General features: G+C 62.7%; 50 protein-coding genes and 3 pseudogenes. 31 read left to right on the forward strand and 22 right to left on the reverse strand.

Annotation, left to right across the window (positions count from 1 at the left end):
- Window positions 1-365: Tim44/TimA family putative adaptor protein (locus NKJ06_RS13330; RefSeq protein ID WP_352809968.1), on the reverse strand; the 365-nt coding region annotated here is incomplete at its 3' end.
- 216 nt (window positions 366-581) lie between these two features.
- Here NKJ06_RS13330 and NKJ06_RS13335 point away from each other — a divergent pair.
- Together NKJ06_RS13335 and secB are read left to right on the forward strand one after the other, a co-directional pair.
- On the forward strand, window positions 582-1,082 hold the full coding sequence (locus NKJ06_RS13335; protein WP_352634701.1) for an FxsA family protein: 501 nt from the start codon (window positions 582-584) through the stop codon (window positions 1,080-1,082).
- Between the two features lie 129 nt (window positions 1,083-1,211).
- On the forward strand, window positions 1,212-1,712 hold the full coding sequence (gene secB, locus NKJ06_RS13340; RefSeq protein WP_023763101.1) for a protein-export chaperone SecB: 501 nt from the start codon (window positions 1,212-1,214) through the stop codon (window positions 1,710-1,712).
- Between the two features lie 254 nt (window positions 1,713-1,966).
- Here the strand turns inward: secB and dnaQ are convergent, their stop codons facing one another.
- From dnaQ to NKJ06_RS13365, 5 genes are all read right to left on the reverse strand, one after another.
- Window positions 1,967-2,671 (reverse strand): DNA polymerase III subunit epsilon, encoded by a 705-nt coding sequence (gene dnaQ / locus NKJ06_RS13345; RefSeq protein ID WP_352634699.1) that lies wholly within the window; start codon window positions 2,669-2,671, stop codon window positions 1,967-1,969.
- 75 nt (window positions 2,672-2,746) lie between these two features.
- Complete coding sequence (gene coaE, locus NKJ06_RS13350) at window positions 2,747-3,343, reverse strand: dephospho-CoA kinase (protein WP_352634696.1); 597 nt, start codon at window positions 3,341-3,343, stop codon at window positions 2,747-2,749.
- Entirely contained in the window at window positions 3,340-4,182 is an 843-nt protein-coding gene (locus NKJ06_RS13355; RefSeq protein WP_352634694.1) for a shikimate dehydrogenase, read from the reverse strand. Before NKJ06_RS13355 ends, coaE begins: the two co-directional genes overlap by 4 nt.
- Complete coding sequence (locus NKJ06_RS13360) at window positions 4,175-4,774, reverse strand: Maf-like protein (RefSeq protein ID WP_352634692.1); 600 nt, start codon at window positions 4,772-4,774, stop codon at window positions 4,175-4,177. Before NKJ06_RS13360 ends, NKJ06_RS13355 begins: the two co-directional genes overlap by 8 nt.
- A 283-nt stretch (window positions 4,775-5,057) precedes the next feature.
- A complete protein-coding gene (locus NKJ06_RS13365; RefSeq protein WP_352634690.1) occupies window positions 5,058-5,879 on the reverse strand; it encodes a pyruvate, water dikinase regulatory protein in 822 nt (273 codons plus the stop codon).
- 405 nt (window positions 5,880-6,284) lie between these two features.
- On the opposite strand from NKJ06_RS13365, the gene hemE reads away from it, so the two are divergent.
- From hemE to rho, 3 genes are all read left to right on the forward strand, one after another.
- Window positions 6,285-7,316 (forward strand): uroporphyrinogen decarboxylase, encoded by a 1,032-nt coding sequence (hemE, locus tag NKJ06_RS13370; protein ID WP_352634688.1) that lies wholly within the window; start codon window positions 6,285-6,287, stop codon window positions 7,314-7,316.
- The gene (hemJ, locus tag NKJ06_RS13375; RefSeq protein ID WP_352634685.1) at window positions 7,316-7,852 is read left to right on the forward strand and encodes a protoporphyrinogen oxidase HemJ; all 537 of its coding nucleotides are present in this window, start codon (window positions 7,316-7,318) and stop codon (window positions 7,850-7,852) included. Before hemE ends, hemJ begins: the two co-directional genes overlap by 1 nt.
- A gap of 174 nt (window positions 7,853-8,026) precedes the next feature.
- Window positions 8,027-9,292: a transcription termination factor Rho gene (gene rho, locus NKJ06_RS13380; protein WP_352634684.1), complete on the forward strand. Its 1,266-nt coding sequence runs from the start codon at window positions 8,027-8,029 to the stop codon at window positions 9,290-9,292.
- A 147-nt stretch (window positions 9,293-9,439) separates the two neighbouring features.
- Here the strand turns inward: rho and NKJ06_RS13385 are convergent, their stop codons facing one another.
- A complete protein-coding gene (locus NKJ06_RS13385) occupies window positions 9,440-11,452 on the reverse strand; it encodes a thioredoxin domain-containing protein (RefSeq protein ID WP_352634682.1) in 2,013 nt (670 codons plus the stop codon).
- A 67-nt stretch (window positions 11,453-11,519) separates the two neighbouring features.
- Between NKJ06_RS13385 and mnmE the strand changes: the two genes are divergently transcribed.
- From mnmE to NKJ06_RS13410, 5 genes are all read left to right on the forward strand, one after another.
- Entirely contained in the window at window positions 11,520-12,851 is a 1,332-nt protein-coding gene (gene mnmE, locus NKJ06_RS13390; protein WP_352809969.1) for a tRNA uridine-5-carboxymethylaminomethyl(34) synthesis GTPase MnmE, read from the forward strand.
- Between the two features lie 566 nt (window positions 12,852-13,417).
- A complete protein-coding gene (gene mnmG, locus NKJ06_RS13395) occupies window positions 13,418-15,298 on the forward strand; it encodes a tRNA uridine-5-carboxymethylaminomethyl(34) synthesis enzyme MnmG (protein ID WP_352634679.1) in 1,881 nt (626 codons plus the stop codon).
- Window positions 15,295-15,927 (forward strand): 16S rRNA (guanine(527)-N(7))-methyltransferase RsmG, encoded by a 633-nt coding sequence (gene rsmG, locus NKJ06_RS13400; RefSeq protein ID WP_352634677.1) that lies wholly within the window; start codon window positions 15,295-15,297, stop codon window positions 15,925-15,927. Before mnmG ends, rsmG begins: the two co-directional genes overlap by 4 nt.
- A gap of 51 nt (window positions 15,928-15,978) precedes the next feature.
- Complete coding sequence (locus NKJ06_RS13405) at window positions 15,979-16,779, forward strand: ParA family protein (protein ID WP_352634675.1); 801 nt, start codon at window positions 15,979-15,981, stop codon at window positions 16,777-16,779.
- Window positions 16,780-16,848: 69 nt separating this feature from the next.
- Window positions 16,849-17,736 carry a ParB/RepB/Spo0J family partition protein gene (locus NKJ06_RS13410; RefSeq protein WP_352634673.1) on the forward strand — a complete coding sequence of 296 codons (888 nt, stop codon included), beginning with the start codon at window positions 16,849-16,851 and terminating at the stop codon, window positions 17,734-17,736.
- Between the two features lie 263 nt (window positions 17,737-17,999).
- Here the strand turns inward: NKJ06_RS13410 and NKJ06_RS13415 are convergent, their stop codons facing one another.
- The 3 genes from NKJ06_RS13415 to NKJ06_RS13425 form a co-directional block, all read right to left on the reverse strand.
- Window positions 18,000-18,650 (reverse strand): dihydrofolate reductase family protein, encoded by a 651-nt coding sequence (locus NKJ06_RS13415; RefSeq protein ID WP_352632412.1) that lies wholly within the window; start codon window positions 18,648-18,650, stop codon window positions 18,000-18,002.
- A gap of 108 nt (window positions 18,651-18,758) precedes the next feature.
- On the reverse strand, window positions 18,759-19,613 hold the full coding sequence (locus NKJ06_RS13420) for a protein-L-isoaspartate O-methyltransferase family protein (RefSeq protein WP_352809970.1): 855 nt from the start codon (window positions 19,611-19,613) through the stop codon (window positions 18,759-18,761).
- Between the two features lie 85 nt (window positions 19,614-19,698).
- The gene (locus tag NKJ06_RS13425; protein ID WP_352632407.1) at window positions 19,699-21,063 is read right to left on the reverse strand and encodes an Nramp family divalent metal transporter; all 1,365 of its coding nucleotides are present in this window, start codon (window positions 21,061-21,063) and stop codon (window positions 19,699-19,701) included.
- A gap of 223 nt (window positions 21,064-21,286) precedes the next feature.
- Here NKJ06_RS13425 and mntR point away from each other — a divergent pair, with 223 nt between their 5' ends.
- Entirely contained in the window at window positions 21,287-21,739 is a 453-nt protein-coding gene (mntR, locus tag NKJ06_RS13430; RefSeq protein ID WP_352632405.1) for a manganese-binding transcriptional regulator MntR, read from the forward strand.
- A gap of 99 nt (window positions 21,740-21,838) precedes the next feature.
- Window positions 21,839-22,027, forward strand: a complete 189-nt coding sequence (locus NKJ06_RS13435) for a hypothetical protein (RefSeq protein ID WP_352632403.1) — start codon at window positions 21,839-21,841, stop codon at window positions 22,025-22,027.
- A 105-nt stretch (window positions 22,028-22,132) separates the two neighbouring features.
- Here the strand turns inward: NKJ06_RS13435 and NKJ06_RS13440 are convergent, their stop codons facing one another.
- Entirely contained in the window at window positions 22,133-24,232 is a 2,100-nt protein-coding gene (locus tag NKJ06_RS13440; protein ID WP_352632401.1) for a hypothetical protein, read from the reverse strand.
- 188 nt (window positions 24,233-24,420) lie between these two features.
- Here NKJ06_RS13440 and ypfJ point away from each other — a divergent pair, with 188 nt between their 5' ends.
- The 5 genes and pseudogenes from ypfJ to NKJ06_RS13465 all read left to right on the forward strand — a co-directional run bounded on the left by ypfJ (window position 24,421) and on the right by NKJ06_RS13465 (window position 29,671).
- Window positions 24,421-25,353: a KPN_02809 family neutral zinc metallopeptidase gene (ypfJ, locus tag NKJ06_RS13445; protein WP_352632399.1), complete on the forward strand. Its 933-nt coding sequence runs from the start codon at window positions 24,421-24,423 to the stop codon at window positions 25,351-25,353.
- A 238-nt stretch (window positions 25,354-25,591) separates the two neighbouring features.
- A pseudogene (locus tag NKJ06_RS13450) lies at window positions 25,592-26,856 on the forward strand (TCR/Tet family MFS transporter).
- Window positions 26,853-27,762: pseudogene (locus tag NKJ06_RS13455) on the forward strand (aldo/keto reductase). Before NKJ06_RS13450 ends, NKJ06_RS13455 begins: the two co-directional pseudogenes overlap by 4 nt.
- A 193-nt stretch (window positions 27,763-27,955) precedes the next feature.
- Window positions 27,956-28,897: an alpha/beta fold hydrolase gene (locus tag NKJ06_RS13460; protein WP_352632397.1), complete on the forward strand. Its 942-nt coding sequence runs from the start codon at window positions 27,956-27,958 to the stop codon at window positions 28,895-28,897.
- A 33-nt stretch (window positions 28,898-28,930) separates the two neighbouring features.
- The gene (locus tag NKJ06_RS13465) at window positions 28,931-29,671 is read left to right on the forward strand and encodes a DUF899 family protein (protein ID WP_352632395.1); all 741 of its coding nucleotides are present in this window, start codon (window positions 28,931-28,933) and stop codon (window positions 29,669-29,671) included.
- Window positions 29,672-29,690: 19 nt separating this feature from the next.
- Here NKJ06_RS13465 and carA read toward each other — a convergent pair whose 3' ends face one another.
- Window positions 29,691-30,896: a glutamine-hydrolyzing carbamoyl-phosphate synthase small subunit gene (gene carA / locus NKJ06_RS13470; protein ID WP_352632393.1), complete on the reverse strand. Its 1,206-nt coding sequence runs from the start codon at window positions 30,894-30,896 to the stop codon at window positions 29,691-29,693.
- A 277-nt stretch (window positions 30,897-31,173) separates the two neighbouring features.
- On the opposite strand from carA, the gene NKJ06_RS13475 reads away from it, so the two are divergent.
- From NKJ06_RS13475 to NKJ06_RS13490, 4 genes are all read left to right on the forward strand, one after another.
- A complete protein-coding gene (locus NKJ06_RS13475) occupies window positions 31,174-31,623 on the forward strand; it encodes a GatB/YqeY domain-containing protein (RefSeq protein WP_352632391.1) in 450 nt (149 codons plus the stop codon).
- A gap of 172 nt (window positions 31,624-31,795) precedes the next feature.
- On the forward strand, window positions 31,796-32,095 hold the full coding sequence (locus tag NKJ06_RS13480; RefSeq protein ID WP_352632389.1) for a hypothetical protein: 300 nt from the start codon (window positions 31,796-31,798) through the stop codon (window positions 32,093-32,095).
- 163 nt (window positions 32,096-32,258) lie between these two features.
- Window positions 32,259-32,504: a hypothetical protein gene (locus NKJ06_RS13485; RefSeq protein ID WP_352632387.1), complete on the forward strand. Its 246-nt coding sequence runs from the start codon at window positions 32,259-32,261 to the stop codon at window positions 32,502-32,504.
- Between the two features lie 42 nt (window positions 32,505-32,546).
- On the forward strand, window positions 32,547-32,762 hold the full coding sequence (locus NKJ06_RS13490; RefSeq protein WP_352632386.1) for a hypothetical protein: 216 nt from the start codon (window positions 32,547-32,549) through the stop codon (window positions 32,760-32,762).
- 31 nt (window positions 32,763-32,793) lie between these two features.
- Here the strand turns inward: NKJ06_RS13490 and NKJ06_RS13495 are convergent, their stop codons facing one another.
- From NKJ06_RS13495 to NKJ06_RS13515, 5 genes are all read right to left on the reverse strand, one after another.
- Window positions 32,794-33,234 (reverse strand): DUF2267 domain-containing protein, encoded by a 441-nt coding sequence (locus NKJ06_RS13495; RefSeq protein WP_352632424.1) that lies wholly within the window; start codon window positions 33,232-33,234, stop codon window positions 32,794-32,796.
- Window positions 33,235-33,524: 290 nt separating this feature from the next.
- On the reverse strand, window positions 33,525-34,442 hold the full coding sequence (locus tag NKJ06_RS13500) for an NADP-dependent oxidoreductase (RefSeq protein WP_352632384.1): 918 nt from the start codon (window positions 34,440-34,442) through the stop codon (window positions 33,525-33,527).
- A gap of 154 nt (window positions 34,443-34,596) precedes the next feature.
- Window positions 34,597-34,953, reverse strand: a complete 357-nt coding sequence (locus NKJ06_RS13505) for an SPW repeat protein (RefSeq protein WP_352632382.1) — start codon at window positions 34,951-34,953, stop codon at window positions 34,597-34,599.
- A 202-nt stretch (window positions 34,954-35,155) separates the two neighbouring features.
- Entirely contained in the window at window positions 35,156-36,115 is a 960-nt protein-coding gene (locus tag NKJ06_RS13510; protein ID WP_352632381.1) for a hypothetical protein, read from the reverse strand.
- A 65-nt stretch (window positions 36,116-36,180) separates the two neighbouring features.
- On the reverse strand, window positions 36,181-36,615 hold the full coding sequence (locus tag NKJ06_RS13515) for a CBS domain-containing protein (protein ID WP_352632379.1): 435 nt from the start codon (window positions 36,613-36,615) through the stop codon (window positions 36,181-36,183).
- A gap of 226 nt (window positions 36,616-36,841) precedes the next feature.
- Between NKJ06_RS13515 and NKJ06_RS13520 the strand changes: the two are divergent.
- A pseudogene (locus NKJ06_RS13520) lies at window positions 36,842-36,958 on the forward strand (alpha/beta fold hydrolase); the annotation flags it as partial.
- Between the two features lie 57 nt (window positions 36,959-37,015).
- On the opposite strand, the gene NKJ06_RS13525 reads toward NKJ06_RS13520, so the two are convergent.
- Window positions 37,016-37,993, reverse strand: a complete 978-nt coding sequence (locus tag NKJ06_RS13525) for a hypothetical protein (protein WP_352632377.1) — start codon at window positions 37,991-37,993, stop codon at window positions 37,016-37,018.
- A 636-nt stretch (window positions 37,994-38,629) separates the two neighbouring features.
- Between NKJ06_RS13525 and NKJ06_RS13530 the strand changes: the two genes are divergently transcribed.
- On the forward strand, window positions 38,630-39,361 hold the full coding sequence (locus tag NKJ06_RS13530; RefSeq protein ID WP_352632375.1) for a DNA helicase: 732 nt from the start codon (window positions 38,630-38,632) through the stop codon (window positions 39,359-39,361).
- A gap of 22 nt (window positions 39,362-39,383) precedes the next feature.
- Here the strand turns inward: NKJ06_RS13530 and NKJ06_RS13535 are convergent, their stop codons facing one another.
- Window positions 39,384-40,331, reverse strand: a complete 948-nt coding sequence (locus tag NKJ06_RS13535) for a hydrogen peroxide-inducible genes activator (protein ID WP_352632373.1) — start codon at window positions 40,329-40,331, stop codon at window positions 39,384-39,386.
- A 260-nt stretch (window positions 40,332-40,591) separates the two neighbouring features.
- On the opposite strand from NKJ06_RS13535, the gene katG reads away from it, so the two are divergent.
- A complete protein-coding gene (gene katG / locus NKJ06_RS13540; protein WP_352632372.1) occupies window positions 40,592-42,799 on the forward strand; it encodes a catalase/peroxidase HPI in 2,208 nt (735 codons plus the stop codon).
- 283 nt (window positions 42,800-43,082) lie between these two features.
- Window positions 43,083-43,640 (forward strand): GNAT family N-acetyltransferase, encoded by a 558-nt coding sequence (locus NKJ06_RS13545; RefSeq protein WP_352632370.1) that lies wholly within the window; start codon window positions 43,083-43,085, stop codon window positions 43,638-43,640.
- A 190-nt stretch (window positions 43,641-43,830) separates the two neighbouring features.
- On the opposite strand, the gene NKJ06_RS13550 is transcribed toward NKJ06_RS13545, so the two are convergent.
- Window positions 43,831-44,247, reverse strand: a complete 417-nt coding sequence (locus NKJ06_RS13550) for a MerR family transcriptional regulator (RefSeq protein WP_352632368.1) — start codon at window positions 44,245-44,247, stop codon at window positions 43,831-43,833.
- Between the two features lie 107 nt (window positions 44,248-44,354).
- On the opposite strand from NKJ06_RS13550, the gene NKJ06_RS13555 reads away from it, so the two are divergent.
- Window positions 44,355-46,574 carry a heavy metal translocating P-type ATPase gene (locus tag NKJ06_RS13555; RefSeq protein WP_352809980.1) on the forward strand — a complete coding sequence of 740 codons (2,220 nt, stop codon included), beginning with the start codon at window positions 44,355-44,357 and terminating at the stop codon, window positions 46,572-46,574.
- A gap of 16 nt (window positions 46,575-46,590) precedes the next feature.
- Here NKJ06_RS13555 and NKJ06_RS13560 read toward each other — a convergent pair whose 3' ends face one another.
- Together NKJ06_RS13560 and NKJ06_RS13565 are read right to left on the reverse strand one after the other, a co-directional pair.
- Window positions 46,591-47,775 (reverse strand): MFS transporter, encoded by a 1,185-nt coding sequence (locus NKJ06_RS13560; protein ID WP_352632366.1) that lies wholly within the window; start codon window positions 47,773-47,775, stop codon window positions 46,591-46,593.
- A 305-nt stretch (window positions 47,776-48,080) separates the two neighbouring features.
- On the reverse strand, window positions 48,081-49,745 hold the full coding sequence (locus NKJ06_RS13565) for a Na/Pi cotransporter family protein (RefSeq protein ID WP_352632364.1): 1,665 nt from the start codon (window positions 49,743-49,745) through the stop codon (window positions 48,081-48,083).
- A 390-nt stretch (window positions 49,746-50,135) separates the two neighbouring features.
- Between NKJ06_RS13565 and NKJ06_RS13570 the strand changes: the two genes are divergently transcribed.
- The 5 genes from NKJ06_RS13570 to NKJ06_RS13590 all read left to right on the forward strand — a co-directional run bounded on the left by NKJ06_RS13570 (window position 50,136) and on the right by NKJ06_RS13590 (window position 56,252).
- Window positions 50,136-50,504, forward strand: a complete 369-nt coding sequence (locus tag NKJ06_RS13570) for an RcnB family protein (protein WP_352632360.1) — start codon at window positions 50,136-50,138, stop codon at window positions 50,502-50,504.
- Between the two features lie 86 nt (window positions 50,505-50,590).
- Window positions 50,591-51,259, forward strand: a complete 669-nt coding sequence (locus tag NKJ06_RS13575; RefSeq protein ID WP_352632359.1) for a helix-turn-helix domain-containing protein — start codon at window positions 50,591-50,593, stop codon at window positions 51,257-51,259.
- Window positions 51,260-51,370: 111 nt separating this feature from the next.
- Complete coding sequence (gene dnaG / locus NKJ06_RS13580; RefSeq protein ID WP_352809971.1) at window positions 51,371-53,332, forward strand: DNA primase; 1,962 nt, start codon at window positions 51,371-51,373, stop codon at window positions 53,330-53,332.
- A 418-nt stretch (window positions 53,333-53,750) separates the two neighbouring features.
- On the forward strand, window positions 53,751-55,772 hold the full coding sequence (rpoD, locus tag NKJ06_RS13585; RefSeq protein ID WP_352632355.1) for an RNA polymerase sigma factor RpoD: 2,022 nt from the start codon (window positions 53,751-53,753) through the stop codon (window positions 55,770-55,772).
- Window positions 55,773-55,958: 186 nt separating this feature from the next.
- The gene (locus NKJ06_RS13590; RefSeq protein ID WP_352657192.1) at window positions 55,959-56,252 is read left to right on the forward strand and encodes a GYD domain-containing protein; all 294 of its coding nucleotides are present in this window, start codon (window positions 55,959-55,961) and stop codon (window positions 56,250-56,252) included.
- The last annotated feature ends 106 nt before the right edge of the window (window positions 56,253-56,358 follow it).

Here is a 56,358-nt window from a genome sequence, read left to right on the forward strand (position 1 = left end):
GCATAGGCCATGTCGATCAGCTCGTAGGCCATCTTGGCGCCGTCGACGAAAGTCTTCGGCTCGAAGGACGGGTCGTTGTCCTTGATCGTGCGCAGGCCCTTGTTGAGGTCGGTGTCGGGCTTGGCGAAGGCATCGATCGCGGCATAGGTGTCGGCCGCCGGCTCGCCCGGCAGGCGCTTGCGCGGCAGCGACACGACATTCTCGGATTTCTGGGCGGCATCCTTGTCGCCGCTGCGGGCCGCTGTATAGGGATCGAAGGGCGGCCGTTCGCTGCCGGTGCGACGGCCCAGCACATTGCGCAGCTGGAAAAAGATGACCACCGCCGCAATCAGGAAGAAAATCGTGCCGAAGTCGAAGAATCCCATATCTTCCGCCAATCAATCCCTGCCCTGTGGCCGGACCGTCAGGCCCAATGGCCGCGGTCGCATAGCGTTCAACATTCAAAGCATATAGAACGCAAGGCGCAATCATTCAAATCAAAGGCAGGCATACCTATCTAACAGCCTCAGTGCCAGCGGCGATTGCTCACTGGGCGCCGAAACAATCGAAACGGCCGAAACGATCCAAAAGGTTGCCAAGACTTGCGCATCTCGTTCCTTCCCCTTTTTGTCCTGGCACTTCCGCTGCTGGAAATCGCCGGCTTCGTGGTCGTCGGCCGCCAAGTCGGCGCGCTGGCGACAGTCGGCCTGGTGCTGGCATCGAGCATTGCCGGCGCGCTGCTGCTCCGGCATCAGGGTTTCGGCGTCATGACGCGGATCCGCGCTGAAATGGATGCCGGCCGCGATCCGAGCGGGCAGCTGGCGCATGGCGCGATGATCGTGCTGGCGGCGATCCTTTTGATCATCCCCGGCTTCATCACCGACATTATCGGCCTGCTGCTGTTCCTGCCGCCGGTCCGCGACCTCGCCTGGCGGACCTTGAAGGGCCGCGTCGTGCTGGCCACCAATTTCTCGACCGGCGGCTTCCGCGGCCGGCAACGCGACAAGACCATCGACCTCGACGATGGCGATTATTCACGCGAAGACGACTTCAAGCGCGGACCGGACCACAACTCGCCCTGGCGCCGCCTCAAGGACGATTGAGGCCGCTCCGTCCTCATCCCGGGATGGAGAAGCAAGGCGGCAAACCTTGTCTTGTCATCCCTGCCATGGTAGCGAACGCCCGATTTCAATTCGGTCAGCGACGCTGCCCAGGCAAGAGGACGAAGGCTTATGGCCAGCAAAGATGACGCGCCGGTCGGCGCAGCCAACGGAAACGGCAACGCGGCGCAGCCGTCGCTCAACGTCCTGGCGCAATATGTGAAGGACCTATCCTTCGAAAGCCCCGGCGCGCCGAATTCGCTGCGCGGCCGCGACAAGGCGCCGGGCATCGCCATCAACGTCAATGTCAACGCCAACCCGCTCTCCGACAAGCAGTTCGACGTTAATTTGACGCTGAACGCCAAGGCGTCCTTCGACCAGGAAGTGCTGTTCAATGTCGAGCTGGTCTATGGCGGCGTGTTCGCCATCGCAGGCTTCCCGCAGGAACACATGCTGCCGATCCTGTTCATCGAATGCCCGCGCCTGCTGTTCCCGTTCGCCCGGCAGATCATCGCCGAGGCAACCCGCAATGGCGGCTTCCCGCCGCTGATGCTCGACCCGATCGACTTCGCGCAGATGTTCCAGCAGAAGCTGGCCGAGGATCAGGCAGCGTCGAAGGTCAAGGTGAGCTGAGGCCTGGTGTCTCGGTAGCGTTTAAAAGCCCGGCCTCGCGCCGGGTTTTTTGTTGAAAGGCTGGCGGGACAGCGCCCCCCTCTGTCCTGCCGGACATCTCCCCCACAAGGAGGGAGATCGGCTGTCATCCCGGCTTTCGCCAATCTCCAACGTTGAAAAGGAAGGCGCGGCCCGCGAAGCTGCCAATCTCCCCACCCGTGGGGGAAATGTCCGGCAGGACAGAGGGGGGCGCCAAGGATCGCGACGGAACGACTTTAGTTCCCGACAACCTTCAGCCACAGCGCCTTCTCACCCAACGTCCCGACCATGCCGGCATGCGCGTCGCGTTCGGCTTCGGTGAGGCGGGGCCGCAGTGGCGAAGGCCGCTGGCTTACCACAATCTCGATCTGGCGGACGTTCTCGCCCCCTCGCGCCGGCGCGGTGGCGCTGTCGAGGATGAGGGCCGCCTGCTTGCCGCCGATCAGCTCGATATAGACCTCGGCCAGCAATTCGGAATCGAGCAAGGCGCCGTGCTTGGTGCGCCTGGTGTTGTCGATGCCGTAGCGCCGGCAGAGCGCGTCGAGCGAATTGGGGCCCATCGGATGCTTGCGGCGCGCCAGCGCCAGCGTGTCGACGACAAGACCATTGTCGATGACGGGGTGACCTAGCCGGCCGAATTCGACGTTGAGGAAGCCGACATCGAAAGTGGCATTGTGCGCGACCAGCTTGGCGCCGTCGGTGAAATCCAGCCACTCCTGCACAATCTCGGCAAAGGTCGGCTTGCCCGCGAGATCCGCGGCGCTGATGCCGTGCACGGCCTGCGCCTCGGCGTGGATCGCACGGCCTTGTGGGTTGATATAGTGGTGAAAAGTCTTTCCGGTCGGAAAGCGGTTGACCAGCTCGATGCCGCCGAGTTCGATCACGCGGTCGTCGCGCGAATCGAGGCCGGTGGTTTCCGTATCGAAGATGATCTCACGCATCGAATCAGTCGCTCCAAAGAAGCAGAATCGTGAGACCGGAACAAAATGGCAATGGGCAATGCTGACGCGGTGGTGTCAGGAGTGCAGCTTATCCCCGGAGAGTTCGGCAATGATGGCAGCCACGGCGGCGCGGGCGGAGTCCAATCCCTGGCCGGTATCGACGACGAAATCGGCCTGACGGCGCTTGTCCGCATCCGGCACCTGCCTAGCCAGGATCGACGCGAGTTTTTCTTCCGTCATATCAGGCCGCGCCAGAACGCGTTCTCGCTGGACGTCGGCTGGCGCGGTGACGACGACGACCTTGTCGACGCGGTCGCGGCCGCCGGTTTCGAACAGCAGGGGGATATCGAGGACGGCGATCGGCGCGCCGGCGCTACGATGACGCGTCAGGAAAGCATCGGCATCGGCGCGCACCAGGGGATGGATGATCGCCTCGAGCCGCTTCAGCGCGACGGCGTCGCCGAGCACACGCGCGCCAAGCTTTGCCCGATCGACCACGCCGGCGGATGTGGTGCCGGGAAAGGCCGCCTCGACCAGGGGCGCGGCCTTGCCGGCATAGAGGCGATGCACAGCCTCGTCGGAATCATGGACCGGCACGCCGGCCTCGGCGAACATCTTGGCCGTGGTCGACTTGCCCATGCCGATGGAGCCGGTGAGGCCGAGCACGATCATGGCTTCGGCACCAGATCAGCTTCGATGAGCGCGCGCAGTTCAGCCGTCACCTGCGGCCTGATGCCGAACCAGCGCTCGAAGCCGGGCACGGCCTGATGCAGCAGCATGCCGAGGCCGTCGACGGTTTTCAGGTTTCGCGCGCGCGCCGCGGCAAGCAGCGGCGTCTCCAGCGGCACATAGACGATATCGGTGACGATGGCGTGGTCCGGCAGCACAGCGGGATCGGCCGACAGGCCTTCATTGCCATGCATGCCGAGGGCCGTGGTGTTGACCAGCAGGCCGGCATCGGCAAGCAGTTCACCGGTCGCCGCCATGCCATGCGCCGAAACGCCGGCGCCGAAACGATCGCGCAATTCCATAGCCCGGGCCAGCGTGCGGTTGACGATGCGGATGTCGGCGACACCGCGCTCCTTCAAGGCATGGATGACGGCGCGCGACGCACCGCCGGCGCCGAGCACGACCGCCGGGCCATTGCTGGCCCAGCCCGGCGCATAATCGTCGAGGTTGGCGGCAAAGCCGTGCGCGTCGGTGTTGCCGCCCCACAAGGCGCCGTCCTCGAACCACAGCGTGTTGACGGCGCCGATCTCTTGCGCGGCCTGGTCACGGCGCTCGGCGAGCGCGAAAGCCGCCTCCTTGTGCGGGATGGTGACATTGCCGCCGCGGTAATTGTTCGCCTGCAGCGTCTTCACGAACCCGGCAAAGTTTTCCGGCGCGACATCGATCGCCTCATAGCTGCCGTCGATGCCATGCTTGGCCAGCCAATATCCGTGGATCTTCGGCGAGCGCGAATGCTTGATCGGGTGGCCGGTCACGAAGGCCTTTTTCGACGCCTCAGCCATCGATCGCTCCCAGCGTGCGAAGTTCGGCCAGCAGCGGCAACAGCGGCAGGCCGACAATGGTGAAATGATCGCCTTCGATCTTCTCGAACAATTGAATGCCTTCGCCTTCGATCTGGTAGGCGCCGACGCTTGCCAATGCCTTGGGGCCGACACGGGCGAGATGGCGGCCGATGAAGGCCGGGTCGAGCTTGCGCATGGTCATCGAGGCGATGCCGACGTGCCGCCACAGAACCGCGCCATCGCGGACCAGCACGGCGGCGCTGTTCAACTGATGGGTCTTGCCCGACAGCGCCAGGAGATGACGGCGCGCGCCTTCCCTATCGGCCGGCTTGTGGAACAACTCGTCGCCGAGCGACAGCGTCTGGTCGCAGCCAAGCACCAGGGCGCCCGGCCTGCGCTCGCTGACTTCGGTGGCCTTGGCTTCGGCCAGCACCAGGGCGACATCCTCGGGCGAGACATCGCTGTCCTGCAAGGGCGCCTCGAGCGCGCGCTCGTCGACATCGGCCGGAACCGCCTCGACGTCGACGCCGGCATTGACAAGCATCGCCTTGCGGAACGGACTGCCTGAAGCGAGGATGATTTTCTCGGTCATGATTTTTCGCCTGATTAATGGTCGTTGACCGCCGTAATGCAGAAGGTTGCCAAAGGTTGGCGGGACAGCGCCCCCCCTCTGTCCTGCCGGACATCTCCCCCTCAAGGGGGAGATTGGGTGTGACTTCGGCTTTCGGCAATTTTTAACGTCGAACAGAAGGTGCCGCCCGCGAAGCTGCCAATCTCCCCCCTTGAGGGGGAGATGCCCAGCAGGGCAGAGGGGGGCGCGAAGGATCGCGACGTTTCGGACACTATCTCAAGCCTTGGTTACGGAAGGGCTCCAACTATCTATTCTTCCCTCTCAGGGCAACGATCGCAGCCGCCGTTTCCTCGATCGAGCGGCGGCTGACGTCGATCATCGGCCAGCCATGGCGCGTGCAGATCTGGCGGGCGTAGGCGAGTTCTTCGCTGATGGCGGCGCGGTCGACATAGTCCGATGCCTCGTAGGAACTGCTGTTGCCGAGGAGGCGATTTTGCCGAACATGCGAGATGCGCTCGGCGGTGGCGATCAGCCCGACGATCAGCGGTGTCCTGGCGTTGACCAGACTTTCCGGCACCGGCACGCCGAGCACGATCGGGATGTTGGCGGTCTTGATGCCGCGATTGGCGAGATAGATGCTGGTCGGCGTCTTCGAGGTGCGCGAGATGCCGATCAGCACGACATCGGCATCGTCCATGTTGAGCGGCAGCTGGCCGTCATCATGGTCCATGGTGAAATTGAGCGCGTCGATGCGGCGAAAATATTCGGCATCGAGAACATGCTGGGCGCCGACGCGACGGCCGGCCGGTGTGCCGAGATAGGACTGGAACACGGTCAGCACCGGCTCCAGCACCGACACACAGGGCAGGCCCATCGTCGCGCAGCGTTCGTCGATGCCGCGCGCCAGCTTCTGGTCGACGACCGTATAAAGGATGATGCCGGGCTCTTCCTCGATGTCCTCGAACACTTTCGCTACCTGCTTTTCGGTGCGGATGAGCGGATAGATATGCTCGATGGCGCGCGCATCCTTGTATTGCGCCGAAGCCGCCCGGCCGGCGGCGAGCAGCGTTTCGCCGGTCGCGTCGGAAATCAGGTGCAGATGGAAGAAGCTTTGGGGTTTGTTCACAGGGGGTCACCTGGGGCTGTGGGCGGCTGTGGATAGAGCGGGATGAAAAGACGGGCCGATCGGAGGCGACTGTATCAGAAGGCTAGATGTCCACAATTCGTTGCGCTGTCAGCTTCATCGGGCGGGTGGGGACAAGTTTGGGGACGGCTTCTTTTGTCTCTCGCCCGTCCACAGGGCCGGCTTTTCCCGGCATCTCGTAACGCTTTGACTCCAGTGATGGATTCGCGACTGTCCCCAGAACCCTACATCCAGGCAAAAGAAGCACGCGACAATATGTTGGCTGGTTTTTTCCGGGGCAAAGCGGGACAGGTGACAACCACCAGAACCAACAGACTCTTAGAATCAGAAGAATCTTAGATATAAGAATCTTTGATTATAGAAGAGGCTTGGAGAAGCGAGCGCTCGATGCCCCAGAACCGGATCACGCTGGACGTCCTGAAGGGCAAGGCTCATTTTCCGCCTCCGCTCTGGATGATGCGTCAGGCCGGGCGCTATCTGCCGGAGTATCGGGAGACACGCAGACGGGCTGGGTCGTTCCTGGATCTCTGCTATGATCCCGACCTTGCCGTCGAAGTGACCTTGCAGCCGATCGAGCGTTTTGGTTTCGATGCGTCGATCCTGTTCTCGGACATTCTCGTCGTTCCGCATGCACTTGGCCGTGACGTTCGCTTCGAAGAGGGGCGAGGCCCGCTGCTGACGCCGATCACAGCACCGGAGATTTTGGCTCTGGAAAGCAAGGTGTTTCACGTGAATCTCGAGCCGGTCTACGAGACGGTTCGCCGACTGCGGGCGAAACTCCCCGATGAGACGACCCTGATCGGCTTCTGCGGCGCGCCATGGACGGTGGCGACCTATATGATTGCGGGCCATGGCACGCCCGACCAGGCGCCGGCGCGGTTGTTCGCCTATCGCGAGCCGGCGGCATTCCAGCACCTGCTCAAAGTGCTTGCCGATCATTCGGCTGCCTATCTCATCCGCCAGATCGACGCGGGTGCCGATGTCGTGCAGATTTTCGATTCCTGGTCCGGCGTGCTCGACGATGCGTCCTTCGACTTGTTCTGCGTCCAGCCAGTGGCGGAGATCGTCAGGCAGGTGCGAGCCGTTCATCCCGATGTGCCGATCGTCGGCTTTCCCAAGGGCGCCGGCGCCCGTTACCAGACCTATCGCCAGAAGACCGGCGTAACGGGTCTGGGGATCGACTGGACGGTGCCCCTGGAGGCGGCGAAGGATTTGCAGCGCTTGGGCGCGGTCCAGGGCAATCTCGATCCCTTGCGGCTCGTGGCTGGCGGCAAGGCACTGTCCGACGGCGTCGAGGCGATCCTGAAAGCGCTGGGAGAGGGGCCGCTGATCTTCAATCTCGGCCACGGCATCACGCCGGAGACACCGATCGCCCATGTCGAGGCGATGGTTAGACAAGTGCGGAGCGCGACACGCTGATGGCCGAAATGAAAAACGCGAACAGCACCGGTCAGGCGATGATGCGCATGATATCAGGCATAGGTGTCTTGGTTGTTTTCACCGCGCTTTTGTATTTCGCCGCACCCGACAGCTTCTACCCGTGGGCCAAGGCCATCCATATCCTTGCCGTCATTTCGTGGATGGCGGGCATGCTCTATCTGCCGCGGCTACTGGTCTACCATGCCGATGCCGAGAAGGGCTCGGTGCAGTCGGAGACCTTCAAGGTGATGGAGCGGCGCCTGCTGCGTGGCATCATCAATCCGGCGATGATCGCCACCTGGGTGTTGGGCCTGTGGCTCGCCTGGAAAGGCTTCGGCTTCCAGGGCGGCTGGCTGCATGCCAAGATCGGTGCGGTGCTTTTGTTGTCCGCCATGCATGGCTATCTGGCCGGTGCGGTGCGCAAATTCGCCGAGGACCGCAATGAAAAGCCTGCGAGGCACTGGCGAATCGTCAACGAGATCCCCACATTGCTGATGGTCGCAATCGTGATCCTGGTTGTCGTCAAGCCGTTCTAGGCTCGATTGGGCCGCAAAACGCAGCTTGCTCTTTCACCCAACCGACGATAAAAGACGGGTCTTCCTTCCCGTCATGCGCCGCCCTTCATTGCTCTCGGCCGCGCCCGGCATTTGTCGCATCCCGCCGATATTTTCCCAAAGCTTACCCAGACTCCATCTATTCAAGGTCCGTCTATGCAAGAAATGAAACTCACCGAGTTCAAGAACAAGAAACCGCCAGAGCTGATCGCTTATGCCGAATCGCTCGAGGTGGAGAACGCCAGCGTCATGCGCAAGCAGGAGCTGATGTTTGCTATCCTGAAGAAACTGGCCGCCCAGGAGATCGAGATCATCGGCGACGGTGTGGTCGAAGTGCTGCAGGACGGTTTTGGATTCCTGCGCTCCGCCAACGCCAACTATCTGCCAGGTCCCGACGACATCTACATTTCGCCGTCGCAGATCCGGCGCTTTTCGCTGAAGACCGGCGATACGGTCGAAGGGCCGATCCGCAGCCCGAAAGAGGGCGAGCGCTATTTTGCGCTGCTCAAGGTCAACACGATCAATTTCGACGATCCCGAAAAGATCCGTCACAAGATCCACTTCGACAATCTGACGCCGCTCTATCCGACCAAGCGGCTGAAGATGGAGATCGACAATCCGACCACCAAGGACATCTCGGCGCGCGTGATCGATCTGGTCGCGCCGATCGGCAAGGGCCAGCGCGCGTTGATCAACGCGCAGCCGCGTACCGGCAAGACGGTGCTGATGCAGAACATCGCCCACTCGATCACTGCCAATCATCCGGAATGCTATCTGATCGTGCTTCTGATCGACGAGCGGCCGGAAGAAGTGACCGACATGCAGCGCTCGGTGAAGGGTGAGGTGATCTCCTCGACCTTCGACGAGCCGGCTGTTCGCCACGTGCAGGTCGCCGAAATGGTCATCGAGAAGGCCAAGCGCCTTGTCGAACATGGCCGCGATGTCGTCATCCTGCTCGATTCCATCACCCGCCTCGGCCGCGCCTACAACACCGTGGTGCCGTCATCCGGCAAGGTGCTGACCGGCGGTGTCGACGCCAACGCGCTGCAGCGGCCGAAGCGTTTCTTCGGTGCCGCCCGAAACATCGAGGAAGGCGGTTCGCTGACCATCATCGCCACCGCGCTGATCGATACCGGCAGCCGCATGGACGAAGTCATCTTCGAAGAGTTCAAGGGCACCGGCAACTGCGAAATCCAGCTCGACCGCAAGGTGGCCGACAAGCGCATCTATCCGGCCATGGACATCTTGAAGTCCGGCACCCGCAAGGAAGACCTGCTGGTTTCCAAGCAGGACCTGCAGAAGATCTTCGTGCTGCGCCGCATTCTGGCGCCGATGGGAACCACCGATGCGATCGAGTTCCTGATCGACAAGCTCAAGCAGACCAAGACCAATGCGGACTTCTTCGATTCGATGAATACGTAGGAGCTTACCCTCCCCCTTGTGGGGAGGGTCGATCCGCGCAGCGGAGCGGGGTGGGGGTCAGCACCGAAGTTGGCGATTCACCCCACCCCGTCTCACGATCCGTTTCGCTACGATCGCGAGCAGACCCTCCCCAAAAAGGGGAGGGTGTCACCTCAACAGCTTCTCCAATTCCCCAGAATCCGTAACCACCGGCAGGCAAACCTGTCCCGTGCAGAACCACGCACCCGCCTTGTCGGTCGGTGGCAGGATTCCGCCGGGCAGCAAGGGTCGATTCGTGTCCGAGCCGATCGGCGCGACAATATCCACCCGCCGCGGGTCCGGGCTTCGATTCGCAACCGGAACGAGCCTTGGATCCTTCAATCTATCCACAATGACCAGCTTGAGCGGCTCGATCGCCAGCGCGCAGGCGTTGACGATGCCGGCCTGACCGTAGGTCTGGTGCGCCGCACGACCGGCCGCGTGTTCGGCGACTTGCCAGGCTCTTTCGTGCAGTTCGAGATCGCCGGTGACGGAGGCGAGGCGGACCAGCGCTTCGATGATCTGGCCTGTGGCTGATGGGATGGCTTCGTCGACATCACCGCGGATGCGGATCGGCACGTCGGCGCTGTCGGAAGCGGTCAGGTAGTAGCCTGTCTTGTCGGTGTCGGCGTGCCAATGGTCGAGCTGCTCGAGGAATTGGCTGGCTTGGTCGATATAGCCCCAATCACCCGACGCTTCGAACAGCGAGATCGCCGCATTGGTCATGGCGGCGTAGTCGCTGGACAGAGCAGGGAACAGTTTCCTGGCGCCGAGCATCGAATGCGGCAAGCGGCCGTCGCGGCTGGCAGAGCAGATATGGGCGAAGGCTTTTGCCGCCGCCTCGATCCAGTCAGGCCGGGCCAATGATCGACCGGCCTCGGCAAGCGCCGCAATCATCAGGCCGTTCCAGTCGGTGAGCGTCTTTGCGTCGAGGCCGGGCCTGACCCGCTCTTCGCGGACGATGAGAAGTTTCGCCTTGAGCGGACCCAGTTTTTCGCGCTCGATCACGCTTTGCGATTGCTGGGACGCGGTTTGGTGGACAATTGGCTTGCCTTCCCAGCCGTGCGGGCTGGACAGCGTGAAGTATTTGAAAAATAAGGCAGAATCGTCGCCGAGAGCGGCTTCTACCTCTTCCCTGCTCCAGGTGTAGAACAGTCCTTCCACGCCATCGCTGTCGGCGTCGAGGCTGGCGGCAAAGGCGCCGCCGTCGACGCGCATTTCGCGCAGCAGCCAGTCGACCGTCTCTTCGATTCGTACCCGGAACAATTCGTTGCCGCTCGCCGCAAAGGCCCAATTGCAGAAGCGGATGAGCTGGGCGTTGTCGTAGAGCATTTTTTCGAAATGCGGCACCAGCCACTCGGCGTCGGTCGAATAGCGGCTGAGCCCGCCGCCAATATGGTCGTAGATGCCGCCGCTCAGCATCTGTTCGAGGCTGAGCAGGACGTCGTCGCGATGACTGGTGTTGCCGTCGCGCAGCCAGGACAGCCAGAGGGTTTGCATGAACGGCGCATTGGGGAATTTCGGCGCGCCGCTTAAGCCACCGAGATCGCGGTCGATCATGCCGTCGATGCCCTTGGCAAGCTCCGCCAGCGTGCCACGGTCGAGTACCGTTCTCGCATGCGAACCGGCGAGCCGCGCCTCGACATGGGTGGTCAGGCCGTCGGCACTCTGGTTGAGGCTCGCCCTCTTCTCGCGCCACGCCTTGTCCACCGCCTGCATCACCTGGATGAAACCCGGACGGCCGTAGCGCGGCTCGCGCGGAAAATAAGTGCCGCCCCAAAACGGCTTGCCGTCCGGCGTCAGGAACATGGTCAGCGGCCAGCCGCCCTGCTCGCCCATCGAGGAGAGTGCCGCCATGTAGATCTGGTCGATGTCGGGGCGCTCCTCTCGGTCGACCTTGATATTGACGAACAGACGGTTCATGACGGCGGCAACGCCGTCGTTCTCGAAGCTTTCGTGCGCCATGACATGGCACCAATGGCAGGCGGCATAGCCGACCGAGAGCAGGATCGGCCTGTCCAGTGCCTTTGCCTCTTCAAGCGAAGCCGGCGACCAGGCCCGCCAGTGAACGGGATTGCCGCTGTGCTGCTGCAGATAGGGGCTGGCCTCCTGGGCAAGCAGGTTTTGCGCGGGTAGCGTCACGATGGGCAAACTCGGTTGGGAGTTGTCGTATGGACGTAGAGCTAGGGCGGTTCGGCAGAGCGGGCAAATGATTTCAGGCGATTCGATCGTAGCACTGTCGAGCGGCCGGCTTCCGGCCGGCGTCGCCGTCATCCGCATTTCCGGCCCGCAGACTCGATTCGTAGTCGAAACGATTGCCGGCGGTATGGTTAAGGACCGCGCGGCGGTTCTGCGCAGGCTGCGGGCGCCGGATGGAACCGTGCTCGACAACGGCCTGGTTTTCTTCTTCCCAGGACCGGCCAGTTTCACCGGCGAGGATGTCGCGGAGTTCCACGTTCATGGCGGACGCGCCGTGGTGGCCAGGATGCTGGAGACGATCACCGGTTTTGACGGCGTCAGGCACGCTGAACCAGGCGAATACACGCGCCGCGCCTTTCTTAACGGCAAAGTCGACCTGGTCGAGACCGAGGCGCTCGCGGATCTCGTCAACGCCGAGACCGAGGCGCAGCGGCGCTTCGCGTTGCAAAACGCCGAGGGCGCCCAGAGCGAACTCTATCTCGGTTGGAGGCGCCGGTTGATCCACGCTCGCGCCATGATAGAGGCGGAGATCGATTTTGCCGATGAGGACGATGTTCCTGGTTCCGTTTCGGATACAGTCTGGTCCGATGTCCGGGCAATGATCGAAGAAATCGACCGGCATAGCGCCGGCTTTCGAGCCGCCGAGATCATCCGTGACGGCTTCGAGGTCGTTATCCTTGGTGCGCCCAACGCCGGTAAGTCGAGTCTGTTCAACGCCCTGGCGCGGCGGGATGCCGCTATAGTAACGGATGAACCTGGTACGACCCGCGATCTGCTCGAGGTGGTGCTCGACCTCCAGGGGCTTCGCGTCAGGCTTACGGATACGGCCGGGCTGCGCGAAGCGCCTGGCAAGGTCGAAGCGATTGGCATCGAGAAGGCACGGGCCAAGGCGCATGGTGCCGACCTGTTGCTGTTGCTGCAGGACGTTGCGGACCCCAGGGACATCGGTCTGCTACCGGCCGGCGCTCCGAGCTTGCGGGTCGGCACTAAGCTTGATCTGCTGGAAGACCGCGCTGCAATCGATGCAGCGGGGAACTATGACCTTGCCATCTCGGTGAAGAATGGGACGGGCGTGGAGACATTGCTGGTGGAGATCGGCCAGCGAGCGGCGGAGGCGGCCGGCAATGCCGGCGATGTGCTGCCGTCGCGCCTGCGCCACGTGGAATTGCTCAATGAAACCAACCGCCATCTGCGTCGCGCCACCGACGGCCGGACTTTCGGGCAGGAATTGCGCGCCGAGGAATTGCGGCTCGCGGCCGATCATCTGGGCCGAATCGTCGGCGCCATCAATGTTGAGGACATGCTGGACGTCATCTTCTCGCAGTTCTGCATCGGGAAATGACTCACGTGAAACATATCGTCGGTCGGACGCGGGTTAGTCAGCCAGCGAAGAAGTCTTGGGGGCAGGATGTGAAGGACCCGCATGCCTCGGCAATTGGCGGAAACGCCAATTGTTTCGTCATCCTGGGGCGAAGCAAGGAGCGAAGCGACGAGCGCAGACCCTAGGATCCATGCCGCGACTCCAAAGCGTTGCTACGGTGCCGAATCCTGCTCCGTTGCACTCTTTGACCAACATCACGGCATGGATCCTCGGGTCTTCGCCGCGTCGCTTCGCTCCTTGCTCCGCCCGTGGATGACGAAGGCGTGGAGGCCTCGGCGGTCATGGATGTCTATGATGGTGGCCACAGCGAACGACGAAACTCGGCTGCCGTCCTCGAATCCCTGAACCCCTGCGCAGCACCATTCGGGTGACTCACGTGAAACATCGGCGATCCCGACGACTCACGTGAAACACGCGCGATGGCAAGTGCAAGACTGTTTCACGTGAAACGATTGCCGAGTTTTCTTGACAGCGCGGCCGGGCAGGGACATGTGTCCCTCATTTGTTTGAGTCTAGGACGTTTGGAAATGACCAATCACTATGATGTGGTTGTAGTGGGCGGCGGCCACGCCGGGTGCGAAGCGGCGAGCGCTGCCGCGCGCGCCGGCGCCAGGACCGCTTTGGTGACGCTGCGCTTCGACACGATCGGTGTGATGTCCTGCAATCCGGCGATCGGCGGGCTCGGCAAGGGTCACCTGGTTCGCGAAATCGACGCCATGGACGGCCTGATGGGGCGGGTGGCGGATGCCGCCGGCATCCAGTTCCGCCTGCTCAACCGCCGCAAGGGCCCAGCAGTGCGCGGACCCCGGACGCAGGCCGACAGAAAGCTCTATCGCCTTGCCATGCAGGAAGCGATTCGGCAGCAGAACGATCTCGACGTGGTCGAGGGCGAGGTTCTGGACTTCGAAATCGCCGAGGGCCAGATCGCGGCCGTTCTCCTGGCCGACGGAAGGCGGCTTGCCTGTGGCGCTGTCGTTCTGACGACCGGGACTTTTCTGCGCGGGCTTATCCATATCGGCGAGAAGAAGATCGTCGCCGGCCGGATGAACGAGCAGGCCAGTCTTGGTCTGTCGGCGACGATGGACCGTGCTGGCTTCAAGCTCGGTCGGCTGAAGACCGGCACGCCGCCGCGGCTGGACGGCCGGACGATCGATTGGGCGTCGCTGGAAAGCCAAGCCGCCGATGAGGATCCGGTGCCGTTTTCGCTGATGACCGACCGTATAGAGACGCCGCAGATCGAATGTGGCATCACGCGCACGACCACGGCCACGCATGAGCTGATCCGCGCCAATCTCGGCCGCTCCGCCATGTATTCCGGGTCGATCGAAGGTGTCGGACCGCGCTACTGCCCGTCGATCGAGGACAAGATCGTCAAGTTCGGCGACAGGGATGGCCACCAGATTTTCCTCGAACCGGAAGGGCTCGACGACGATACGATCTATCCGAATGGGATTTCGACTTCGCTGCCCGAAGATGTGCAGCTCGATATATTGAAAACCATTCCGGGGCTTGAGCGCGCCACCATGCTGCAGCCCGGCTATGCCATTGAATATGATCATGTCGATCCGCGCGAGCTGCATCAGACGCTGGAGACGAAGCGCATCAGCGGTCTCTTCCTCGCCGGGCAGATCAACGGCACGACCGGTTATGAAGAGGCGGCCGGGCAAGGCCTGCTTGCCGGCCTCAATGCGGCACGGCGGGCGGCGGGCAGCGAGCAGATCGTGCTCAGCCGTACCGAAGCCTATATCGGCGTGATGGTCGACGATTTGACCAGCCGCGGCATCAGCGAACCTTATCGCATGTTCACCTCGCGGGCCGAGTTCCGGCTGTCGCTGCGCGCCGACAACGCCGATGAACGGCTGACGCCCGCGGCTGCGAAATTGGGCATCGCCTCGACGCAGCGGATGCGGCGCTATGAGACTGTCATGCAGCGCCTCGATGAAGCGCGTCAGCTGGCGAAGTCGCTCACCCTGACTCCCAATGAAGCGGCGAGGCATGGGCTGGAGATTAACCGGGACGGCGTGCGCCGGTCCGGCTATGAATTGCTGTCCTATCCCGATGTCGACGTGGCCTGGCTGGCTCGTGTAGATTCGCGGTTTGCGGAAATCGGCGGCAAGACGGCGGAACGCCTCGAAACGGAAGCGAAATATTCTGTCTATCTCGACCGCCAGAAGACGGATGTAGCACAGATCCGGCATGAAGAGAGCCGGCTAATCCCGGAAACGGTCGATTTCGCCGGGGTCCCGGGCCTGTCCAACGAGTTGAAGCAGAAGATGCAGGCGCGGCGGCCGCGCTCCATCGCCGATGCCCAGCGCATGGAAGGCATGACGCCGGCGGCACTGGCGATCATTGTCGCGCATGTTCGCCACGCTGAGAGCGCCCATCGCCCACAAAGGGATGTTGCGTGAGCTCTATGTCCTGGAAGAGCCTGCAGGACGCGGCAGGCCCGGTTTCACGTGAAACATTCGATCGGCTGGTGGCGTTCGAGCAGATGTTCCAGAAATGGAATCGCAGCATCAATCTCGTTGCGCAATCGACGGCTGGCGATGTCTGGCAGCGCCATATCCTGGACAGCGCCCAGTTGGCGCGAATCGAGCCTCGGGCGACGCGCTGGGTCGATCTCGGGTCTGGCGGCGGATTTCCCGGCCTTGTCATGGCTTTCCTGCTTGCCGAGCGTGACGGCGCCAGCATCGATTTGGTTGAAAGCAATCGCAAAAAAGCATCCTTCCTGCAGGCCGTCGTCGGGCAGTTCAGCCTGCCGGCGCGGGTCGTGGCGCGCCGCATCGATGACAGTCATGCGTTTGTTTCGGCACCGCAAATCGTCACGGCGCGGGCGCTGGCATCGCTTTCGACCTTGCTGGACCTGTCGGCGCCATGGCTGATTTCAGGCGCGCGCGGCCTGTTTCACAAAGGCCGGGATTACCGCGCGGAAGTGGAAGAAAGCGTTCACCGATGGTCCTTCGATCTGGTAGAACATTCAAGTGTGACCGACGCCAGCGGCGTCATCCTCGAATTGTCGAACTTGCGACCTGTCTGATCTGCTCCAGGCGACCCGAAGCGACCCAAAATGAATTTCTGGCATAGACCCATGATGAAGAATGGCCCCCGCATCATCACCGTAGCCAACCAGAAGGGCGGCGTCGGCAAGACCACCACCGCCATCAACCTGGCGACCGCGCTGGCCGCCATCGGCGAAAAGGTGCTGATCGTCGATCTCGATCCGCAAGGCAACGCCAGCACCGGCCTCGGCATCGACCGCAAGGATCGGACGGTCTCCTCCTATGACGTGCTAACGGGTGAGCTGGATCTGGAAGCCGCGGCCATTCCGACAGCGGTGCCTGGCCTGTCGATCGTGCCGTCGACGCTCGACCTGCTCGGCATCGAAATGGAGATCGCCTCCGCGCCGGACCGGGTGCTCAAGCTGCGCAATGCGCTGCGCGCCGCGACAGAGCGCGGAGCACCGTTCGGTTATGTGCTGATCGATTGTCCGCCGTCCCTCAACCTTTTGACCCTCAATTCCATGGCGGCCGCCGATTCGGTTCTGGTTCCGTTGCAATGTGAATTCTTTGCGCTGGAAGGACTCAGCCAATTACTGGAAACCGTCGAGCAGGTGCGCCGCTCGATCAATCCGGACCTTATTATCCAAGGCATCGTGCTGACCATGTATGACGGCCGCAACAATCTCGCCAACCAAGTGGTGCAGGATGTGCGCGCCCATATGGGCGACAAGGTCTACGAGACCATCATTCCGCGCAATGTGCGAGTGTCCGAGGCGCCGTCCTACGGCAAGCCGGCGATCCTCTACGACCTGAAATGCTCGGGCAGCCAGGCCTATCTGCAATTGGCATCGGAAGTGATCCGCCGCGAGCGTAAATTGCGCGCCGCTTGATTAGATCGGATGCATAGTTAAGAGCCGATTCGATACCGAAACGATTTGGAATAGCCAACTGGAATAAAGATGAGCGAAGACCTTTCGAGAAAGAGACTGGGCCGAGGGCTGGCGGCGCTGATCGGCGAGATCGACCGTCCGGCAGCGCCCGAAAAGCCTGGTATGAGCGCCGACGGCAAGGTGCCGATCGAGTTCCTGACCCCCAATCCGAAAAATCCGCGCCGGCATTTCGGCGACGCCGAACTGACGGACCTTGCCCAGTCGATCCGAGAGCACGGCGTGGTCCAGCCGGTGGTGGCGCGGCCTTCGCCGACACAGGCCGGGCGCTACGAGATCATCGCCGGCGAGCGGCGTTGGCGCGCGGCACAGCGCGCCGGTCTGTCCGATATCCCGGTCATCATCCGCGAGGTCAACGACCGCACCGCGCTCGAACTGGCGATCATCGAGAACGTGCAGCGCACCGACCTCAATGCGGTCGAGGAAGCACTTGGTTATCAGCAGCTGATCGACGAGCACGGCTACACCCAGGCCGATCTCGGCCAGGTGATCGGCAAAAGCCGCAGCCATGTCGCCAACACGCTCAGGCTTCTGAAGCTGCCCGACGTGATCCGCGATATGCTGGTCGACGGCGCGCTGTCGGCGGGCCATGCCCGCACGCTGGTGACGGCGGAAGATCCAGCCGGCCTTGCCAAGCGCATCGTCGAAGAAGGGCTTTCGGTGCGCCAGGCCGAAGCGCTGGCGCAGATGCCCGCCGGCGGCAGCAACGCCAGGGAAGCCAAGCCTGCGCCGAGTCTGGAGCAGAAGGACCCCGACACGCTGGCGTTGGAAAAGCTGTTGACGGATACGATCGGCATGATCGTGTCCGTGGAACACAAGGGCAAGGGTGGCGTGCTGCGCATCGCATATCGGTCTCTGGAGCAGCTTGATGAGCTGTGCAGACGGCTGAAGCGGGAGTAGTAGTTAGCCGACGAATTTTCTTCAAGGCAGAGATTGATTTGGCGCATGTAAAAGGGGCTGGCCGCCGCGCCGGCCCCTTCTTTTGTGGCGCTGGTGATTGGCGAAGCCGCGAATCCTCTTTCTCGAGGGGAGATGGCCGGCAGGATTGTTCCTGTCTTGCGGCGACTGCGCCTTTGGCGAATGGCTTCCCCCACTCCGTCGCTGCTTCGCAGCGCCACCTCTCCCCCCTCCGGAGGGAGAGGAAAGGTGCCAAGGTCGTCCTGCTACTTCCAGTTCTTGCGCCGCTCGAGTTCGGCTTCTGATGGCTCTCCCGTGACAAAGGAGCCGACCTTGATTTCGCCCGCGCGCTCGTAGGTCGCCATGATGACGCCGGTGCTGGAGGTCTGCGACTTGACAAGCCTGAAGGCGGCCGGCATCGCGCTATCGCCGAACAGCCGCTTGCCCTTGCCCAGCAACAGCGGGAAGATCATCAGCCGGATCTCATCGATCAGCCCGTTGGCGAGCAAGGTCTGGATCAGATTGCCCGATCCCTGGATGAGCAGGTCAGGCCCATCCTCCTGCTTGAGGCGGCGCAACGTCGCGACGATATCGGGCCCAAGCGACTGCGTGTTCTGCCAGGTGAGGGTGTCAGGCCGATGCGTCGCCACATATTTGGTCGCAGGGTTGAAGGCGTCCGCGATCGGATCTTTCTGATACGGCCAGTACGCGGCGAAGATGTCGTAGGTTCTGCGGCCGAGCAGCAGGGCGAAGGGTTTGGAGAAGAGTTCATCCATTGCCGCGCCCGCCACCTCGTCAAAGTAATGGAAGGTCCAGCCGCCGAACTTGAAGCCGCCGACTGGATCCTCTTCCGGACCGCCGGGCGCCTGCATGACGCCATCGAGGCTGACGAATGTCGCTGCGATGATCTTTCTCATTGTCTGCTCCCTTTAACTCAATCCACGCCGTCGCGGCGGGATTTCAGCCCAAGGACGGGCGAGTGCTCATCGGTCCGACAGGACATGTGAAATTTTGGCAAATCACCGTCATTTGCGCGGCCTGGTGCGCGGCCTGGCGTCGAGATTTTTCGACGAGAACCAGACATCGCCGAAGATTGCCGTGGCGGTGCGGTCCGGCGCCTTGTCCTGCATCAGCCAGATCGAGCGGCTGCGCGCGGCTTGCTCGCGTGTCGGGATTATCGCCGCGGGGCCCGCAACCGAGGCGCCGACACAGGGAATGAACCACGACCGCATGAACGGATCGCAAGCGAAGCCCTTTTCGGTGCGGGTCACCATCACCGCCAGAGGGACACGCTCGGCCGGACGCCAGGGAAAGATCATGCGGCCGCCTGAGCGCAACGCCTTCAGCCATCCGGCCGGTGGTGCGGCGACGCCGGCATTGACATAGATGATGTCGGATGGCGGCAAGGGCACCGTTACCGCATTGCCATGGACGACGGTCACATTGCCATAGGTTTCGAGATTTTTCCGCGCGAGATCGGCCAGGTTTTCGTCGAGTTCGAAAGCGGTGACGGTGCCGCCTGATGAAACCAGCCTGGCCAGCACGGCGGTGTAGTAGCCGGTGCCTGCGCCGATATGAGTAACGGCTTCGCCAGGTTTCGGTGCAAGCTTACCGATCCACATGGCGTGCAGGAAGGGCTCGCCATTGTTGATGCCCTTGTCGTCGTCGAGTGCCACTAGCACGTTCTGGTAGATGTGCGCCGGATCGGCGCTGGGCGTCGTGATCTTGCCGTTGCCGGCGATGATCGTCCACGGCCCGGGACCGAGAAACGCTTCGCGCGGCACCTCGGCGAAAACCGCCTCCAGGCGCGGATCGGGCGAGCCGGCATTGGCCGCCATCAGCCGCGCGTAGAATTTCCTGATGTCTTCGATCCGGGTCATGATGCCGGAGAACATAACGCGGATTGCCGATTTGTCGCGAGGGCTAGCTCCGCGCAGAGTAGCCGGTTTCCCGGCGAGGCGGAGTTCAGCCGACGCTGAACATGGTATCGTAGAGCAGCTTGAAGTTGAGCACCAGGATGATCGCGGCGACCACCCAGGCAAGGGCCGCGACGCCGCGCGGAATGGCGAGGTTGCCCATCTTCTTCTTGTCGGAGACGAACTGCACCAGCGGGATGACCGCGAAGGGCAGCTGCATCGACAGGATCACCTGGCTGAAGACCAGCAACTGGCCGGTGCCCTTTTCGCCGTAGAGCGCGGTGACGACCACCACCGGGATGATGGCGAGGCCGCGCGTCAGAAGCCGGCGCGCCCAGTTGGGGATGCGCAGGCGCAGGAAGCCTTCCATGACGATCTGGCCGGCCAGCGTCGCCGTCACCGTCGAGTTCAGGCCGGAAGCCAGCAGCGCCACCGCGAACAGGATCGAGGCGATGCCGAGGCCAAGCAGCGGCGACAAAAGCTCGAAGGCCTGGCCGATCTCGGCGACGTCCTGATGGCCGGTGTTGTGGAAGGCGACCGCCGACACGATCAGGATCGAGGCGTTGACGAACAAGGCCAGCATCAGGGCGATGGTCGAGTCCGTCGTTGCCCATTTGATGGCGTCGCGCTTGCCCTTGTCTGTGCGTTCATAGGCGCGGGTCTGTACGATCGAGGAGTGCAGATAGAGATTGTGCGGCATGACGGTGGCGCCGATGATACCGATGGCGATGTAGAGCATCGCCGGATTGGTGACGATTTCCGACGACGGCACGAACATCGCGTGCAGGATCGAGCCGGCCGGCGGGGCGGCGACGAATATCTGGATGGCGAAGCAGCTGAAGATGATGATCAAAAGCGCGATGACGAAGGCTTCGAGATAGCGGAAGCCCTTGTTCATCAGGAGCAGCACGAGGAAGGCATCGAGCGCCGTCAGCATGGCGCCGCCGATCAGCGGAATGCCGAACAGAAGCTGCAGCGCGATCGCGGTGCCGATGACCTCGGCCAGATCGCAGGCGATGATGGCCAGTTCGCAGGCGATCCACAGCACGAAGTTGACCGGACGGGGATAATAGGCGCGGCAGGCCTGGGCAAGGTCGCGGCCGGTGGCGATGCCGAGCCGTGCCGCCAACGCCTGCAGCAGGATCGCCATCAGGTTGGACAGCATGATGATGAACAGCAGCGTGTAGCCGAACTGCGCGCCGCCGGCGAGGTCGGTCGCCCAGTTGCCGGGATCCATGTAGCCGACCGAGACCATGTAGCCGGGGCCCATGAAGGCGAACAGGCGACGGAACCAGACGCCCGAATTCGGCACGGCGATGGAGGAATTGACTTCGCTCAGGCTGGGCAGTTCGTCTTCCTCGGGCCTGGCGAAGCGCCATGAGGAGCGGGGAATTGTGGCTTCGACGTCGGACATGAGGGAGGGCTTTCCGCGAAACTGGTCCATATTCCGTTAAGCTATGCCATGGCTCAACATTATTCAATATGCTATATTTCATTGTTCGTGCTTTTATCTGGCAGCCGCTGGGGCAATCGAAGACGCCGGTTGCACCTGTGGTGGAATGCAAATAAACGGCCTGAAGAATCAAAGCCCGTGCTATGAATGCAGCAACGGCTAAAACTCCGAGGAGGAGCGCGTATTGGCGCTGAAGAACAGACCGGTCCCGCGCGAGCCATTGCCTGACGCCGATGTTCATTCGGAGGGATTCCGGCAGACGCGCGAAGCGCGCCGCAGCGCGCTGGTCGAGGATTATGTCGAGCTGATCGCCGACCTGATCGAGGACGGCAACGAGGCCCGCCAGGTCGACATCGCCGCACGGCTCGGCGTCGCCCAACCGACCGTGGCCAAGATGCTGACCAGGCTGTGCGCCGACGGGCTGGTGTCGAGAAAGCCCTATCGCGGCGTGTTCCTGACCGACGCCGGCCGCAAGGTCGCGGAGGAAAGCCGCATCCGCCACCAGACGGTGGAAGCTTTTTTGCGCTCGCTCGGTGTCAGTGCGGAGACGGCGCGCATCGATGCCGAGGGCATCGAGCACCATGTCAGCGCCGAGACGCTGGAAGCGTTTCGAAAAGCGATGACGGCGGCGCGCTGAGCCGCACTCGCCGCCGCATTTCCCGAGCCGCCGGAACCCCCGCACGCTAAGGACGTTGCTTGTGACACTCGCGCAAGTCGCGCGGCAAGGGAGGAAGCGATGGGCGTTGAACAGGCACCGACCGCAAAGGGCAAGCAGGCGGCCAAGGGACTGAAACAGGCGGCGGCAAGCGATGAGCGCAAGACCGAGGCCGAAACCGGCCATCCGCTGAAAAAGGGCGCGGCGCGTTTCGAGGAACGTTCGAAGAGTTCCGACGGCAAGAGCGCCGGCGCCAAGCAGAAAGATTAGACTCGCTGAGGGCAGCACCGCTTGGCCCTCCGCTATGGCTCCGGGCGTTCGGATCCTTTGAAAGGTCCACTGGACCTTTCAATTTGCCTGCGGCAAACCGGTCCCTCACTCCCTGACATCCTGCACCCAGCTGCGCGGGTGGCCGTCGACGCGGAACTGGAAGATGAAATAGGGCGGAATGCAGGTGCCCTTGCCGGCTTTCGCTTCCGCCAGATCGTCGTAGCCTGATGTGCAGATATAGTCCTCGCGGCAGGGATGCGCCTTGTCGCAGGCGCGCAGGCCGGCGGTCTTGGTGAATTCCCTGGTGCAGAATTTGTGGTCCTTGCCCGACGCGACGCAGTCGTTGAAGCCGGTCTTGGCGAGACGGCCGCACGTCGCCTCGTCGGGAAGCTTGTCGCAGCTCGCCTTGCGCAGCATGCCGCCGGGAAAGCCGCCTGTTTTCTGTTCGGGATTGTCATAGCGCTGGCGCGCCGCGCCGTAGCCGGCGAGCTTGACCAGCGGTTTCTTGTCCCGCGCCGGGTCGATGGCACAGGTCTTGGCGGTGGCTGGCGACAGGCGGCAATACCGGTCGTTGCCCCAGGTCGACATTTTGATCTCGCCGAACTCGACGGGATCACCGACCGCCGTGCCGGCCTCGCTGACGCAGGTGCCGAAGCCCGGATGGATGGCGCTTTCATGGACGCCGGCGCAGCGCAGGCCTGCGCCGCAGCTCCAGTCCTTGAAGCTTAGGTCCTCGCCGCGATAGCAGATCGAGCCCCACCCATTGGAGAGGTCGGTGCCCTTCAGCGCCTCGGCATATTTCGCGTCCGGACGGGCGGCGAAGCCGCGTGTAAAGTCCGGGTGGCCGCCGGCGGCGAATTGTTCGACGATGGCGCGGCGACGCGGGAGGTCGGCGAAGAAGACGGCCGAGCCAGGCACGAAGACTGCGTTGCGGCGCGGCTCGCTGGCCGGATCTGCGCCGGTGTAGTGGAAGCCGGCAATACCATGCGTCTGGTGGCAGCCGGTGCAGCTCATTTCGTTGAGCCGCAATTCGAAGCCGGCCACCGACTTGATGGTGGCGAGCATGTTGCCTTTGGCGACATAGTCCTTCAGCGCCTTGTCGATGTCGGCGTCGTCGACCAGCCCATGGGCGATGTTGTTCTGCGACCGGCTGAGGCCGCCGGGCGCGACGGAAACGGCGCTCTTGGCCAGGAATTTTTCGTCGATGACCAGCCGGCCATGGTCGAGGTCGTAGATGTTGCGGTCGGTGAGCAGCCATTTGGCGAAAGACGGCTTGTCGGCCAGCACGGTGGCGCGGTCGATCTGGTTTTCCATCTTCGCTTCATAGAAGCTGGACGTGGCCGGATCCCATTTGAAGATCTTCAGGAGATATTCGGCATGGCCGCCGAAATCGCGCCGTGTCGAGGCAGACAGCCTGAGCACCTGCATGTTGAGCTCGAGCCGCATGATCTGGGAGGCGTTCAGCATGGCGCCGGACAACGGCCCTTCGTCGGAACGCAGCCAGGCGGCAAGCTGGTCGGGGGGCAGGTCCTGTTTCCCGGCAGCCAGCCAGCGCTGGGCGATTTCGGCGCAGGACACATCGGCGGCGCGCGGCAGGTCCTTCGAGGCGCGGGCTTGCGCTTGGCGGGGGTTGGCGTTGAAGACCAGGCTCATGGTCAGCGGCAGCCGCGAGGAGATGCGCTGGCTTGCCTTGCCCCTGGCGGGCTTTTCCGCGACTGAATAGTGGAAGCGGTAGATCAGCCGGATCTCGCCGCATTCGGTGTGGCCGAGATAGCCGCGGTCCATGCGGTTGACGACGCCGGTCAGGTCGAGCGTCGAGCCGTCGTCGTCGATGTATTTCGGATTGAATTTCTGGCTGGTGTCCTTCGACCTGGCCATATCAGCGACATAGGGGTCTGGACTGGTCTTCGGTTCGTCGGCGATCTGCTGTTTAACCGTGTCGCGCACCGTGGCCAGCGCCGGCACCGAAAACAGGCCGCGATTGTCGACCTCGCGGGTGAGGCCGAGTGCGGGTCCGAGCAGGCGGCTGATCGACAGTCCGCCGCGCTCCAGCGCCTGCAAGGTGGCGGGATCGGTGACGGCGACGCTGGAATCGAGCGTGACGGCACGGGCGGACCCGATACCGAAACAAGTCAATGCCATCAGCAACAGCAGGAATTGGCCGATCGTCCGCAAGCGCCCCTCGCTTCCCAGAGAAACGGACATTAACGGTCTTCGATAGTCTCGGCCATGGGGACGATTGCAACGCCCAGCCACTTGCCGCAACGAACTTGGCCGCAAGGCGACCCGTGTGGCCAAAAAGGCCACCGAAAAATGCTGTGACTTGACGCAACCATTGGGATAATTGTTGTTGCCCCGGAGCAACGGGGAGGTTTGCAGCGCGAGGAGTTGCCATGCTCTGGAAGGGTCGTCGTCAGAGTGACAATATCGAGGACGCCCGCAGCGACAGCGGCGGTGGCGGGCTCGGTGGCGGCAGCCCTGGCCAGTTCCGCATTCCGATCGGCGGCCGCACCGGTGGCGGCGGCAGCATCTTCCTGGTTATCCTGGTGGTGCTGGCCGGATGGTATTTCGGCTTCGATCCGTCGACGATCCTGGGTGGCGGCGACGGCGGCCTGCTGCCGGGCGGCGGCGGCCAGATCACCGACAACAGCGGCGGTGGCCAGGATAGCGGCGCGGGTACGCCCGCCAGTGACGAGATGAAGCAGTTCGTGGCGACGGTGCTGGCCGAGACCGAGGATACCTGGACCGGCATCTTCAAATCGCAGGGGCTGACCTATGAGGACCCGAAGCTGGTGCTATTTTCCGGCCAGGTCCGCTCGGCTTGCGGCTTTGCCTCCGCCGCGGCCGGACCGTTCTATTGTCCCGGCGACCACAAGGTCTATCTCGACATGACCTTCTTCCAGCAGCTCGATCAGCAATTCGGCGCCTCGGGTGAATTCGCCCGGGCCTATGTGGTCGCGCATGAGATCGGCCACCACGTGCAGAACCTGACCGGCATCATGTCCAAGTTCAACCAGATGCGGCAAAGCATGGGCGAGGTCGAGGCCAACCAGATGTCGGTGCGCATCGAGCTTCAGGCCGACTGCTTCGCCGGCGTGTGGGCGCACTACACTGCGCAGAAAGGCATATTGGAGCAGGGCGACTTCGAAAGTGCGCTGAACGCGGCCAAGCAGATCGGCGACGACACGCTGCAGAAGAAGATGCAGGGCTATGTCGTGCCGGAAAGCTTCAACCACGGCACCTCGCAGCAGCGACAGACCTGGCTGACGCGCGGTTACAAGAGCGGCAAGCTTTCGGATTGCAACACGCTGAGCGGACCAATCTGACGAGACCGTTTGGAAATTCTACTCTGGCCGCCATCTGATGGCGTTTTCTCGCCTGAGCGGATTTCGAAAAAGCGGTCTCGGGCACGCGCCTTTCCTCCACTGATCTGCCGGCGAAGGCGCCGTCAGGTGATGTCAGGATGAAAGAATCCGGCCTGTTCCCTTATTGTTCCTTGTAGCGGGCTTGCCTATAAGGTGCGTCCGCCTGCGCCCCAGGGCGAGCAGAGGAGCTTGACCCATCATGATCGACCCCAAAACCGCCAGACGGGGCCTTGCGCTCGTCTTCACCACGCTGCTGCTCGACATTATCGGCTTCGGCATGATCATGCCGGTGCTGCCGGCCTATCTCAGGGAATTGACCGGGGTCAGCATCAGCGGAGCGGCGATCGAAGGCGGCTGGCTGTTCTTCGTCTATGCGGCGATGCAGTTCTTCTTCGCGCCCATCATGGGCGGCTTGAGCGATCGATTCGGACGGCGGCCGATCCTGCTCGCTTCCGTGCTGACGTTTTCCATCGACAACCTGATCTGCGCCGTCGCCTGGTCCTATCCCATGCTGTTCATCGGGCGTGTGCTGGCCGGCATTTCGGGCGCCAGCTATTCGACGACATCCGCCTTCATCGCCGACATCTCGAACGATGAGAACCGGGCGAAGAATTTCGGCCTGCTCGGCATCGCTTTCGGCGTCGGCTTCGTCATCGGACCGGTCCTGGGCGGGCTGCTCGGCACATTCGGGCCGCGCGTGCCGTTCTATTTCGCGCCGGGCTCGCCTTCGTGAATTTCCTGATCGCGCTGTTCCTGTTGCCGGAAACGCTTGACGACAAGCACCGCCGCCGCTTCGAGTGGAAACGCGCCAACCCGGTCGGCACGCTCCTCCAGATGCGCCAATATCAGGGCATCGGCTGGATCGGGCTTGTCTTCTTCCTGATGACGCTCGGACACATGATGTATCCGGCGGTCTGGTCGTTCGTTTCCAATTATCGCTATGGCTGGAGCGAGCAGCAGATCGGCTTCTCGCTCGGCGCCTTCGGCCTGTGCGGCGCGATCGTCATGGCGACGGTGCTGCCGCGCGTGATCCCCCGGCTTGGCGAGTGGAGGACGGCGGTCATCGGTCTTGCCTTTACGGGACTCAGCGCCTTCGGCTACGCGTTCGCGTCGCAAGGCTGGATGATCTATGCGGTGATCGTCTTCGGCTGTCTCGAAGCGCTGGCCGATCCGCCGCTGAGGAGCCTCGCCGCCGCCAAGGTGCCGCCTTCCGCGCAAGGCGAACTGCAGGGCGCGATGACCTCGATCTTCTCGATCACCTCGATCATCACGCCGCTGCTCTATACGGCGATCTTTTCCTGGTTCACCGGGCCGAGCGCGCCCGTGACCTTCGGCGGCGCGCCCTATCTGGTTGGCGCATGTTTCCTGATGCTGGCGCTCATCGTCTTCGTCACCAAAGTGGCCAGGCCGGTCGCGCGCACGAATGTCACCACCGGCGTTGCCGAAGATGGCGCGCAGGTATGAGTCACGACAGCCGCATAGCGCTCACCAGGGACGGACTGTCGCTATCGCGCCTCGTCTTTGGCGCCTCGCGTCTGCTCGACAGCGCTGCCCGCCCTGATGCCGAGGCAGTTGCGCGGCTGATCGGAACCGCCATCGATCTCGGCCTGACCAGTTTCGATCATGCCGACATTTATGGACACTACGAGGTGGAAGCGGCCTTCGGCGCCGGGCTGGCACGCTGGAAAGGCAAGCGCGACAGCATCGAGCTGATCTCGAAATGCGACATCATGCTGAAATCGCCGAACCGGCCAAACCACCGCCTGAAGCACTACGACACCAGTGCCGCCCATATCGCGGCCTCGGTCGACCGCTCGCTCGCCAATCTCGGCACCGACTATCTCGACCTGTTGCTGCTGCACCGGCCGAATCCACTGATGGATGCCGACGCGATGGCGGCCGCGCTGGCCGGGTTGGTCACATCAGGCAAGGTGAGGGCGGTCGGCGTCTCCAATTTCGCGTCGTCGCAGTTCGATCTCCTGGCCTCGCGGCTGCCGTTTCCACCAGATCGAAATGTCGGTGCTGAAAACGACCGCATTGACCGACGGCAGTCTCGACCATGCGCAGCGCCTTTCCTATGCGCCGATGATCTGGTCGCCGCTCGGTGGTGGCTCGCTGTTCACCGGCAAGGAGGGGTGCGAGGCACGGGTGCGCGCAGCGCTTGCCGCGGTGGCCGCCGAGATCGGTGCCGACGATCTTGCCGCAGTCACCATCGCCTGGCTGTTGCGCCATCCGGCCCGACTGGTTCCGGTGCTGGGCTCGATGAAGCCGGAGCGGCTGGCCGCCATGGCCAAGGCGCTGGAAATCAGCCTCGACCGCCAGCAATGGTTCGCCATATTGGAGGCCAGCGAAGGCCGGCCGGTGGCGTAGGACGAGGTACGACGATCCGGGAATTGGCTGCTTTCAGGAGCCCGGATGACCGGTTTTGAATGCCGTCGACCGGTGAGCGGCGCCCAGGCCAGCAATCGCGCTGCATTTGTAACTCTGATCAATCAGGTCTCCCACCCTAAGTTAGATCGGGAGGAACAGCGCCGGGGCTGGATCGAAACGAGAGGAGATCATCATGTTGAACCGGATGCTTCATCGAGTGGCGCTCGTGCTCGTCGCTATTGGCGCAACGTTGGCAGCAACTCTCGCCGCGCCTGCCGGGCGCCCAGGCGAGGCACCGCCCGGCTTCACCTCGGCCAAGGCCGCTGTGAACGGCAGCAATATGCATTATCTGCGTGGCGGGCATGGGCCGGCCCTCATCCTCGTGCACGGATTTCCGGAGGATTGGACCGAATACCAGGCCGTCATGCCGCGACTGGCGCAACGCTTCACCGTCGTTGCCGTCGACTTGCCCGGCATAGGCCGCTCGGCGCCGCCGCAAGGCGGCTACGAAGCCGCCAATCTTGCTGCGCAAATCCATGGCCTGGCGGATGCCTTGCATCTGGAAAAGCCCTATGTGGTCGGGCACGACCTCGGCGGCATCGTCACCTACGCCTATGTCAGGCGCTTCCCCGGCGCGCTGCGCGGCGCACTGATCCTCGATGTTCCGATGCCCGGGATCGACGGCTGGGACAAGGCGATTTCCGGCACCTGGCACATCGGCTTCATCCAGGCGCCCGGCGGCCTCGCCGAAAAAGTGGTTCCCGGCCGACAGGCCGCCATGCTTGGCTGGTTCCTCGACATCGGCAAGTTCACGAGGCTGGAGCGCAAATACTATTTCCGCATCTACCGCGCACCGCAGTTGCACGCCGCCTTCGAGATTTATCGCGCATTCCCCGGGGATGCCGAGTGGAACGCTAGCCAGATGGCGCCGAACAGCGTCCCGCTGGTCATTGCCTTCGGCCAGAAGTCTCCTTTCGGCGCGCTGCTGCCCACCTTCCTCGACGGCTATCGCGCCAAAGGCATGAGCCATATCGAAGGCGCCCAGATTCCCGGCGCCGACCACTATGTGCTGGCCGACAATCCCGACGCGGTTGCCGACCTGATCGAGAAGCACGCCGCCGCCGGCACACCATGATTGGGTCCAGCAAGGATGCAAGGGAGAAGCAAGATGAAAGACCTGACAAAAACCGACTTTCCAACACCCGAAATCGTCGATCGCACGACGTTCCAGGCCGGGATCGATACGCTCAGGCTGCGCGAGAAGGCGCATACCCGCGAAGGCGACGCCATCGCCGCCAGCCGCAGGCGGTTGCCGATGGTCAAGGTGGATGGCACGGCAGAGCTGATAGGCAAGAACGGCAAGACGACACTGCTCGATGCCTTTGAAGGCCGCCGCATGCTGATAGCGTATTACTTCATGTGGTACACCGGCAAGCCGGCCCCGGAACAGTGCGAGGGCTGCACCTGGGTGACATCGATGGTGCGCGAGCTGTCCTACATGCATGCCCGCGACATTACCTACGCCACCTTCTGCCAGGGACCGTATGAAGAGAGTGCCCGCTACCGCGACTTCATGGGCTGGGAGATGCCGTGGTACTCGGCGCAAAAGTCGCTCGACACGCTGCTCGCCGGACGCCCGGCCGGTATCATGTACCTGATCTGCTATCTCAGGCAGGGATCGGACGTCTACGAGACCTACTGGACGACGATGCGCGGCGTCGAGGCGATGGACAACAGCTATCGCCTGATCGACCTGACCGTCTATGGGCGGCAGGAAAAGTGGGAGGATTCGCCCGCCGGCTGGCCGCAATGGTGGGAAGGCAAGCAACGCATCCGCACCGACGGCCGCCCGACAGCGCAATGGGCTCGGCTCAAGGCCGGCTATTCCGACGATCTGGGAACCAGCTAAGGCTGAGGCTAAGGAAGGATCAGGCCCGCTCGGCCAGCAATTCCTCGCCGCGCTTTTCGCGGATCAGGTTGACGAAGCGGCGGAACAGATAGTGCGAATCCTGCGGGCCGGGCGAAGCCTCGGGGTGATGCTGGACCGAGAACACCGGCCGGCCGGTGAGTGTTATGCCGCAATTCGAGCCGTCGAACAGCGAGACGTGGGTCTCCTCGACGCCTGACGGCAGCGAGTCGGCATCGACGGCAAAGCCGTGGTTCATCGAGACGATCTCGACCTTGCCGGTGGTGTGATCCTTGACCGGATGGTTGGCGCCGTGATGGCCCTGATGCATCTTGGCGGTCTTGCCGCCCAGCGCCAGCGCCAGCATCTGGTGGCCAAGGCAGATGCCGAACACCGGGATGTCGGTCTTCAACAGGTCCTGGATGACCGGCACGGCATAGTCGCCGGTGGCTTCCGGATCGCCGGGGCCGTTGGAGAGGAAGATGCCGTCCGGCTGCATGGCGAGGATCTCCTCGGCGCCGGTCTTGGCCGGCACCACGGTGACCTTGGCGCCGAGACCGGCGAGCAGGCGCAGGATGTTGCGCTTGACGCCATAGTCGATGGCAACGACATGCATTGTCGGGTCGGCCTGTTCGCCAAAACCTTCGTTCCATACCCAGGGTGTCTCGCGCCAGACCGATGACTGGCCCGACGTGACCTCCTTGGCGAGGTCGAGCCCGATCAGGCCCGACCATGCGGCGGCGCGCCGCTTCAGGTCGTCGAGGTCGAACACGCCATCGGGCGCATGCGCGATGACGGCGTTGGGCATGCCCTTTTCGCGGATCAGCGCGGTCAGCGCGCGGGTGTCGATGCCCGACAGGGCGACGATGCCGCGCTTCTTCAGCCACTGGTCGAGACCGGTGCCGGCACGGTAGTTGGACGGGTTAGTGACATCGGCCTTGAACACGGCGCCGACAGCGCCGGCACGGGCGACCGGGTTGAGGTCCTCGATGTCCTCGTCATTGGTGCCGATGTTGCCGATATGCGGGAAGGTGAAGGTGACGATCTGGCCGGCATAGGACGGGTCGGTGAGGATTTCCTGGTAGCCGGTAAGTGCCGTGTTGAAGCAGACTTCGGCGACGGCGGAGCCGGTGGCGCCCAAGCCGCGACCTTCGATGACGGTGCCGTCGGCCAGCACCAGAAGGGCGGTCGGCTTTTCAGTGGCCCAGGCGGGCGTCATCTCGGCCATGGCGGCACTCCTATCAGGCTACACGCTTCCATAGGCCCGGCGGGCCATCCGCGCAGCAAACGGCGCGAAGCGGCGAATTCGCGGCCTCCACGCACACAAGCTTCAGTTCATGCAAGGCCCAGTACATAGGGGAAGGGGGCAGGGCGGTCAATGATCATGCGAAATGCGGCTTCGATTTATTTCATCAAGCAATATCAGAGGCTTGCCTTGGCACATCAGGGTTTGCGTTGACTCTCACCCGGCGCTATTGTCCGCGCCGATCGAAGGAGAATGCACCATGCGCGGCAAAATCGCCGAATCCCTGAAGAGCGCGATGAAGGCGCAAGACAAGCACCGGCTGCCGACATTGCGGCTGATCCAGGCCGCCATCCACGACCGCGACATCGCCAATCGCGGTTCGGGCAAGGAGCCGGCCAGCGACGAGGAGATCCTGCAGATCCTGGCCAAGATGGTGAAGCAGCGCGAGGAATCGGCAAAGGCGTTCGAAGACGGCAAACGGCCGGAACTGGCCGCGCAAGAGCGCGGCGAGATGGAGATCATCCGAGATTTCCTGCCGGCGCAGCTTGACGATGCCGCCATCACCACGGCGGCGCGCGAGGCGATTGCGGCGACTGGCGCGGCCAGCCAGAAGGACATGGGCAAGGTGATCGCCGCGCTGAAGCAGAAATATTCCGGCCAGATGGATTTCGGCAAGGCGAGCGGCATCGTCAAGGGGTTGCTGCAGTAAGGGTTGCCGCCCCCATCTCGTCGCTGGGGTGGAAAAATCGGCTGTCCTGCGCCTGTCCGTCATACCGAAGGTGAAGAGCCTCATTCGGCCGGGCGCTTCCCGAATCCAAGTCCGGGAAGTGGAACTCGGATACCGCCGAGATGTTTATCCGTCATGCAACCGGAGAGATGTCATGGCTGAGAACGAAACCCACTACGAAACCGGTGCGACGAAGTATCCGGCAAAGACCGATGCCGACGCATCCGATAAATTCTCGCAGGATGCGGCCGGCAACAAGAAGCCTGCCGGCGGAGTGGGGCTCACCCGTCGGATGGGCGAAGTGGAAGACCGAACCCACCAGTCGGACGGGCAGAACCCGCCGAGGCAAGCCACGCCGGGTACCGCGACGGAAAAGGCGTCCGGCGCCAGTCCGGCGGTCGCCGGGCGTTTGAAGGGCACCAAGGCTCCGAAGATCAGGCGGCAGCAGCGCTAAGCCGAACCAAGCCACTTGGCGAGAAGACTATTCGACGCCTTTCGGAACGATCCCGTCGCTTTGCCATTATCAGCACGAGGGCAGGCCCGGACAGGCAACGCCGTGAGACAGCGACGCGCCACTTCCTCATCCGGGCGACAACACGAACATTCCGGAGGAAGCGATGACTGGACGCAGAACCCACGATCAACAAATTCGCATCATTGAAGAGGCGGAAAACAAAAAGAACGCCGGCAAGGATTTCGATGCGAAGGCGGATCTGAAACGGTCGGCGGCGGAACGCGAAGCGCTGCGCAAGGGATCGGACATAAGAACCGACGCACCTGATCTCGTCGATCCCGACGACCGCAACATCCTCCGGGGCAAGAACCAGGAGAGCGTCCATCACAAGAACCGTGCTGACGACTAGGCACCCATCGTGAGACGTTTTGGCATAGATTGGAGGCAGGCCATGGCACGCGGCAGCAAGAAACACATCGGAGCAGGTTCGCAGGGAAAGGGTTCTGGCGCAGGCGCCATGACCGTAACGCCAAAGGATAAGCTCGAAGAAAACAAGGTTCTATCCAATCGCGACAAGGCACAGCATTCCCGAGAACGCGGCTTGGATTCCAGACAGGTCGCGACTGAGCAGCGCCAGGATCACGCCGCCAACCGGTTGCGGGATTGACGGCTGGGAGTCGCCAGAATCGTTGCCCTCGCTATTTGACGCCGATGCTTTCGGGCCAGAGAGCCTGGATTTCCTTCGGCAGCGCATCGCGAACCTTTGCCGATTGGCCAAGATCAATATGCCGTGCAAGAACGCGGAAGACCGTGCGGGCTGCATCCTTGGGATCGACGGGGCGGATCGATTTTAATTCCTCGTCGATCTGCTGCGAGAAGTCTTCCAGCGAGCGCGTTTTGTCTGGCTCAGCTGCGGGCCGGGAGTGATCGTAGTAAGCGCCGCGCACAAGCAGCGGCAGTTCTGCCCCAAGCTTCGCCGCAAGTCCGATCTGCAGCCTGTCCCTTAAGGTCCGCAAGACCGCGCCCAATATGTGCCATGCAACCCGCCGATCCGGGCCGTGATCGTCCATGATCTCATCGAGCCAGATGTTCGTTGTCTGCAGCGTCCTGTCGAAAACCTCCAAACCGGTAGCGCTCATTATCGCCTCCTCGTTCATTCATGCATAGTCTCGAAACGATGCTCGGGGGCAATCGTTTCGCTATCCGTTGAGAAAATTTCTCCGGCAGTCGAGATCTGCTTGTCGGCGGAATCCGGGAACGCTCTCGATTGCGCCTGGACCCGCCCGACAGAATTCGTTCCTCAACTGGCGCCCAATGGTCGCGCAGCTGGGCAAGCGCGGAACACAACTGAAGCTGCTGTTTCCAAATGCGCGGAATGGCGGCGACCGCTATCCCGTCGGAGAGATCCGCAATCGCTGCCATCAGGTCGTTAGGCTGAGACCTCAAGTACGATCTTGCCGCGCACATGCTCGTTTTCCAGCCGTTCCTCCGCCCTGGCGACCTCTCCAAGAGGATAGATAGCTTGCACGAAGGGGATGACCTTGCCGGCGTCGATGAGATGGCCGATCTCCGCGAGATGTGCCGCATTCGGCTCGGCCAAATAGGAGACGCCACGCGCGCGACGCAAGTTTGCCTTTTCCTGTGAAGGTTGGGAAAGCGTGGAAACGAGCGTCCCGCCTGGCTTGAGCACATCCCAGGAGCGGTCCTGCGTGTCGCCCGCGATAAGGTCGAACACCAGATCGACCTTATCGACGACCTCTTCGAAACGCTGATCCTTGTAGTCGATCGTCTGATCCGCGCCAAGCTCGCGGACGAAAACGATGTCCTCGGCGGAAACCGTTGTCGCGACGAACGCGCCCGCGGCCTTGGCCAACTGGATCGCCAGATGACCGACGCCGCCGGCGCCGCCATGGATGAGAACCCTTTGCCCGGATTTGAGGCCGCCATGATCGAACAGGCCCTGCCAAGCAGTGATGCCCGCAAGCGGCACCGCTGCGGCTTCGATATGGCTTAGACGCTCCGGTTTCGCAGCCGCCTCCGTCGCCTTGACCACGACATATTCGGCATTGCCGCCGCGGTCATGACCAAGCATGGCAAATAGCGGGTCGCCCTTCTTCAGCGTATGCGCTCGCGTGCCGCATATTTCCACCGTGCCGGACACGTCACGCCCGAGCGTGACCGGCAGGGGCTGGCTCGTCGAACCTTCGCGGGTCTTGTAGTCGATCGGATTGACGCTCGCCGCGCGGACCCTGAGCACAACCTCGTCGTCAAGGGGCTGAGGAAAGGGGACTTGATCGATCGAAAGAACCTCCGGTCCGCCAAAAGCATGGATGCGGACTGCTTTCATGTCGACATACCTCCTCCTCGTTCGGCTGTCGGCGACGCTGTCTACGGGTCGACGTTAGCGGTTGTGCGGCCCGTCGCTGCGGCGCCTGCATGTTCATTTGCTCGTGCAGGCCACACCCGCTAGATCAATCGGCGCCGCAGCGACGCCAGTCCTGCTAGGCCGCAGACTGCGTTGGAGGGTTCTGGTACATCATCCACAGCTCGATCGCAGCAAGGACCGCGACCAGAACGCCGATTACCACATGCACGCTCATGGCCGTGGTTGCCTGGAATCCAAGGACCCAGGGAGACACGAGTACCCAAAGACCCACAACGAGGTTCAACCATTCCTCCCAAATAGCAAAGGCGGAGAGGGCGGCAACCGAAAGCAAGAAAATCACGATGCCGCTGCCCATGGCATTCTGGGACTGTGTCCCTGCCGCGAAGGCGAATATCCAGGGAGAGAAGAAGAGAGCTGCTCCGAGGATTAGATTTGCCACGTCACAAAGCTTGGCGTTTGACCACTGGTTCATGATTTTTCTCCATCAAGCGTGCTTTCCACGCTTCCGAAGCTTAGTCGGCTGGCCTTGAAACCGCCGGTCCACATGGCGGCAAGGCTACAACCGGACTTGCTGGCTCTCTAACTGTGTTGCAGGCCATTGGTTCCAATCAACAAATCTGGAGCACCGTCGGCTGTGCATGTTGCCGGGCATTTTTTCCTCGGCTGGGAGCATTTCAGCCACTCTTGATCGGTCCGCGAGCTACAAACGCAGCGGGAAGATGCGAGGTGCAGGCCATCACCCATGTTATCGCCTCTCGATCATATTCGTCACCGGAGCGCCAGTCCTCGAAGAAGGCGTTCAACGTGCCGACACGCTCGGGCCAGACGTCGCTGGCCTGCAGCCCGAGTGACACGCCGAAATTGGTGAAAGCGAACTTCGTGTCGCGCAGCCACGGCGCGCGGCTGAAATAACCTGGCGGGTCGACCCACATCGTTTCCAGGGTTCTAAGCGATCGTTTCGTCTGGGCCTCGGCCCATGGCTCCGCGGGGAAGAAGTGGGCGAGCCACAGCATCATGCCGAGACCGAGATCCTGTTCGATATCGAGCGTTTGCCAATCGCGCTCGATCAGGTCACGCATCTGCGCGATTTCGGGCGCCAGCTCGTCTTCATCGAGCATCCGGTAGGAGACATAGCCATCGTAGGCGTCCATGCTGCCGAGGCCATAGCCGGGATAAGGACTGTTCAAGTCCTCCTGCATCTTCCAGATCACACCGCGCCCGGGGATCACAAAAGCCGGGTGAATGTCACGCGCCAGCGCGATACCGCGCGCGCGGTATCGCGGCTTCAGATCGCCGAGACGCGCCAAGGCAAACAGCCACATCGCCAGGTAGTGGAAATACTGACCGTCACGATCGGCCGCTTCCCCGATCCTCAGTCCGCGCTGACGGCCGAGCACACGCTCTACATCGGCCACAAGCCGCTCAGCCTCGTCCAGCCAGCGGGCCTCGCCAGTTTCCGTATAGAGTGAGATGTAGAGCACGACCCCGAATGCATCGGTCCACAGATAACGCAGGCCGTTAGGCCAGATGCCTTCGGCCCGCATCCAATCGAGTTTTCGCAGCACATAGTCGACGTCACGCAACATTGGCACCAAACCCGAACGATAGACCATGCGGTTGCTACCAAGCGACATGCGCCTCTGTCTGGGCCGGCTATCGCAATCTGGTCGGCAGCGACGCCGCACTTGTTAAGCTGACCTCAATGCATCTGCGAATGCTGTCCGCCATGCTGCGAGATGCCGCTCAATGCCTCACCCGCTTCTGCCGATTCGCCATTCATGGCGAGGTCGCCCAGCGAAACAATGCCGATTAGTCGCTTGTCGTGGTTCAACACCGGCAGGCGCCTTACTTGAAGCTCACCCATTTTGCGAAGGACATCATCGGCGTCTTCGTCATCGAAACAATATTCGACGTCAGGGCTCATCACCTCGCGAATTTTGGCGTCGGGTCCTTTGCCCTGGGCGATGCCGCGGATCGCGATATCTCGGTCCGTTATCATGCCGACAAGCCGGTCGTTCTCGCCCACCGGCATGACGCCGGCGTCGAGACGGCCCATGGTTCGGGCGGCATCGCGTATGGTTTGCTCCGGACTGGCGATCTGAACGTCTCTCGTCATACAATCGGCAATCCTCATTGTAACCTCCTCTCGTTCCACGGCCCCGCGCCGCCTGATACTTGAATGAGCGCCCTTGGAAAACGTTCCATGGTTTCGGTCTGCACGAGCGCTATGAAGGCGCAGGACAGAGCGAGGAATCCGTCGAGGCTTTCAGCATCATGCTAATGCCGTAGCGACGGGTCGCTTGCTACCGGCCAGATTTCGGCGGTTCGAGCGCACGGCGCAATGCCGGCGCCTCATGCTGGATATGATCGCTGCGACGGTGCCCGGCGCGAAGCTTGTCGTCCTGCCCGCGGTTCACTTGTCGAATGTCGAGTATCCTGCCGAGTTCATGCAGGCCGTGCTCGACTTTCTGCGCTGAGCTGGAGCGCGACATGGATCGTGCTTGAAGTCCGCAGGCATTTAGGGGAAGCGGACCTCATGGCTCCTTGCAAATCGGCACCGGCTGCGGCGGCCGCGCCGGGTGATCCTTCCTGTATTGAGCGATGATCGGCTCGAGGGTCTTTCGCGGCCAGAATTTCGGAGCGCCGATTTCCTTCAGGCAGGATGCGTTCCAATAGGCGCCCGCCTGCGAACGGCCGGCTGCTACCGCGGCGACATCGCGTGATTCAGGATAGATGTAGAGCGTCGTCGGATTGTCCTTGACCATCGTGATGATCTGCCGCGCGTCTGACGGCGACCAACTGGTGCAGCCATTGCTGCGGCCGCCGGCATAGTCCACCAGCTTGCCGAAAGGCACGTAACCGTCATGGTCGGCGTGCGAGCTGTTCGGATTTTTGCGCAGGCACATGCCGTGCAGCACCTGGGCTGCGTGGCCGCCGATCACCCGCTGCCTGGCGTTCGCGGCTTCGCCCTCGCCGTCGAACTGTATGAAGGTGCGCTGGAAAACCGCATCCTGTTTCGCGCCAGTGCGGTAGAAGCCCTTGAACGAGGTCTTCGCCTCGCTAGTCATATAGGCGCCGCCGGCCGTCAAGGACGAATCCATCGCATTGCCGAAGTTCTTCGCGCAGCGTCTGCCGTTGGCGAAATCGACGACGCCTTTCAAATTCCGGCCGCTGCCGTGGCCCGACGAAATCGCGCGAAACGACTGGCTGCTTTCGCAAATGACATAATAGCGGTGTCCGGGCTTGCCATTGCCCAGATCGCTGGGGCGCGTCGCGTCCATGGCAAAGTAGCAGCGGTTCTTGACGGCGCCTTGGGCCACTTTTTTCAGGTAAAGCGCGCGGGCTCGCTTCAGCACCACTCGCGAGATCTGACCGTCGCTGTCGCCGACATGGGCCTGCAGCCAGGCGGGAACATCGGAAGGTGCGGCAAATGATCGGACCGACGCCGCCGCTGCGATGACCATGACAAGAAGGCTGGCGACGACACCCAGATAGACAGATCTTAGCCGCACCGGATCAATTCTCCTGTCGGAGCGCCTTGCGATTCTTTGCGCCGCCGAGAATCGATCATAAATGGTCCCGCATCAATCGGCGAAACACATCTTGTTTAGCGCATCGACTAGGAGGGCAGCATATTATGGGGCTGGCTGCTTCGACCCGACGCCGAACTTGGCGTGCCAACAGAGCGCGAATTTATGTCGCAACAAAAGAAACTGCGCCCACGAAGACGACGGCCGCCGCCGCAGCAAACCAATAAGATGAGCGTAGAATGCCGTGGTCTGTTTTCTCCCCTCGGCCCCTTATGAGCATAACCAATCCGACCGAGCCTAAAATAATGCCCGCAAGGGCCGAAAGAACAAATAGATACATACCGGCCTCCACGCCAAGTCGGGTACCCTAGCAAATGGTGGACATCTGTCGATAGTTATGGAGCGCACTGATCCATCGCCAATGTGCTTTTCACCATGCCAGGCATATGCGATTTTCGACCCGCACGGATTGAGCTATCATCTGATTCTGGCGCGCCCATGCCTCCTCCCTCCGACGGGAAAGCATCATTCATGCAGGGCTTTCCGATCACCGAACCGACTGTTCGAGCGCCAGGCATAAGGAGGGGTTGCGAAACGGCTCGCACCAGGAGGTTTGTCATGAAGCTGTCCGCACCCGTCTACCATTTGAAGCGTCAAGCCAGGCTGTTGTCCCGCGAGGGCAAGATTGCGCTCCACGAAGCGCTCGATCGTGTTGCGGCACGGGAAGGTTTCACCAGTTGGAGCCTGCTTGCAGCCAAGGCAGCCAAGGCAGCCGAGGCAGCCGAGGTGGCACCTGCCGGTATACTGTTTGCGCAACTTTCGCCCGGCGACCTGGTCCTGGTCGGCGCACGACCAGGCCACGGCAAGACGCTGATGAGCCTCGAACTCGCGATCGAAGCCATGAAATCAGGCCATCGCGGCGTGTTCTTCACGCTGGAGTATACGCAACGAGATGTGCTCGACCGGTTTCGCGCCATCGGGGCGGATCCGGCGCGGTTCAACGACCAGTTCGTGTTCGACAATTCCGATGCCATCAGCGCCAACTACATCGTCAGAACGCTGGCGGCGGCGGCGCGCGGTACGCTGGTGGTCATAGACTATCTGCAACTGCTCGATCAGAAGCGGGAAAACCCGGACCTGATGGCGCAAGTCCGCACGCTGAAGGCCTTTGCCCGCGACAGGGGGTTGATCCTCGTCTTCATCTCGCAGATCGACCGGTCATACGATCCGGCGAAGAAGCCGGTTCCCGATATCAGCGACGTGCGGTTGCCGAATCCGCTGGATCTGTCGCTGTTCGACAAGACCTGTTTTCTGAACAAGGGTGAAATCCGGTTCCAGGTGGCAAGCTGAGATCCGGTCACTTGAGCAGCCTTCATTGGGCGGCTGCCGCCAGGTTCAACTCGACCGATGCCGGATTGTGCTGGGCGCGCAGAACATCGGCCGCTTGGCGAACCACTTCGGAGATACGCAGCAGCTGTTTGGCGATCGGGCTTGTCTTGCGCCAGATCATGCCGATGGTTCGCGACGGCTGCGGGCTGGCGAAGTGGGCGATGGAGACCGACGCCGAGCGTGTCTCCACCGGCACGGCCATTTCCGGGATCAAGGTGACGCCGACGCCGGCGCCGACCATCTGCACCAGGGTCGACAGCGAGCTGCCGTCCAGCAACTCCCTTGGGCGTGCCGAATGCATGTTGCAAAACGACAGCGCCTGGTCGCGGAAACAATGGCCTTCCTCCAGCAGGAGCAGCCGCATCTCGCGCAGCATTTCGCGATTGGGCACCGGCTTTCCCGCGTCCTCGCCCGGCCGGACCAGCACGAAGTTCTCGGCAAACAGCACGATTTCGGTCAGTGACGGTTCCGACACCGGCAGCGCGACGATGGCCGCGTCGAGCCGGCCGTCGGCCAGTTCCTGGATCAGTTTCTGCGTCTGCGTCTCGCGCACGTGGATATCGAGGCCGTCATGCATGCGGGCGAGGTTGCCGATGATTGCAGGCAGAAGGTAGGGCGCAATCGTCGGGATCACGCCGATGCGCAGCCGCCCCACCAGCCGGTCGCGCGAGGCGCGGGCCAGATCCGGCAGCTCATCCACCGAGCGCAGGATGTCGCGGACGCGCATGGCAAACTCCTCGCCGAAATTGGTCAGCCGGACCTGTCGCGGACCTCTTTCGAAAAGCTCCGTGCCAAGCGTTTCCTCCAATTCCTTGATCTGCACCGAGATGGCGGGCTGGGAGATCGCGCACGCATCCGCAGCACGTCCGAAATGGTTGTGTCTGGCCAGCGCTTCGAAATAACGTAGCTGCTTCAGCGTCAGGTTTGTCATAATGTCATCTTATCGCTGTAATCAGGAAATCCAACTTAAATTAATCACGTGGCTCTGCTATAGGAGTTGCAAGGAAGATGAGGAGCAGCCCGCCTCGTTCGGGGCGCGCGTGCAGCGATAGGACATCCAACATATTCGGTCGCGTATCGGGCATGGGGTTATCGCGCCTGCCATGAAACGGACCGCCTCCAGGGACATCCAGTGTCCCTATTCACGCAGCAGTTGAAAACAGCTCAACACAGCCACGATCGGAGAAAGACATGGACGCCAACACAGACGACAACAGCAAGGGCAAATGCCCGGTTGCGCATGGGGCCTCCAGCAGGAGCAACCGTGACTGGTGGCCAAACCAACTTGACCTCGGCGTTCTGCATCAGCAATCGAACCTCTCCGACCCGATGGGCGAGGCGTTCGACTATGCCAGGGAATTCAAGTCGCTCGATCTCGATGCGGTGATCAAGGATCTGCAACATGTGATGACGGATTCGCAGGATTGGTGGCCGGCCGATTTCGGCCATTACGGACCGCTGTTCATCCGCATGGCCTGGCACAGTGCCGGCACGTATCGCATCGGCGACGGCCGTGGCGGCGCCGGCGCCGGCCAGCAGCGTTTCGCTCCGCTAAACAGCTGGCCGGACAATGCCAATCTCGACAAGGCGCGCCGGCTGCTGTGGCCGGTCAAGCAGAAATATGGCAGGAAGATCTCCTGGGCCGACCTGCTGATCCTCACCGGCAACGTCGCGCTGGAATCGATGGGCTTCAAGACCTTCGGCTTCGCCGGCGGCCGCGCCGACGTCTGGGAGCCCGAGCAGGACGTGGATTGGGGTTCGGAAACCAAGTGGCTCGACGACAATCGCTACTCCGGCGATCGTGAACTCCAAGGCCATCTCGGCGCCGTGCAGATGGGTCTGATCTACGTCAATCCGGAAGGGCCGAACGGCAAGCCGGATCCGCTGGCTTCGGCACGCGACATCCGTGAAACCTTCGGCCGCATGGCGATGAACGACGAGGAGACCGTGGCGCTGATCGCCGGCGGTCACACCTTCGGCAAGACGCACGGCGCCGGCGATGCCGCGCTTGTAGGCGCCGAGCCGGAAGGCGCCGGCATCGAGGCGCAGGGCCTCGGCTGGTCGAGCAAGCATGCCACCGGCATCGCAGGCGACGCGATCACCTCGGGCCTCGAGGTGACCTGGACCACGACGCCGACGAAGTGGAGCAACAACTTCTTCGACAATCTGTTCAACTACGAATGGGAGCTGACGAAGAGCCCAGCGGGCGCCCATCAATGGACGCCGAAGGGCGGCGCTGGCGCTGGCACCGTACCGGATGCCCACGACCCGTCAAAGCGCCGCGCGCCGTCCATGCTGACCACCGATCTCGCGCTGAGGGTCGATCCGGCCTACGAAAAGATATCGCGGCGTTTCCACGAACATCCGGACCAGTTCGCCGAGGCATTTGCCCGTGCCTGGTACAAGCTGACCCACCGCGACATGGGCCCGGTCGTTCGCTATCTCGGCCCGCTCGTGCCGAAGGAAGAACTGATCTGGCAAGATCCGATCCCGGCGGTCGACCACGAATTGGTCAGCGAGCAGGACATTGCGTCGTTGAAGTCGAAGATCCTGGCATCGGGCCTGTCGGTCTCCGAGCTGGTCTCGACCGCCTGGGCGTCGGCCTCGACGTTCCGCAATTCCGACAAGCGGGGCGGCGCCAACGGTGCCCGCATCCGGCTCGCGCCGCAGAAGGACTGGGAGGTCAACCAGCCGGCTGAACTGTCGAAGGTGCTGGCGAAGCTGGAAGGCATCCAGAACGAGTTCAACGCGGCACAGACCGGCGGCAAGAAGGTCTCGCTTGCAGATCTCATCGTGCTCGGCGGCGTCGTCGCGGTCGAAAAAGCCGCGAAGGACGGTGGCCATGAGGTGAAGGTGCCATTCACGCCAGGCCGCATGGACGCCTCTCAGGAACAGACGGATGTTCATTCCTTCGCGCCGCTCGAGCCGAAAGTCGACGGCTTCCGCAACTATGTCAGGGGCAGGCAGCCAATGTCGGTCGAAGCCATGCTGGTCGACCGGGCGCAATTGCTGTCGCTGACGGCGCCGGAGATGACGGTGCTGGTCGGCGGCTTGCGGGTGCTTGGCGCCAACACGGCCAAGTCGAAACATGGCGTGTTCACCGACCGGCCGGGGACGCTGACCAATGACTTCTTCGTCAACCTGCTCAGCATGAACACGGTCTGGGATCCTGCCGCCGGCTCTGTTCCGGGTTCGGAAGAGGTGTACGAGGCGCGCGACCGTAAGACCAAGGCGGTCAAGTGGACCGGCACGCGCGCAGATCTGATCTTCGGTTCGCACGCACAATTGCGAGCACTCGCCGAGGTCTATGGCTCCTCGGACGCCGGGCAGAAATTCGCCAGGGATTTCGTGGCGGCATGGACCAAGGTGATGAACGCCGACCGCTTCGACATCGCCTGAGATCGCTAGAGCGGGATGCATTTGAATTGAACCTGGCATCCCGCTCTAACTGTTTGTTTTAGCCGCATTTCTGCGACGCCAAGCGATTCCGCTTGGCTGCAAAATGCTCTAGTGGCGATCCGGCGCGACCATGCCGGATTGCCGTCCTCCCAAGGACTTGGATCAGGACCGCGTTTCCAGCGATGGGAACGCGGCCCTTGTCGTAAGAGGCTGCGCTTTGGTGGATCGTGCCTTGCCGGGCAATGCTGCTATCTTATCGGTGTAGCGTCTCCGCCGGTGCACCATGGTCGAAATCGTCAAACCCGCGCTTGAACATTTGCCGTCCTACAAGGCGGCGCTCGAGCGCGGTTGGTCGCCGGACAATGTGCGATTGCTGGAAGCGACGCGCGAGCAGCTTGCGGCGATCGAAAAAGATCCGGTGGCCTTTCTCGCCGACCTCGACGATCCCCAAGCCAAAGGCGGCCCGGTCACCTTGCCCGACGGCAAGCAAGTGCCGCGCCTGCCCGGCTTCCGCCGTTGGATCTGGGACGGCGAGGCGTCGGGCTCGATCGGCTTCCGCTGGCAACCAGGAACGGCGGAACTGCCGCCGCATGTGCTCGGCCATATCGGCTATGCGGTGGTGCCGTGGAAGCGGCGGCGCGGCTACGCCACCGAGGCGCTGCGGCTGATGCTGGACGAGACGAGGGCGGTCGGCCTGCCCTATGTCGAGATCACCGCCAAACCGGGCAATCCGGCATCGCACAAGGTGATCCTGGCCAACGGTGGCAAGCTCGTCGAGCGCTTCTTCGAGGACGCCGCCTATGGCGGGGCGGAGAGTTTGCGGTTTCGGATCGAGTTGTAGGAGTGGGCGCAATCTTATCCGAGGCAGGCTGGGGGAAATCCCCTTATATCCGCTGGCGCAGGCCCCTCTCCGACCGCTTCGCGGCCACCTCTCCCCACTTTCGTGGGGCGAGGAACCTGAGCCTTGCAGCGGCGGTGCGAGGTCTGCTTTGTGTCCTCACAGCTCCTAGATCGCTGCCAGCACCAGCCTCTCACCCATGCTCGTCAGTGCACAGCGCGTGGTCGGATAGCGCGCGGATAACGTAGCAGTCGCCGACCGTCTTGCCATTGCAGCAGGTGGCGATGCGTTCGAGTTCGGCCTCCAGCCGCTTCAACTGGACGATCTTGTCCCGCACCGAGATCAGTTGTTCCTGGGCGATCTTGTCGGCGTGGCCGCAGGGCTGCTCGGGGTGGTCGCTCAATTCGATCAGCGAGCGGATATCCTCGACGGCGAAGCCGAGGTCGCGGGCGTGGCGGATGAAGGCCAGCCGCTCCAGCTCCTGCCTGGAATAGCGGCGCTGGTTGCCTTCCGAACGCTCGGGTGCCGCGACCAGGCCCATCTGCTCGTAGTAGCGGATTGTCGGCACCTTGACCCCGGTGCGGCGGGAGAGATCACCGATCGAAAACATGAATTTTGCCTCTTGAAGCTCTAGTGACTAGAGCAATTACAGTGCCTCACATCAGCATTCAAGACCAATGCGGCGACGCCGCGCGGGCAAGACAGACAGGTGATATGATGACGGCTCCCCTCAAGCAGACGCGGTTCAGGATCGGCGGCATGGATTGCGCCTCCTGCGCGGCCAAGATCGACACGGCGGTTCGCCGTCTCGACGGCGTCGCGGATGTCTCGGTTTCAGTGACCGGCGCCAGCATGACGGTCAGTCACGGTGGCGCACTGCCGGAAGACAAGGTGCTGCGGCAGGTTGCGCGGCTTGGGTATGGCATCATAAAGGCCGAAGCTAGGATCGATGGGCACGCTTCAGCAGTCAAAGCGTATGACCATGCTGGTCATGGCCACGAAGGCCACGATCGTGGCGAGCCGGCCAGCAAGCAGGCCATCGCTTCAACCCGTCTCCACATGGGTGGCGAGCCGGGGCAGGCGTGGTGGCGTTCCCACCGGGCAGTGCTGACGCTGGCTTATGCGGCAGCGCTTCTTGCTGCCTATTGCATCGGCTATCTGTTTCCGGCGGCCGAGCGCTGGGTGTTCCTGGCCGCTTTGCTCGTCGGCCTGGTGCCGATCGCGCGGCGCGCGCTGATGGCGGCACTGGCCGGCACGCCGTTCTCGATCGAGATGCTGATGACCATCGCGGCGATCGGCGCCGTGATGATTGGCGCCACGGAAGAAGCCGCCGCCGTGCTGATGCTGTTCCTGATCGGCGAACTTCTGGAAGGTGTCGCCGCCGGCCGCGCACGGGCGAGCATACAGGGACTTGCCGATCTGGTGCCGAAGATAGCACGGGTCGAGCGTGCAGGCGGTACATCGGAGGTTCCCGCTGAAGATCTTGCGGTCAGCGACGTCATCGTGGTGCGGCCGGGCGACCGCATCCCTGCCGATGGCGAGATCGTCGAGGGGGCGAGCGATATCGACGAGGCGCCGGTGACCGGCGAGAGCACGCCGAAGCGCAAGGGTGTTGCCGAAACCGTCTTCGCCGGCACGATCAGCACCGACGGCGTGCTCAAGATACGGGTGACGGCGGCCACATCGGACAACACCATCGCCCGGGTGGTGCGGCTGGTCGAGGAGGCGCAGGAGGCCAAGGCGCCGACCGAGCGCTTCATCGATCGCTTCTCGCGCACCTACACTCCGGCCGTGCTGGCGGTCGGAGCGCTGGTGGCGCTGCTGCCGCCGCTTATCGGCGGCGGCGGCTGGAACGAATGGATCTACAAGGGCCTGGCGATTCTTTTGATCGGCTGCCCTTGTGCGTTGGTAATCTCGACGCCGGCGGCGATCGCCGCGGGTCTTGCGACCGGCGCGCGGCGTGGCCTGCTGATGAAGGGCGGCGCGGTGCTGGAAGGGTTTCGTCGGATCACCGCGGTCGCGTTCGACAAGACCGGCACGCTGACGGCGGGCAGGCCCGTGGTGACCGACATCGTGGCGTATGGCTGCGATGAACGCACCGTGCTGGCTCTGGCGGCAGCTCTCGAGCAGGGTTCCAGCCATCCGCTGGCGACGGCAGTTCTGGACAGGGCCAGGGCCGACAAAGCGCCGGTGCCGCCGGCGCTGGCGGCGAAGGCGATTTCCGGCAAGGGCGTCGAGGGCAGTGTCGGTGGCGTCGCCGTCTTTCTCGGCTCTGGCCAGGCGGCGGGAGAACGTGCTGATATGACCGAAGCGCAGCGCCTGACCGTCGACAGCTTCAACGGCCAGGGCAAGACCGTCTCGGTGCTGATGGCGGACGGCGTGGTGGCCGGGCTGATCGCCATGCGTGACGAGCCGCGGCCGGATGCGGCGGCCGGGATCGCGGCGCTCAAAGCTGAGGGCATCCGGGCTGTGATGCTAACCGGCGACAACCGCCGCACGGCCGAAGCCATTGCCGCTTCGCTCGGCATCGAGGCGCGGGCGGAGCTGCTGCCGCAGGACAAGCAGCGCATCGTCGGTGAATTGCAGCGCGAGGGGCTGAAAGTGGCCAAGGTCGGCGATGGCATCAACGACGCGCCGGCGCTCGCCGCCGCCGATATCGGCATCGCCATGGGTGGCGGCACCGATGTGGCGCTGGAGACCGCGGACGCGGCGATCCTGCATGGCCGGGTCATGGACGTCGTGCGCATGGTAAAACTGTCGCGGGCGGTGATGGCCAATATCGGCCAGAACATCACCGTGGCGCTCGGGCTGAAGGCGGTGTTCCTGGTCACCACCATTGCCGGCATCACCGGCCTTTGGCCGGCAATCCTGGCCGACACCGGCGCCACCGTGCTGGTCACCGCCAACGCCATGCGCCTGCTGCGCTGGCGCGGGTGAGGGCTTTGTTCGAGCTCTACTCCGCTGGGGCCGTCAGCGGCGGCGTGGCATTGCTGCGCCCTTCCCAGGCATAAGAGGCGAGTGCCACCGCGACGGCGACCAGCATCGCGATGACGCCGAGCAGCGGCAGGCTGCGGTAGCCGTAGCCGCCATTGAGCATGGCGGCCCCCAGCGATGCGGCTAGCGCGATGCCGACATTGAAGCCGGACGGAATGAGCGACGAAGCGAGGTTCGAGGCGTCTGCCGTCCAGGCCAGGATGCGGGTCTGGATCGGTGTGCCGATGGCGAAGTTGAGACCACCCCAGACGACGATGGCGACAACCATCGGCAGGGGATAGGGGCTGACGGCATAGATGACGGCCAGCGTCACCGCCTGCAAGCCCAGCATGGTGATCAATGACGGCATCAGCTTCCAGTCGGACAGCTTGCCGCCGAGGAAGACGCCGAGCGTGGCGCCGACGCCGTTGAGCAGCAGCACCCACGGCACCAGGCTCTCGTCGAGCCCGGTGATCTCCAGCAATGTCGGGGTGATGTAGGTGAACAGACCGAACTGGCCGATCATCAGCATCAACATCAGGATCAGCGAGGTCCAGACCTGCTGGCGAGCCAGCACGCGAACCTCGCGGGCGAAACCGGCGGGCCTGGCCGATGATCCGGTGGTGCGCGGCAACAGCGCTGCCATGGCGAGGGTTGCCGCCACACCGAGCGCGCACATCACCCAGAAGGTGGCGCGCCAGCCCCAGATGTTGCCGATCGCAGTACCCGCCGGCACGCCGATGACGTTGGAGACTGTGAGGCCGGACAGGATGACGGCAACCGCCATGCCGCGCTGGTCCTCGCGCACAAGACCGACGGCGACGACCATGGCGACGCCGAAATAGGCGCCGTGCGCGACCGCGACGGCAATGCGCAAGAGCAGCATCGAGTTGAAGTCGGGCGCCAGCGCGCAGGCCGCCTGGCCAATGGTGAAGGCGATGGCGAGGCCGAGCAGCAAGGTCTTGCGCGGCAGCGACTTTGTGGCGAGCGCCAGCAGTGGACCGCCGATTGCGATGCCGCAGGCATAGCCGGAAACGAGATAACCGGCCGAGGGAACCGAAACACCCAGCCCTTCCGCCACCTGCGGCAGCACGCCGGCAATGACGAATTCGGTGGTGCCGAAAGCAAAGGCGGCGATAAACAGGGCGATGAGCGGAAGCGACATGGGAAAGGCCTTGGTTGGAACGGCCTCAAACCACGGATAAGGCCTGCGAGCAATCCAGAAATGTTTGTCGCCGGTTTAGGTTTTCTTCAATGGGGCGCGGCGATGAAGCGCCAATCTCCCTCCTTGTGGGGGAGATGGCCGGCAGGCCAGAGGGGGGCGCTGTCCTGCCAGCCTTTCAAACTTCCCGCTCGACTGAAGCCGGGTGACAAACCAAGAAAATCAAAAGGCGGTATCGGCCGCGTTCTACGGCGCCCCCCCTCTGTCCTGCCGGACATCTCCCCCACGAGGGGGAGATCGGCTGCTTCTCAGCTCGCCTTCAGCCGCGACCCGGTGAGTAGGCCGCGCTCTTCGAGCACCGGATAGGCCATCGAGGCCAGCAGGGAGTTGATCTGCTTCAGGTCGCGGATGGTGTCGAGATGGATCGAGCTGGTCTCGACGCTCTTGGCGGTGCCGTCGCGCAGACGCTCGAAATGGCTGGCACTGGTTTCCTTCTCGCGGTCGCGCAGCTGGTCCTTTTCCAGCACCAGCTGGCGGGCGGTTTCGGGATCGCGCGACACCAGCACGTTGAAGGCAAGCCGCGCGTTGGCGAGCACCGAGCTGTGGAAGGCGAACAACTCACTCCAGCCCTCGTCGGTGAATTCCAGTCCGCGCTCGAACTTCTTCTTCACATGCACCAGCATGTTGCGCACGATGATGTCGCCGACCTGCTCGAGCTTGACGCAGGCGCCGATCAGCTCCTGGCAGCGCAGCGCCTCGTCCTCGGTCAGCGGGTTCCTGGTAAGCTTGGCCAGATAGAGCTTGATCGCGGCATGCTTCCTGTCGACGCGGTCGTCGAGTTCAGCCAGCGCCATGATCTTGTCGGCGTCGGCACTTTCATAGAGTTCGATGATGCGCTTGAGCATGATCTCGACCGTCTCGCAGACCCGCACCACTTCGCGCGTGGCATTGGCCAGCGCCTGGCTTGGGACATCGAGCGCGCTTTCATTGAGGGCGGACAGCTCGACGACGTCGAGCGAGGCAGCCGGAACGGGCTTGGTGCCAAGTGCGACGATCTTTTCGGAAGCGCGATAGACGAACCCGGCCAGCGGCAGCCCGGCGAGCAGGATCAGCACATTGAACAGGATATGGGCGTTGACGATCTGGTCCGCGGCCGTCGAACCGAGAAAGGCGAAGTGCGGCCTGAAGATCATGATCAGGATCAGCATGACCAGCGAGCCGAGCCCGCGCATCAGGAGGTTGCCGACCGGCACGACGCGCACTTCGGGGCTCGACGAGCGGGTCAGCATCGGCGCAATGATCGAGGAGCCGAGATTGACGCCGAGGATGAGGACGACGCCGAGTTCGGGCGTGATCAGGCCACGGCCGGCCAGCGTCGCCATCAACAGAACCGCCGCGATGCTCGACTGGAACAGCCAGGTGATCAGCGCCGCCAGCAGATAGGCGGTGATGGAATCTGTGGAGAAGTAGTTGATGATGACCGGCATGAGCTGGCTGTTGCGCAGCGGCTCCGATGCCTGGCCGATCATTTCCAGCGACAGGATCAAAAGGCCGATGCCGATCAGGATGCGGCCGGACTGGCGCCAGTCGCGCCGCTCGGTGGCCATGAACATCACCGTGCCGGTGATCAGGCAAAGCGGCACCAGCAAGGTGAGATCGAAGGTCAGCAGCTTGACCACCAGCGCCGAGCCGATCTCGGCGCCGCGCACGGCAAGCTGGCCCGCGGCGCCCGAGACGATGCCGGAGCCGGCGAAGGAGCCGACCAGCAGCGTGACCGCAGTGGAGCTTTGCAGGGCGATGGCGAGGCCGGTGCCGGCCAGCACCGCCATGATCGGATTGCGCATGGTGGAGCGCAGACGATGGCGCAGCACGTCGCCATAGGCACGCTCGACGCCGGTCTTCACCATGCGGGTGGCAAACAGCATCAGCGCCACGGCGCCGGCCAGATGCAGAAGGACGACGGAGCCGCTCATTTCTTTTTCGCCTGCATGCCAACGGGCCGCGCGACGCGGCCAGCGTGGCGAGCGGGATGAAAAGCGGGGTTACGAATCATGTTCATGGCGATGGTCGATAATAACTCGAATATTTTAGCCGGATAATAAAATCTTGTCGATTTCAAGGGGCCGTTGCCGCGCGACAGGCAGTGTCGGAAAATGGATTGAGGCGCAAATGGTTGCATTGCCGGGCTGCCGTGGCACGGCGGATGGCGCGGATTGCCGCGCGCTTGGCTCCTACCTTTGCGAGGATGTTCAATTCCCTCAATTAAATGAAGGAATTCATTACATAATTGTAATGCTGACGTTCAGTTTCGGTTCATCGGTGCGCGGCTATTCCCTTGGGCATCGACAACCAAGGAGACTTCCATGAAACGCATTGTCCTTTCCGCCCTCGCTTTCTCGATGCTGGCCGCCACGTCGCTCACCGGCCAGGCCGCGCCGCTGAATGCACCGGTCGCGCCGCAGTCGAACTATAGCCAGGTCGACTGGCAGAAGCCCGGCCACCATACCGATGTGAAGAAGCGCGTCTTCAAGAAGAAGGTCGTCGTGAAGCGCAGCCATTGGCGCAATGGCCAGAAATATTCCAGCTGGAAGCGTGACCAACCGATCCGCGATTATGGCCGCTATGGCCTGCATCGTCCCGGCCGCGGCCAGGAGTGGATCCGCGTCGGCAACGACTATGTGCTGGTCGGTATTGTCTCCGGTGTCATCTTCGGCGCGCTTGCCGCGCAGTAACCGGCACCTTGCCGGGCATTGAAAGGGAGGCGGCCCGCAACGGCCGCCTTTCTGCGTCCGCGAGCAACTCGTCGCAAATGTGAAGTTTGAAACTGCTTGCCGAAAATATCACGATATGCGATATTTTCGAGGTGAAGCGGGTCATTCTTCTCCCTCTGGCTGCCAAGGCGCTGCGGAGGCATCGGGCGGATGCCGAGAGAATCCTGTCGAAGATAGAAGCATACGCCAATGACCCGAGCAGCCTTGCAAACATGGTCAAGGCCTTGCAAGGCTCGACCGCTCTGCGTTTGAGGGTGGGTGACTATCGCGTGGTGTTCGAGGAAACGGATCAGGAGATCATCGTCACCAAGATCGGACCGCGCGGGTCGGTTTATGATTGGAATGCCAAGGTGAACAATGTTGCCTATGTCACGACGCCAGGTGGCGAGGAACTGGCCATCCTGCCACGCAGCGAACTGGATGCATTGCGGGAATCGCTGGACCACGCACAGGCGCTGGGCAGCTTTCGCGCAGGCCAGATTCCAGGACTTACTCCGGACGAGGCGCGGGCTCTTGTCGCGGCGGTCTCTCCGCTTGCTTTCTGGCGCCGGTATCGCAAGCTTACCCAGGCTGTGCTTTCCGCGTCCGTCGGAGTGACGCAGAACTATCTTTCTGAAATCGAGAACGGAAAGCGTGGAGGGGATGTCGCGCTTTGGCTGCGGCTGGCTCGCGCGCTCGAACTGCCGGTTGAGAGTCTGGTCGACGCAGGCGACTGATCGACAGAATATCGGCAAGGCCGCTTTTACCCTGTGGAAACCGGGTATGGTCCGCATTAGGGGTCGTCGGATTTCGCGGGCATGATTATATGATGGGAAACGAGTTCCCTGATGCGCTTTCCGCCCGCCTTCCTCGACGAGATACGCGACCGCGTGCCGATTTCCCAGGTTATCGGCCTGCGCGTCGCGTGGGACAGGAAGAAGACCAATGCGCCGCGCGGCGATTATTGGGCCTGCTGCCCATTCCATGGCGAGAAGAGCCCGTCCTTCCACTGCGAGGACAAGAAGGGCCGCTACCACTGTTTCGGCTGCTCGGTCTCGGGCGATCATTTCAAGTTCCTCACCGAACTCGACGGGATGAGCTTCCCCGAAGCGGTCGAAAAGATCGCCGACATGGCTGGCGTGCCGATGCCGGTTCGCGACGCCCAGGAGGAGCGGCGCGAAAAGGAACGCGCCAGCCTGACCGACGTCATGGAGATGGCGACCGCTTTCTTCCAGGAACGGTTACAAGGGCCGGAAGGCGCCAAAGCCCGCGCCTATCTGCGCGATCGCGGGCTGACACCGGCGACGCAGCAATCGTTCCGGCTCGGCTTCGCACCCGACAGCCGCAATGCGCTTAAGGAGCATCTTGCCGCTAAAGGCATCCCGAAAGCCGATATCGAGGCCTGCGGGCTGGTGCGCCACGGCGACGACATTCCGGTCTCCTATGACTGGTTCCGCGACCGCATCATGTTCCCGATCCCGGATTCGCGCGGCAAGATCATCGCTTTCGGCGGGCGCGCGCTGCAGGCGGATGCGCTGGCCAAATACATGAACTCGCCCGATACCGAACTCTTCCACAAGGGCAATGTGCTCTACAATTTCGCCCGCGCCCGCCAGGCGATGGGAAAGGGGGCATTGGCCAAGGGCGGCACGGTCATCGCCGTCGAAGGCTATATGGACGTGATAGCGCTGGCACAGGCAGGATTCGAGAATGTCGTGGCGCCGCTCGGCACCGCGCTCACCGAGAACCAGCTCGAGCTGCTCTGGCGCATGGCGCCGGAGCCGATGTTGTGTTTCGATGGCGACAAGGCCGGGCTGAAAGCGGCGTGGCGCGCCGCCGACATGGCGCTGCCGTCGGTGCAGTCGGAACGCCGGGTGCGCTTTGCCCTACTTCCCGAGGGCAAGGATCCTGACGATCTGGTCAAGGCCGAAGGGCCGGATGCGTTCCGCATCGTGCTGGCGGAGGCGCGGCCGCTGGTCGATCTGCTATGGATGCGCGAGACGGCCGGCGGTGTCTTCGACACGCCGGAGCGAAGGGCCGGATTGGAAAAGACGCTGCGCGAGCTGACTGATCGCATTCGCGATGAAAGCCTGCGCTACCATTATCAGCAGGAGATGCGCGAGCGCGTGCTGAGTTTCTTCGGCTCGCAGCGCAGTGCTCGCCAAGGGCGTCAAGATGGCGGCCGGCGAGGCGAGCGCGGCCAGGGCAAGGCCGCCGCGCCCGGTGGGCAGTTCGCCAAGAGCGGTGGCGGCCGCATCGCGATCACTGAAAGCCTCGGCCAGTCGGCTTTGGTCAAACGCGGCAGCGAGGGGATGTCGGTGCGCGAGGCGACGATCATCGTCGCACTGGTCAACCATCCGGCGCTGATCGACGAGAATTTCGCTCATATAGAGTTTCTCGATCTCGCCAACTCCGATCTGAGGCGGCTGCATGCGGCGATCCTCGATGCGATGGCGCATGACATGGCCAATGATCGTCAGGCCGTTATCGCCACGATCGAACGCGCCGGCTGCGCCGTGATCTGGGAACGGGCCGTCGGCCTGATCCGGCGAATGCGGCAATGGCCGGCGCTGGAGACCGCTGCCCTTGACGATGCCCGCGACGCTTTCAGCCAGGCACTGCACTTGCAGCGCAGCGCGCGCACCTTACATAAGGAGCTGAAACAGGCGGAAGCGGCGCTCGCCACCGACCCCACAGACGAAAACTACCGGCACCTGATCGAAATTCAGGCGCAATTTCAGGATGTACAGGCAACGGAAGCGCTGATCGAAGGATTCGGCGTGTCTTCGGGCAGGGCCGGGCGGGCTTAGTTTGAAGCGAGTGAATTGAAAGCGTTGTTGCGCGTCCAAATGGCGCGTGGCGGGCTAAGTCGGGTAATTGATTCGCTTTTTTAAGGCGAATCATGCGAGAGGCGCTTGACCTTCTGGCAGAATGACGGAATCAGGACGATTCGAAACGTTAACCCGAACCCGCGTCGACGGGAAATAAGCGATGTGGGGTACTGGTCACTGGACAGGCAGCCTGCCTGCCACAGATATCAGGGTTAATCTGGACTTAATGCATGTTGCCCAAAAGGAAACCGGTTTTGGGGACAACGACATGCACCAAACGACGAGTTGATGCAGTTACTGGCCCGGTGAAGCGCGTTCATAAGCGAGCGCATCCGATTTGACTGGTCCGACAGCTTACGCGGCTTTGATGTTCGGCCGCTAGGAGAAGATAAAGACTATGGCGACAAAGGAAAAGGAAGAGGTCGAAACCGAACGCGAAGGCGCCACCGATGGCCCGCTGCTCGACCTTTCCGATGATGCTGTCAAGAAGATGATCAAGGCCGCCAAGAAGCGCGGCTATGTCACCATGGACGAGCTGAATTCGGTGCTGCCCTCCGAGGAAGTGACCTCCGAGCAGATCGAGGACACGATGGCGATGCTGTCCGACATGGGCATCAACGTGGTCGAGGACGACGAGCAGGGCGAGGAGCCCGAGGCCGCCGACACGGCGGCCGATGCCGAGGAAGACGCCAACGAGCTGGCCGAGCAGACCGGCACCGCGGTCGCCGCCACCACCACCAAGAAAGAACCGACCGACCGCACCGACGATCCGGTGCGCATGTATCTGCGCGAGATGGGCTCGGTCGAACTCCTGTCGCGCGAGGGCGAAATCGCCATCGCCAAGCGCATCGAGGCCGGCCGCGAGACGATGATCGCGGGCCTGTGCGAAAGCCCGCTGACCTTCCAGGCCATCATCATCTGGCGTGACGAGCTCAACGAATCCAAGATCCTGCTACGCGAGATCATCGATCTCGAAGCCACCTATGCCGGCCCCGAAGCCAAGCAGGCGCCGGTGGTCGAGCGCATCGAGGAGGCCAAGGTCGAGGACAAGCCGCGCCGTTCGCGCGACGAGGAAGACGACGTCACCAATGTCGCCGCCGATACGCGCGGGCTGGTCGATGACGACGAGGAAGACGAGGACGAAGCGAGCCTGTCGCTGGCGGCCATGGAAGCGGAACTCCGCCCGCAGGTGATGGAGACGCTCGACGTCATCGCCGACACCTATAAGAAGCTGCGCAAGCTGCAGGACCAGCAGGTCGAGAACCGTCTGGCCGCCGCCGGCACGCTGTCGCCCAGCCAGGACCGCCGGCTGAAGGAGCTGAAGGACCAGCTGATCAAGGCGGTGAAGTCGCTGTCGCTCAACACGGCGCGCATCGAGGCGCTGGTCGAGCAGCTCTACGACATCAACAAGCGCCTGGTGCAAAACGAAGGCAAGCTGCTCAGGCTCGCCGAAAGCTACGGCGTGCGTCGCGAGGAGTTCCTGAAGGAATATCAGGGCTCCGAACTCGATCCGAACTGGACGCGCGCGATCGGCAACCTGACCTCGCGCGGCTGGAAGGAATTCACCAAGAACGAGAAGGACGCGATCAAGGACCTGCGCGCCGAGATCCAGAACCTCGCTACCGAAACGGCGATCTCGATCCTGGAATTCCGCAAGATCGTCAACCAGGTGCAGAAGGGCGAGCGCGAAGCGGCGATCGCCAAGAAGGAAATGGTCGAGGCCAATCTGCGCCTCGTTATCTCCATCGCCAAGAAATACACCAATCGCGGCCTGCAGTTCCTCGACTTGATCCAGGAAGGCAATATCGGCCTGATGAAGGCGGTCGACAAATTCGAATACCGCCGCGGCTACAAGTTCTCGACCTACGCGACATGGTGGATCCGGCAGGCGATCACCCGTTCGATCGCCGATCAGGCGCGCACTATCCGCATTCCGGTGCACATGATCGAGACGATCAACAAGATCGTGCGCACCTCGCGCCAGATGCTGCACGAGATCGGTCGCGAGCCGACGCCGGAGGAACTGGCTGAAAAGCTCGCCATGCCGCTCGAAAAAGTGCGCAAGGTGCTGAAGATCGCCAAGGAGCCGATCTCGCTCGAAACGCCGGTCGGCGACGAGGAGGATTCGCACCTCGGCGATTTCATTGAGGACAAGATGGCGATCCTGCCGATCGACGCGGCGATCCAGGCCAATCTGCGCGAGACCACCACGCGCGTGCTGGCCTCGCTGACGCCGCGCGAGGAGCGTGTGCTCAGAATGCGCTTCGGCATCGGCATGAACACCGATCATACGCTGGAAGAGGTCGGCCAGCAGTTCTCGGTCACCCGCGAACGTATCCGCCAGATCGAAGCCAAGGCGCTGCGCAAGCTCAAGCACCCGAGCAGGTCGCGGAAGCTGCGCAGCTTTTTGGACAGCTAACACTTACCGATTGCACGAGACCAAGGGCGCCCATCGAGGCGCCCTTTTTTCGTTCCGGGTGCGTGCTCTTGCGGCTCGCACCCTTCGGGAGGATAATTCGGCGTCGGATGCATTTTCTGGGCGACAACCCGGATGCCCCGCCCCGGCGAAGCCGCCGTGCTCCGTGGCCCCGGAGGGAGGTGTGCCATGACAAGTTACATCGTGCTGATGAACTGGACCGAGCAGGGCGCCAGAAGCGTTCGCGATTCGCCGAAGCGGCTCGACGCCGCCAGGAAGCAGCTGGGAGACATGGGCGGATCGTTCAAGGCGTTCTACCTGACCATGGGCGAATACGACATGGTGGCGGTGGTAGAGGCCCCCGACGACGCGGTCCTGGCGCGTTTCTCGTTGATGCTGGCGGCGGCCGGCAACGTCAGGACGCGGACGCTGAAGGCCTTTCCCGAATTAGCCTACCGGGAGATCATCACCTCGCTCGGATAGGCACTGTCGTGGAGGACCGGACCGGCTGGTCTGAGACAGCCTCGTTCGTGCGCAACCGCTCGAGCGACGTCTTGACCGCGCCCGATTGTTCGTGGTCCTTCAGGTT

The organism is Mesorhizobium sp. M0293 (assembly GCF_040321735.1).
Classification (GTDB): domain Bacteria; phylum Pseudomonadota; class Alphaproteobacteria; order Rhizobiales; family Rhizobiaceae; genus Mesorhizobium.

What these genes read in the sequence shown, in the direction of transcription:
- NKJ06_RS13510 (WP_352632381.1), bottom strand. Translation starts at nt 36,115, where the DNA reads ATGTCGCTTGGTAGCAACCGCATGGTCTATCGTTCGGGTTTGGTGCCA.
- NKJ06_RS13405 (WP_352634675.1), top strand. Translation starts at nt 15,979, where the DNA reads ATGATGAAGAATGGCCCCCGCATCATCACCGTAGCCAACCAGAAGGGC.
- NKJ06_RS13530 (WP_352632375.1), top strand. Translation starts at nt 38,630, where the DNA reads ATGAAGCTGTCCGCACCCGTCTACCATTTGAAGCGTCAAGCCAGGCTG.
- NKJ06_RS13355 (WP_352634694.1), bottom strand. Translation starts at nt 4,182, where the DNA reads ATGGCTGAGGCGTCGAAAAAGGCCTTCGTGACCGGCCACCCGATCAAG.
- NKJ06_RS13485 (WP_352632387.1), top strand. Translation starts at nt 32,259, where the DNA reads ATGACTGGACGCAGAACCCACGATCAACAAATTCGCATCATTGAAGAG.
- dnaQ (WP_352634699.1), bottom strand. Translation starts at nt 2,671, where the DNA reads ATGCGTGAGATCATCTTCGATACGGAAACCACCGGCCTCGATTCGCGC.
- katG (WP_352632372.1), top strand. Translation starts at nt 40,592, where the DNA reads ATGGACGCCAACACAGACGACAACAGCAAGGGCAAATGCCCGGTTGCG.
- NKJ06_RS13460 (WP_352632397.1), top strand. Translation starts at nt 27,956, where the DNA reads ATGTTGAACCGGATGCTTCATCGAGTGGCGCTCGTGCTCGTCGCTATT.
- NKJ06_RS13415 (WP_352632412.1), bottom strand. Translation starts at nt 18,650, where the DNA reads ATGAGAAAGATCATCGCAGCGACATTCGTCAGCCTCGATGGCGTCATG.
- NKJ06_RS13425 (WP_352632407.1), bottom strand. Translation starts at nt 21,063, where the DNA reads ATGTCCGACGTCGAAGCCACAATTCCCCGCTCCTCATGGCGCTTCGCC.
- carA (WP_352632393.1), bottom strand. Translation starts at nt 30,896, where the DNA reads ATGGCCGAGATGACGCCCGCCTGGGCCACTGAAAAGCCGACCGCCCTT.
- NKJ06_RS13565 (WP_352632364.1), bottom strand. Translation starts at nt 49,745, where the DNA reads ATGAGCGGCTCCGTCGTCCTTCTGCATCTGGCCGGCGCCGTGGCGCTG.
- NKJ06_RS13515 (WP_352632379.1), bottom strand. Translation starts at nt 36,615, where the DNA reads ATGAGGATTGCCGATTGTATGACGAGAGACGTTCAGATCGCCAGTCCG.
- NKJ06_RS13550 (WP_352632368.1), bottom strand. Translation starts at nt 44,247, where the DNA reads ATGTTTTCGATCGGTGATCTCTCCCGCCGCACCGGGGTCAAGGTGCCG.
- NKJ06_RS13410 (WP_352634673.1), top strand. Translation starts at nt 16,849, where the DNA reads ATGAGCGAAGACCTTTCGAGAAAGAGACTGGGCCGAGGGCTGGCGGCG.
- rpoD (WP_352632355.1), top strand. Translation starts at nt 53,751, where the DNA reads ATGGCGACAAAGGAAAAGGAAGAGGTCGAAACCGAACGCGAAGGCGCC.
- NKJ06_RS13495 (WP_352632424.1), bottom strand. Translation starts at nt 33,234, where the DNA reads ATGAGCGCTACCGGTTTGGAGGTTTTCGACAGGACGCTGCAGACAACG.
- hemJ (WP_352634685.1), top strand. Translation starts at nt 7,316, where the DNA reads ATGGCCGAAATGAAAAACGCGAACAGCACCGGTCAGGCGATGATGCGC.
- NKJ06_RS13435 (WP_352632403.1), top strand. Translation starts at nt 21,839, where the DNA reads ATGGGCGTTGAACAGGCACCGACCGCAAAGGGCAAGCAGGCGGCCAAG.
- hemE (WP_352634688.1), top strand. Translation starts at nt 6,285, where the DNA reads ATGCCCCAGAACCGGATCACGCTGGACGTCCTGAAGGGCAAGGCTCAT.
- secB (WP_023763101.1), top strand. Translation starts at nt 1,212, where the DNA reads ATGGCCAGCAAAGATGACGCGCCGGTCGGCGCAGCCAACGGAAACGGC.
- NKJ06_RS13590 (WP_352657192.1), top strand. Translation starts at nt 55,959, where the DNA reads ATGACAAGTTACATCGTGCTGATGAACTGGACCGAGCAGGGCGCCAGA.
- NKJ06_RS13465 (WP_352632395.1), top strand. Translation starts at nt 28,931, where the DNA reads ATGAAAGACCTGACAAAAACCGACTTTCCAACACCCGAAATCGTCGAT.
- NKJ06_RS13360 (WP_352634692.1), bottom strand. Translation starts at nt 4,774, where the DNA reads ATGACCGAGAAAATCATCCTCGCTTCAGGCAGTCCGTTCCGCAAGGCG.
- NKJ06_RS13555 (WP_352809980.1), top strand. Translation starts at nt 44,355, where the DNA reads ATGACGGCTCCCCTCAAGCAGACGCGGTTCAGGATCGGCGGCATGGAT.
- NKJ06_RS13545 (WP_352632370.1), top strand. Translation starts at nt 43,083, where the DNA reads ATGGTCGAAATCGTCAAACCCGCGCTTGAACATTTGCCGTCCTACAAG.
- NKJ06_RS13490 (WP_352632386.1), top strand. Translation starts at nt 32,547, where the DNA reads ATGGCACGCGGCAGCAAGAAACACATCGGAGCAGGTTCGCAGGGAAAG.
- NKJ06_RS13420 (WP_352809970.1), bottom strand. Translation starts at nt 19,613, where the DNA reads ATGACCCGGATCGAAGACATCAGGAAATTCTACGCGCGGCTGATGGCG.
- coaE (WP_352634696.1), bottom strand. Translation starts at nt 3,343, where the DNA reads ATGATCGTGCTCGGCCTCACCGGCTCCATCGGCATGGGCAAGTCGACC.
- NKJ06_RS13505 (WP_352632382.1), bottom strand. Translation starts at nt 34,953, where the DNA reads ATGAACCAGTGGTCAAACGCCAAGCTTTGTGACGTGGCAAATCTAATC.
- NKJ06_RS13560 (WP_352632366.1), bottom strand. Translation starts at nt 47,775, where the DNA reads ATGTCGCTTCCGCTCATCGCCCTGTTTATCGCCGCCTTTGCTTTCGGC.
- NKJ06_RS13535 (WP_352632373.1), bottom strand. Translation starts at nt 40,331, where the DNA reads ATGACAAACCTGACGCTGAAGCAGCTACGTTATTTCGAAGCGCTGGCC.
- NKJ06_RS13480 (WP_352632389.1), top strand. Translation starts at nt 31,796, where the DNA reads ATGGCTGAGAACGAAACCCACTACGAAACCGGTGCGACGAAGTATCCG.
- NKJ06_RS13500 (WP_352632384.1), bottom strand. Translation starts at nt 34,442, where the DNA reads ATGAAAGCAGTCCGCATCCATGCTTTTGGCGGACCGGAGGTTCTTTCG.
- mnmE (WP_352809969.1), top strand. Translation starts at nt 11,520, where the DNA reads ATGATTTCAGGCGATTCGATCGTAGCACTGTCGAGCGGCCGGCTTCCG.
- NKJ06_RS13570 (WP_352632360.1), top strand. Translation starts at nt 50,136, where the DNA reads ATGAAACGCATTGTCCTTTCCGCCCTCGCTTTCTCGATGCTGGCCGCC.
- dnaG (WP_352809971.1), top strand. Translation starts at nt 51,371, where the DNA reads ATGCGCTTTCCGCCCGCCTTCCTCGACGAGATACGCGACCGCGTGCCG.
- mnmG (WP_352634679.1), top strand. Translation starts at nt 13,418, where the DNA reads ATGACCAATCACTATGATGTGGTTGTAGTGGGCGGCGGCCACGCCGGG.
- NKJ06_RS13440 (WP_352632401.1), bottom strand. Translation starts at nt 24,232, where the DNA reads ATGTCCGTTTCTCTGGGAAGCGAGGGGCGCTTGCGGACGATCGGCCAA.
- ypfJ (WP_352632399.1), top strand. Translation starts at nt 24,421, where the DNA reads ATGCTCTGGAAGGGTCGTCGTCAGAGTGACAATATCGAGGACGCCCGC.
- NKJ06_RS13475 (WP_352632391.1), top strand. Translation starts at nt 31,174, where the DNA reads ATGCGCGGCAAAATCGCCGAATCCCTGAAGAGCGCGATGAAGGCGCAA.
- rho (WP_352634684.1), top strand. Translation starts at nt 8,027, where the DNA reads ATGCAAGAAATGAAACTCACCGAGTTCAAGAACAAGAAACCGCCAGAG.